This is a genomic window from Proteiniphilum sp. UBA5463 (assembly GCF_002427225.1).
Taxonomy (GTDB): Bacteria; Bacteroidota; Bacteroidia; order Bacteroidales; family Dysgonomonadaceae; genus Proteiniphilum; species Proteiniphilum propionicum.
This window is the reverse complement of sequence record NZ_DIQL01000056.1, coordinates 46,801-98,043: the sequence shown is the minus strand read 5'-3', so window position 1 is coordinate 98,043 and position 51,243 is coordinate 46,801. Positions and strand designations below refer to the sequence as shown.

38 protein-coding genes are annotated in these 51,243 nt (G+C 41.9%); 11 read left to right on the top strand and 27 right to left on the bottom strand.

Translation table 11 applies throughout. The annotated features are described in order from the left end of the window. Window positions 1–64 precede the first annotated feature (64 nt). The 8 genes from nfo to pstS all read right to left on the bottom strand — a co-directional run bounded on the left by nfo (window position 65) and on the right by pstS (window position 8,308). Window positions 65–928 (bottom strand): deoxyribonuclease IV, encoded by an 864-nt coding sequence (gene nfo / locus B3B27_RS10085; RefSeq protein ID WP_238866937.1) that lies wholly within the window; start codon window positions 926–928, stop codon window positions 65–67. A 223-nt stretch (window positions 929–1,151) separates the two neighbouring features. Beyond that, complete coding sequence (locus B3B27_RS10080) at window positions 1,152–2,933, bottom strand: sensor histidine kinase (RefSeq protein ID WP_286832536.1); 1,782 nt, start codon at window positions 2,931–2,933, stop codon at window positions 1,152–1,154. 26 nt (window positions 2,934–2,959) lie between these two features. Beyond that, window positions 2,960–3,655, bottom strand: a complete 696-nt coding sequence (locus B3B27_RS10075) for a response regulator transcription factor (protein ID WP_238869484.1) — start codon at window positions 3,653–3,655, stop codon at window positions 2,960–2,962. Between the two features lie 54 nt (window positions 3,656–3,709). After that, window positions 3,710–4,456 (bottom strand): phosphate signaling complex PhoU family protein, encoded by a 747-nt coding sequence (locus tag B3B27_RS10070; RefSeq protein WP_238866941.1) that lies wholly within the window; start codon window positions 4,454–4,456, stop codon window positions 3,710–3,712. Between the two features lie 103 nt (window positions 4,457–4,559). Beyond that, window positions 4,560–5,345 carry a phosphate ABC transporter ATP-binding protein PstB gene (pstB, locus tag B3B27_RS10065; protein WP_238866943.1) on the bottom strand — a complete coding sequence of 262 codons (786 nt, stop codon included), beginning with the start codon at window positions 5,343–5,345 and terminating at the stop codon, window positions 4,560–4,562. After that, window positions 5,333–6,208: a phosphate ABC transporter permease PstA gene (pstA, locus tag B3B27_RS10060; protein WP_238866945.1), complete on the bottom strand. Its 876-nt coding sequence runs from the start codon at window positions 6,206–6,208 to the stop codon at window positions 5,333–5,335. The genes pstB and pstA overlap by 13 nt, the downstream gene beginning before the upstream one ends. Beyond that, a complete protein-coding gene (pstC, locus tag B3B27_RS10055; protein WP_238866947.1) occupies window positions 6,205–7,062 on the bottom strand; it encodes a phosphate ABC transporter permease subunit PstC in 858 nt (285 codons plus the stop codon). Before pstC ends, pstA begins: the two co-directional genes overlap by 4 nt. A 16-nt stretch (window positions 7,063–7,078) precedes the next feature. Further along, window positions 7,079–8,308 carry a phosphate ABC transporter substrate-binding protein PstS gene (gene pstS / locus B3B27_RS10050; protein WP_238866950.1) on the bottom strand — a complete coding sequence of 410 codons (1,230 nt, stop codon included), beginning with the start codon at window positions 8,306–8,308 and terminating at the stop codon, window positions 7,079–7,081. A gap of 413 nt (window positions 8,309–8,721) precedes the next feature. Between pstS and queC the strand changes: the two genes are divergently transcribed. Both queC and queF read left to right on the top strand, forming a co-directional pair. Further along, window positions 8,722–9,390 (top strand): 7-cyano-7-deazaguanine synthase QueC, encoded by a 669-nt coding sequence (gene queC / locus B3B27_RS10045; RefSeq protein ID WP_238866952.1) that lies wholly within the window; start codon window positions 8,722–8,724, stop codon window positions 9,388–9,390. A gap of 140 nt (window positions 9,391–9,530) precedes the next feature. Next, window positions 9,531–9,992: a preQ(1) synthase gene (gene queF / locus B3B27_RS10040; protein ID WP_238866954.1), complete on the top strand. Its 462-nt coding sequence runs from the start codon at window positions 9,531–9,533 to the stop codon at window positions 9,990–9,992. Window positions 9,993–10,063: 71 nt separating this feature from the next. Here queF and B3B27_RS10035 read toward each other — a convergent pair whose 3' ends face one another. Both B3B27_RS10035 and B3B27_RS10030 read right to left on the bottom strand, forming a co-directional pair. Continuing rightward, the gene (locus B3B27_RS10035) at window positions 10,064–10,864 is read right to left on the bottom strand and encodes a glycoside hydrolase family 16 protein (RefSeq protein WP_238866956.1); all 801 of its coding nucleotides are present in this window, start codon (window positions 10,862–10,864) and stop codon (window positions 10,064–10,066) included. Between the two features lie 328 nt (window positions 10,865–11,192). Next, window positions 11,193–11,939, bottom strand: a complete 747-nt coding sequence (locus tag B3B27_RS10030; RefSeq protein ID WP_238869486.1) for a glycoside hydrolase family 16 protein — start codon at window positions 11,937–11,939, stop codon at window positions 11,193–11,195. Window positions 11,940–12,171: 232 nt separating this feature from the next. Between B3B27_RS10030 and B3B27_RS10025 the strand changes: the two genes are divergently transcribed. The 4 genes from B3B27_RS10025 (at window position 12,172) to B3B27_RS10010 (ending at window position 19,103) form a co-directional block, all read left to right on the top strand. Further along, on the top strand, window positions 12,172–13,368 hold the full coding sequence (locus tag B3B27_RS10025) for a pyridoxal phosphate-dependent aminotransferase (protein ID WP_238866958.1): 1,197 nt from the start codon (window positions 12,172–12,174) through the stop codon (window positions 13,366–13,368). A 5-nt stretch (window positions 13,369–13,373) separates the two neighbouring features. Beyond that, the gene (locus B3B27_RS10020) at window positions 13,374–14,621 is read left to right on the top strand and encodes an ABC transporter permease (RefSeq protein ID WP_238866960.1); all 1,248 of its coding nucleotides are present in this window, start codon (window positions 13,374–13,376) and stop codon (window positions 14,619–14,621) included. Window positions 14,622–14,799: 178 nt separating this feature from the next. Next, window positions 14,800–16,023 carry a metallophosphoesterase family protein gene (locus tag B3B27_RS10015; protein ID WP_238866961.1) on the top strand — a complete coding sequence of 408 codons (1,224 nt, stop codon included), beginning with the start codon at window positions 14,800–14,802 and terminating at the stop codon, window positions 16,021–16,023. Continuing rightward, entirely contained in the window at window positions 16,020–19,103 is a 3,084-nt protein-coding gene (locus B3B27_RS10010) for an AAA family ATPase (protein WP_286847370.1), read from the top strand. Before B3B27_RS10015 ends, B3B27_RS10010 begins: the two co-directional genes overlap by 4 nt. On the opposite strand, the gene B3B27_RS10005 is transcribed toward B3B27_RS10010, so the two are convergent. The 9 genes from B3B27_RS10005 to B3B27_RS09965 form a co-directional block, all read right to left on the bottom strand. Continuing rightward, window positions 19,075–20,016: a helix-turn-helix transcriptional regulator gene (locus tag B3B27_RS10005; protein WP_286847369.1), complete on the bottom strand. Its 942-nt coding sequence runs from the start codon at window positions 20,014–20,016 to the stop codon at window positions 19,075–19,077. The two genes, B3B27_RS10010 and B3B27_RS10005, sit on opposite strands and share 29 nt — an antisense overlap. 1,893 nt (window positions 20,017–21,909) lie before the next feature. Then, window positions 21,910–22,503: an RNA polymerase sigma factor gene (locus tag B3B27_RS10000; protein WP_238866983.1), complete on the bottom strand. Its 594-nt coding sequence runs from the start codon at window positions 22,501–22,503 to the stop codon at window positions 21,910–21,912. A gap of 438 nt (window positions 22,504–22,941) precedes the next feature. Next, window positions 22,942–24,501 carry a RagB/SusD family nutrient uptake outer membrane protein gene (locus B3B27_RS09995; protein WP_286832529.1) on the bottom strand — a complete coding sequence of 520 codons (1,560 nt, stop codon included), beginning with the start codon at window positions 24,499–24,501 and terminating at the stop codon, window positions 22,942–22,944. 22 nt (window positions 24,502–24,523) lie between these two features. Beyond that, window positions 24,524–27,781 (bottom strand): SusC/RagA family TonB-linked outer membrane protein, encoded by a 3,258-nt coding sequence (locus B3B27_RS09990; RefSeq protein WP_286832528.1) that lies wholly within the window; start codon window positions 27,779–27,781, stop codon window positions 24,524–24,526. A 533-nt stretch (window positions 27,782–28,314) separates the two neighbouring features. Continuing rightward, on the bottom strand, window positions 28,315–29,250 hold the full coding sequence (locus B3B27_RS09985; protein WP_286832526.1) for a tyrosine-type recombinase/integrase: 936 nt from the start codon (window positions 29,248–29,250) through the stop codon (window positions 28,315–28,317). A 528-nt stretch (window positions 29,251–29,778) separates the two neighbouring features. Beyond that, on the bottom strand, window positions 29,779–30,165 hold the full coding sequence (locus tag B3B27_RS09980) for a group II intron maturase-specific domain-containing protein (RefSeq protein WP_286845554.1): 387 nt from the start codon (window positions 30,163–30,165) through the stop codon (window positions 29,779–29,781). Between the two features lie 721 nt (window positions 30,166–30,886). Continuing rightward, window positions 30,887–32,608, bottom strand: a complete 1,722-nt coding sequence (locus tag B3B27_RS09975) for an acyl-CoA dehydrogenase family protein (RefSeq protein ID WP_286832524.1) — start codon at window positions 32,606–32,608, stop codon at window positions 30,887–30,889. Between the two features lie 70 nt (window positions 32,609–32,678). Beyond that, window positions 32,679–33,698 (bottom strand): electron transfer flavoprotein subunit alpha/FixB family protein, encoded by a 1,020-nt coding sequence (locus B3B27_RS09970; RefSeq protein WP_238866987.1) that lies wholly within the window; start codon window positions 33,696–33,698, stop codon window positions 32,679–32,681. A 99-nt stretch (window positions 33,699–33,797) separates the two neighbouring features. Then, window positions 33,798–34,670, bottom strand: a complete 873-nt coding sequence (locus B3B27_RS09965; protein ID WP_238866989.1) for an electron transfer flavoprotein subunit beta/FixA family protein — start codon at window positions 34,668–34,670, stop codon at window positions 33,798–33,800. Between the two features lie 377 nt (window positions 34,671–35,047). Between B3B27_RS09965 and B3B27_RS09960 the strand changes: the two genes are divergently transcribed. Continuing rightward, complete coding sequence (locus B3B27_RS09960) at window positions 35,048–36,100, top strand: DUF6340 family protein (protein WP_238866990.1); 1,053 nt, start codon at window positions 35,048–35,050, stop codon at window positions 36,098–36,100. Between the two features lie 317 nt (window positions 36,101–36,417). Continuing rightward, a complete protein-coding gene (gene rho, locus B3B27_RS09955) occupies window positions 36,418–38,409 on the top strand; it encodes a transcription termination factor Rho (RefSeq protein ID WP_286832521.1) in 1,992 nt (663 codons plus the stop codon). A 110-nt stretch (window positions 38,410–38,519) separates the two neighbouring features. On the opposite strand, the gene truA is transcribed toward rho, so the two are convergent. The 8 genes from truA to B3B27_RS09915 all read right to left on the bottom strand — a co-directional run bounded on the left by truA (window position 38,520) and on the right by B3B27_RS09915 (window position 46,796). Beyond that, the gene (gene truA, locus B3B27_RS09950; protein WP_238866994.1) at window positions 38,520–39,269 is read right to left on the bottom strand and encodes a tRNA pseudouridine(38-40) synthase TruA; all 750 of its coding nucleotides are present in this window, start codon (window positions 39,267–39,269) and stop codon (window positions 38,520–38,522) included. 6 nt (window positions 39,270–39,275) lie between these two features. Beyond that, on the bottom strand, window positions 39,276–40,046 hold the full coding sequence (locus tag B3B27_RS09945) for a 3'-5' exonuclease (RefSeq protein WP_238866996.1): 771 nt from the start codon (window positions 40,044–40,046) through the stop codon (window positions 39,276–39,278). A 10-nt stretch (window positions 40,047–40,056) separates the two neighbouring features. After that, window positions 40,057–41,181, bottom strand: a complete 1,125-nt coding sequence (dnaN, locus tag B3B27_RS09940; protein WP_238866998.1) for a DNA polymerase III subunit beta — start codon at window positions 41,179–41,181, stop codon at window positions 40,057–40,059. 175 nt (window positions 41,182–41,356) lie between these two features. Further along, the gene (gene xerD / locus B3B27_RS09935) at window positions 41,357–42,259 is read right to left on the bottom strand and encodes a site-specific tyrosine recombinase XerD (protein ID WP_238867000.1); all 903 of its coding nucleotides are present in this window, start codon (window positions 42,257–42,259) and stop codon (window positions 41,357–41,359) included. After that, on the bottom strand, window positions 42,252–44,771 hold the full coding sequence (locus B3B27_RS09930) for an ATP-binding response regulator (RefSeq protein ID WP_286847367.1): 2,520 nt from the start codon (window positions 44,769–44,771) through the stop codon (window positions 42,252–42,254). Before B3B27_RS09930 ends, xerD begins: the two co-directional genes overlap by 8 nt. Before the next feature lie 22 nt (window positions 44,772–44,793). After that, window positions 44,794–46,095, bottom strand: coding sequence for a sigma-54-dependent transcriptional regulator (locus B3B27_RS09925; RefSeq protein WP_238867005.1), 1,302 nt, complete (start codon window positions 46,093–46,095; stop codon window positions 44,794–44,796). Between the two features lie 40 nt (window positions 46,096–46,135). Further along, complete coding sequence (locus tag B3B27_RS09920) at window positions 46,136–46,474, bottom strand: hypothetical protein (RefSeq protein WP_238867007.1); 339 nt, start codon at window positions 46,472–46,474, stop codon at window positions 46,136–46,138. Window positions 46,475–46,490: 16 nt separating this feature from the next. After that, window positions 46,491–46,796 (bottom strand): FtsB family cell division protein, encoded by a 306-nt coding sequence (locus B3B27_RS09915; protein WP_238869487.1) that lies wholly within the window; start codon window positions 46,794–46,796, stop codon window positions 46,491–46,493. 172 nt (window positions 46,797–46,968) lie between these two features. On the opposite strand from B3B27_RS09915, the gene B3B27_RS09910 reads away from it, so the two are divergent. The 3 genes from B3B27_RS09910 to B3B27_RS09900 all read left to right on the top strand — a co-directional run bounded on the left by B3B27_RS09910 (window position 46,969) and on the right by B3B27_RS09900 (window position 51,147). Beyond that, on the top strand, window positions 46,969–48,612 hold the full coding sequence (locus B3B27_RS09910) for a dipeptidase (RefSeq protein ID WP_238867009.1): 1,644 nt from the start codon (window positions 46,969–46,971) through the stop codon (window positions 48,610–48,612). Window positions 48,613–48,631: 19 nt separating this feature from the next. After that, window positions 48,632–50,380 (top strand): phospho-sugar mutase, encoded by a 1,749-nt coding sequence (locus B3B27_RS09905; RefSeq protein WP_238867010.1) that lies wholly within the window; start codon window positions 48,632–48,634, stop codon window positions 50,378–50,380. A gap of 308 nt (window positions 50,381–50,688) precedes the next feature. Then, entirely contained in the window at window positions 50,689–51,147 is a 459-nt protein-coding gene (locus B3B27_RS09900) for a methylglyoxal synthase (RefSeq protein ID WP_238867013.1), read from the top strand. Window positions 51,148–51,243: the final 96 nt, after the last annotated feature.

Genomic DNA, 51,243 nt, shown 5'->3' with positions numbered 1-51,243 from the left:
ATCAATGTTCATCTTGTGAAATTTTCAAGAAAAAAGACTTATCGGACGAGACTCAAGGATTCTATTATTTTTGAGGGTCTTCCTGTTTTATCAAGCTATATAGCGTCTTAATCTCTTCCGCCCAAATGGTATCATCGGGAGTTTCAAGAATTAAAGGCATGTCGTCAAATCGCGGGTCATTTACAATAAATGAGAACAGATTCATGTTCATCACCCCCTTTCCGAGGCTGTCGTGACGATCAACCCTTGAAGCTAGCTCTTTCTTGGAATCGTTGATATGTAAGCCTTTTAAATAATTAAATCCGACAATTTCATCAAATTTTTTAAAAGTATCATCAAAACTCTCCTTGGTCCTTATTTCGTAGCCGGCAGCCAATGTGTGCGCCGTATCGAGGCAGACACCCACCCTGCTTTTATCTTCCACCCTGTCAATAATATGCGCAATCTGCTCAAAAGTGTGTCCCAGATTAGTCCCCTGACCAGCCGTATTTTCAATCACTGCGGTTACTCCATTGGTCTTCTCAAGTGAGATATTAATTGATTCGGCTATCCTGTTAAGACATTCATCAATAGGTATCTGATTCAGATGGCTCCCGGGATGGAAGTTGAACCGGTTCAATCCCAACTGTTCACAACGTTTCATCTCATCATTAAAAGCAGAGCGGGATTTTTTCACACCCTCCTCTTCGGGATGTCCCAAGTTAATAAGATAGCTGGCGTGCGGCAGAATATGATCAGGAGAGAATCCCAGTTCATAACAGCGCGATTTGAACAGTTCGATATTTTGCTCAGTGTACTCTGCCGCAAACCACTGGCGTTGATTTTTTGTAAAAAAAGCAAATGCTTTAGCTCCTATTGCCTGTGCGTTGAGTGGTGCATTTTCCACACCTCCAGAAGCACTAACATGGGCACCAATAAATTTTTTCATTCAATATTATTATATTAATAGTACGGTAAAAAAGTTTCTAGACACCTTTTAATGAATCAATTATCATTAAAATAGTTTTTTGCTGAAATTTAAAGGCCTTTCTTTAGGAATATCAGGTGTTTAAAAAAATATTTACCGAAGTGTTGTTATATTATTCTGATTCTTTTCCCTTTTTTATGAATCGGTTGTAAGGTAAAAGGTATGTTCCTCCTGCCCTTGAAAGTCATTTTCCACTTGCATCGGGAATGTTGTCCCTCTCCTGCTTAGGGAATGTTATAAGAAACATAAGCCCTCCTTCAGCCCTGTTTTTAGCCACTATACTCCCTTTATGAAATAGTACGGCATTCTTCACAATAGACAACCCCAATCCTGATCCTCCTGTTATACGTGTCCTTCCTTCATTCACACGATAAAACCGTTCAAAAATACGCACCAGATGCTTCTCTTCCACTCCGGTTCCGGTATCGTAAAATTCAAAATAATAAACATCGCTGCTTTCACTGTAACAGCTGATCACAATCTCAATATTTTCTCCGGCGTATGCGACAGAGTTCTCAGTCAGATTCCGGAAGATTGAGTACAAGAGAGTACGGTTTCCGTGAATTACCACATTATCCCCAACATCAACTATAAACCTGTCACTCTTTTCGCTCAGCTTATCAGCCATATCGGAGGCCAGCTCTTTCAACAAAAGGTTCATTTGAACCGGCTCCTGTTCAAAACATTCGGCAGCATCCTCTATTTTGGTCAGCATACTTATATCTCTCATCAGTTCTGAAAGACGGATAGTTTGTACATATGCCCTATCCAGGAAATTGAGAATCTTTTCGTCTTTCTCTCCCTCTTTTTCATAAAGGCTCAATATGGTTTCAAGATATCCCCGAATGCTTGTAACAGGGGTACGTAGCTCATGAGCAATATTGTTCGTCATCTCCTGCTTGAGCAGGCGGGTTTTTTCGGACTTGGTGATATCGCTGATATAAAGTTCAAAGCTGTTATCATCGAAGATAATTACCCGGGCATTAAACTGTTTGCCGCTTTTAAAAATCCGTATTGATAACACATTGCCATCTCTCGATCTATTATCGATGAAGGCCACAATATCTGTAAAATTGGGGTCTGAAAACAGCTGCTCTGTTTCCAGAGTTGGCTTATCAAGGATAAGGTTAAGAAATTGCAGGAAACGTGAGTTGGCATAGATTTTTCTTTTATCCTTCGAGAAAATTGCAATCCCCTCATCGGAATATTGAAAATGCTTCAACAGCTTTTCCCGTTCAGCCACAAGCTTGCGCTTATTCTGTTGCAGGAGGTTGTAACTCTCCACAATATCGGCGCTCAACTCCCCCACCTCGTCATCGGCAAACAATAAAGAGGATGGTATAGGCAGGCCTTTTTTTACTTTCAGCGAGAACTCTCTCAGTTCCTTTATAGATTTTGTAAATCGGCTCGTAAAATAGAGCATCATCAGCACGCAAACTATAAAAAACAGTAGTACAATAAATGTGAAAGAGTTGCCTGTATCTGTAAAAGTACTCATTTCAACATTATAGGGAAGGGCCATCCGTATAAAAAAGCCCTCATTGTATTTTTTTGAATAGTAGAGATATTTGATATTATTGCTGCCAGAGAGACGGATGTGCGTGCCTTCTCCAAATCCGAGGGATTTTTTTACTTCAGGCCTGTTCAGGTGATTCTCCATCAAGCTTGCGTCCATAAGGTTGTCATACATCACGTCACCCTGCCAGTCAATAATCGTGAACCGCAGACTGGTTGGCAAATACCTTATAAGTTCCTTCACCTTTCCGGCATCTGAAACAGTAATATTGTTTTCATTCATATATCTGTAAACAATATCAGCATTATTTTCGAGATTACGTTCCAGACATTTTGTACGTTCTTCTTTATACTGTTGTTGACCGAAAAAAATTATCCCCACAGTAAATACAGCGATAATAATTGAAAAGTAGAACAAGATCCTCTTTTTAAAAGATACTTTTCGCCTCATAAGATAAAAAATTATTATTCCACCTTTTAAACTTCGTTCTTAGTATCCGGATTGAGGCAGTAGCCGAATCCTGATCTGTTTACAATAATATTTCCGTATGTGCCCAGTTTTTTCCTCAATCGTGTAATATGTACATCTACAGTACGATCAAGTACAAATTCATTATCTCCCCAGACACTATCGAGAATTTCAGCACGCGTAAGTACATTGGGTAATGCCTGAGACATAAGCGAAAGTATCTCAAACTCTTTTTTGGTAAGCTGCACTTCATTATCATCAATTGTTACCCTGTTAGCCCGGATATCAATGGTGAGTCCACGGTATGTCCATTTGGCCACTGCGGGCATTTTGACAGGTGAAGTACGTTTGAGAAGAGCTTTTACACGGGCAAGTACCTCCTTTACCGAAAAAGGCTTTGCAATATAATCATCGCACCCCAGGGAGAAACCTGTAAGCATGTCATTTTCGGTATTTTTGGCTGTAAGGAATATAATAGGCACAAAATTTTCGGATTTCCTAAGCATATCTGCAATCTTAAATCCCGACACTCCTCCCATCATAACATCCAGGATAATAAGATTGTGAACATCGTTAATCTTATCCAGTGCCTCTTCGCCGGAATAAGCCACGTCCACCCTATATCCCTCATTCTCCAAATTAAATTTCAGAATATCGCAGATATCTTTTTCATCGTCGACTACAAGAATTCTCTCTTCCATAATCAATTAAAACAGCAGATCAGCTATAATTGTTTTCTTTTACCATTTATATATATACTACTTCACTTTCTCTCCCTCTTCAGCAGGTTTTTTGCTTACATTCACGTGGCGGATATCCCTTCCCTCTATGAGATATACTGCCGATTCGGCTATATCAACTGCTTTATCTCCAATTCTCTCCAGAAAATAGGAGATGCTGTTAAGGCTCATTATATTAACCAGCGACTGTGTACTATGCACTTCGTTGTGGAAGTCTTCCGCCAGCTTCCTGTCAATTTTACGTTCCATCCTGTCTACTTTGTCGTCCATCTGTATTGTATCGTAAGCCATCTCGTTGCTCACGCCTGAAAAGGCAAAGAGAGCACTTTTCAGCATCTTGTCTGTATGGAAAAACATCTTATAGATGGGTTTCTTGTATTTGTCGAAACCGGGAAGAGAGAAATCCATCTCTTGCAGAGAGTTGGTAATATTCTCTATGAGGTCGCCCACGCGCTCCATTGAGATTGTCATATCGTGATATGACATCAACCTTCGCAGATCGGATGCCCTGGGGGTAAAAAGCATGATAGCATTTATCACCTTCTCTTTAATGGTTACATCAAGCGAGTTGATTATCTTCTCATTTCGCTTCAACTCTATGAGGATCTCTTCGTTATATTTGTCGTTCACCAGATCTGAAGCTAATTTCAACTGTGTAAGTACAATTTCTGAGATCAACTGAAAATCGCTATGCAGTTGTTCAAGATAGCGATCTTTGATTCCCGTTACTTTTGAGTCATTGCTATTTTCGTTTCCGCTGTTCATAGTTTCTCAATATTAATTGGACCGCCAACGGGTGATGGACGGTAATCCGGTTTATGTTACGCAAAAATAATCATTTTTTCTTTCTGTATACCTATCATTTCCATTAACCAAAAACGCCTGTCAGATACTCTTCGGTGCGCCTATTTTTCGGCTTGGTAAACATCTGGGTGGTATTGCCATGTTCCACCATCTCACCAAGGTACATAAACATTGAGTTGTCTGAAATACGTGCAGCCTGCGACATATTGTGTGTAACAATGACAATGGTAAAATCATTTTTTAATTGCAACAACAGCTCCTCAATCCTGTTTGTCGAGATAGGATCGAGAGCCGATGTAGGCTCATCCATCAGCAACACCTCGGGGTTAAGAGCAAGCGTACGTGCAATACATAAGCGCTGCTGCTGCCCTCCCGAAAGGAACGACCCCCTCTTTGTCATTACATCTTTCACCTCGTTCCACAACCCCACGCTCATTAGGCTTTTTGCTACAATCTCATCTTTATCTCCCCGGTTTAAACGGATACCGTTTAGTCTGTATCCGGCAAGAACATTGTCATATATACTCATTGTGGGGAAAGGGTTGGGCTGCTGAAAAACCATTCCGGCCATACGGCGCACCTCCATAGGGTCTGTCTCAAGCACATTCTTTCCTTTAAGGATTATCTCTCCTGTGGTTTTGATATGTGCATAGAGGTCGTGCATCCGGTTAATGGCACGCAAGAGCGTACTTTTCCCACATCCCGAAGGTCCCATAATGGCAGTAATGGTATTGGGGTAAATATCGGTAGTAACCTTGTTCACAGCATACTTTCCCGGTGTGTAGGAGACCGATACCTCTTTCAATTGAAGGATCGGACCTTTTCCGTTCGTTATTTTTATACTTTCCATTTACTCGCTACAATTTTGGCTATCCAGTTTAACAGAAATATTACAATCAACAACAACAGCGATGTTGACCAGATGAGGCCGATAAGGTTCGGGTCGTTATAAAAATCCCATATCAGCAGCGGTATTGCACTGGTAGGTTCAAGCACATCCCAGTTAACCACGGAGGCACCCAGTGCCGTGAGCATAAGTGGCGCCGTTTCTCCCGTAACACGCGATATGGCGAGAAGTATTCCGGTGAAAATACCACCGAAGCCCGAGGGAAGCAATATCTTAAATACTACGTTCGTATATGATGATCCAAGGGCAAGCCCGGCTTCCTTATATGCCGCCGGAAGCATTTTTAGCGTCTCTTCGGTTGAACGGACTATCATTGGCAGCATCATGATTGTAAGGGCCACACTACCAGCCAGTGCAGAGTAGCTGCTCAGCGGTTTTACCACCCAAGAATATGCAATAATACCGATAACAATGGATGGCATGCCCTGCAACAGGTCAGTAAGATAGCTTATCACTTTAGCAAAATGCCTGTCACGATTATCAGCCAGATAAATACCAATAAACAACCCTATGGGAACAGAAATAAGAATGGCAAGTCCCACGATAAGCAACGTACCGGTTATACCATTCAATATACCACCCGGAATGGGATCATTATTCATTCTTGCCATAAGCGCGTCCATCGATGAAGGCGTTACCTCTGTAAAAAGACGCAGATTAAAATTTTCATATCCTTTTGAAACTACATCCCATATAATCAGGAAAAGCGGCACCATAGTGAGAAAAGCAAAGAAACAGACCATCCAAAAAACCAGTTTGTTTTTTCCTTTACGTGCCCGGGGCAACACTATCTGATTTTGATTCATAGTTGTGACAATTTTTTCATTACTATCTTGGCAATCAAATTAATGACTGCTGTAATGATAAACAATAACAGTCCGATGGCAATCAACGCACTTAATTTTAACCCATCGGCCTCTCCAAACTGATTGGCTATTACGCTGGCCATTGTATTGCCCGTATCACGCAAACCAAGCGGAATTCTGTTGGTGTTCCCTATAAGCATGGTAACAGCCATCGTTTCGCCTAGAGCCCGGCCCAGAGCAAGGATGTAGGCAGCTACAATGCCCGATGCAGCGGTTGGAAGGCTGATATGCCTTATCACTTCTATCTGTGTGGCACCCAGGCTATAAGCTCCCTCTTTAAGGTTGTCTGGCACCATCGATAAAAATTCGCTGCTCAATGATGACGCGTAGGGAATAATCATTATAGCCAGTACTATCGACGAGAGAAAAATACCAAATCCCTGCGCATTCACACCCATTTCAATAATTACCGGGCGTACGGTATAAAAGCCCCACAATCCGTAAAGGATGGAAGGAATACCCGCCAGCAGATCTACAATGGAACTAAGGGCAGAAGATATTTTCTTCCCTTTGAAATACTCCCCGTTGAATAATGCCACAGACAGTGAGAAAGGAATACAGATAAACAAGGCAAAAAACGCCGTATAAAGTGTGCCCATAATAAACGAAAGTGCTCCGTACTCTTCGGTGGCAGAACGGGGATCCCACTCACCATTGGCAATAAACCCCCATACGCCATACTCTCCGAATGCTTCCATTGATCTACCCACCAACGCATATATAATTCCTGCTGTAAGCAACAGGATAATCAATGATGCCAGGAAGAGAAAAAAACCGAATATTTTATCCTTCATAATGATGAATAGTGGTTTATTGTTCTGCAGGAATAATTTTTGAAGTCACGTTTAGCACGTTTTTGGAATTTTGTAAGCTTTGACCATTTTGTAAGTCTTTAACGCTTTGTGGGGCGCTTTGGGCGCTTTGACCGTTTTCTGGGCTTTGCGCAACACTATCAGACTTTGAATTTAATTGCTTGTAAGGCGAAATAATTTCACCCCCGTAATTTATCTCACCTATCAGCCTCCTTGTTTTCTCCACAGCCTGCTCAGGGAGCGGAGCATAATTGATCTGCGCGGCTACCTTCTGTCCTCCGGGGCTAATTATATAATTGAGTAGATCGACCAGCATCCGGGCTTCACTTTTTGTACGGTTATTATATTGCTGGTCCCTGAAGATAAGAATCCAAGTAAAAAGGCTGATAGGATATGCATTGGGATCGCCAGAATCGGTGACGGTGGCACGCATATCGACGGGAAGTTCCACATTGGCCGCAGCCGAGATGGTTTCGAGCGTTGCATCCACATAGTTTCCGGCTCTATTTTTCAGCTTGGCAACAGGCAACTCTAGCGTAAGAGCATATTCCGACCCTATATATCCAATTGCTCCTTCCGTTTTAAGAACAATACCGGCCACCCCGGGATTACCTTTGGCTGCGATACCTGCTTCCCATTTAAGCGCTTTCCCTTTTCCCATAACCGACTTCCATCCGGGACTCACAACCGACAAATATTCTGAGAAATTATAAGTTGTGCCACTGCCGTCAGACCGGTAAACAGGCGTAATATCCAAATCGGGCAACTGCACACCGGGATTTTCCCTCACCAGCTTTGGGTCGTTCCATTTTTTTATCTTTCCCATATAGATATCAGCAATAAGGGAACCTGTCAACCGGAGGCTGTCAATGCCTTTAAGCGTATATGCCATAACCACTCCCCCCATGCAGGTTGCCACGTGTATAACCTCACCATTCATAGAGGCTATCTCCTTGTTGTTAAGAAAGGCATCGCTCGCTCCAAAATCTACCGAACGGTCCCGCAGGCTGCGAATTCCTCCTCCGCTGCCTATTGCACCATAATTCACGGTTATTCCTTCGTGCAATCTCATATAGTCGCGAAAAACAATGTTATAGAAAGGATAGGGAAAGGTTGCTCCTGCACCCGAAATGGTACCACCGGAACTCGTCCCGCCAGAATTAGTGGAAGCGTTATTACATGAGAATAATAAAACGGACAGTGATAAAAACAGAAATAATCTTCGCATTTTATTGAACTGAGTTGTCCTGTTTATAAATTTCATTACAAAATTACAATATCATTGTTACAAAACAGTTACAAAAATGTTACAGATTTGTTAAGATTATAAAGGACGAGTCCACTTTAATAAGTCGTTTTGTTAAACAATGACATTTGATTCTTAAGTGATTACGATGATAAATCTTCTAATTTGAGACTTTTTCAAGCAGACTCAAGGACGGATTATCAAAGTTCGATAACAGGGTAAACAAATCTCATATGCCAAAAGCAGTGAGAGAGAGGTAAAAGATATACTTGCGCAACAGATTGGAAATAAAACCAATTAAACGGATTGAATCTCCTGGAAAATTCGTAATTTTGTAGGTGGAAAGCAACAGCTTTTCTGTGTAGCTTAGGGAACCACATAAAAAACAAAGAATAATGAAAGATTATAAAGATCAGGATGCGCTGGTACTTTTTTCTGGCGGTCAGGATTCCACCACCTGCCTCTATTGGGCAAAGCAGCATTTCAAAAATGTTTACACACTCTGCTTCAGCTACGGCCAGCGTCATTCGCGGGAAGTGGAGAACGCACGGCGCATTGCTGCCATGGCAAATACCCCTTTTCAGCTTCTGGATGCTTCGGTAATCTCATTTCTGGCACCTAACTCACTTACAGACCTCTCCATGCATATGGATGAGGAGAAACCTGCCGGATCATACCCCAACACCTTTGTACCCGGCAGGAACCTTCTTTTTCTCACCTTCGGGGCGACTATCGCCTATGCACACGGGATACGTCATCTTATAACCGGTGTGTCTGAAGCCGACTACAGCGGTTATCCGGACTGCAGAGATACGTTTATCCGCTCAGCAAACACCACTCTCAACCTGGCCATGGACAAGCAGTTCGTGGTTCATACTCCACTCATGTGGCGTAACAAAAAAGAGGTATGGCAGCTAGCCGATGAACTGGGGGTTTTCGATATAGTGAGGAATGAGACTCTTACCTGCTACAACGGCATTCTTGCCGAAGGGTGCGGACACTGCCCGGCTTGTCTGCTCCGCAACAAGGGGCTGGAGGAGTATCTGAAGGAAAAAGCTCTTTAACAATTAACTATTAACCGAACTTTCGCAAGTGTTATTATTACAGACATACCTTTAAGCTTAAGCTGGATGTTTGAATACTTTCACAATAGACAGACAGATGCGAAAGTTGAAAAATTAACAGCAAACAAACTTTTCAGAATATGCAAAACAAAGGACTCACCCACCTGGGCAGTAAAACAGAGTACAAACAGGATTATGCACCAAAGGTGCTGGAAGCATTCGAGAACAAACATCAGGGTAACGACTACTGGGTATCGTTCGACTGCCCTGAATTCACCAGCCTATGTCCCATAACGGGCCAGCCCGACTTTGCAACAATACGGATCGACTATATCCCCGGCGTGAAGATGGTAGAGAGCAAAAGTCTTAAACTCTATCTGTTTAGCTTCCGGAATCACGGCGCCTTCCATGAGGATTGTGTAAACATAATAATGAAAGATCTGATACAGCTTATGGATCCCAAATATATTGAGGTGACCGGTATCTTCACCCCACGCGGTGGTATCAGTATCTACCCCTACTCCAACTACGGACGGAAGGGGACCAAGTATGAGAAACTGGCCGAAGAGAGGCTTTTCAACCACTCATTCCCCATAAAATAAAAACGGGGACATCCTGCCGTTGGTAAAAACCGGTCTGTGGATGTCCCGTAATATACTTTTAATAGCTACTGCTATTTGGCGACAGCTGATTCTGGTTCGTAATAACGTACCCAGTCTATAAACATATCTGCGGGTAGGGCCGCGGGATCGGTCTCCTTGTTTAGCCTAATACCGATAAAGATATTAAACTCCATGTCATCAAACGGGAACTGCCCTGGAATATGGGTGAGGATACGAGGATACTTTTTTGTACGGATATTATCCACGAAAAAAACCAGGCTGTCGGGATATTTTTCCACTCCGTAAATATGATATTCATTGGGGTTTACACCTACCAATGCACTGGAGGGGGGATTATCAGGCATTCCTTCTGTGGTGGTGTATTCAGATGTTACCGACTGATAGACGAACTCATCAAGGCTATACCGCTCCATAACATCAATTGCAATATTCTTCGTTCCATCGGCAGGCAGTAAAGTGACAAAGGGTGTTGCTCCTTCAACGGGATTCATGCGGGCTTTTACCTCTATTCTGCTCACACTGCCCTTCTTAACACCTTCCCGGGTGATCCCCCCGGTGAGAAACGGAATTGCTTCTGTATCTGCGTTATTAGCCACTCCGCGCAGCACAAGGTTCCCTTCCTGCATGACATAGAGAGCATCGTTGCTACTCATATACAAGCTCATATGTGTCTTTCCCCTGGGCGATTTTGACCATTCGTCTTCATTCAGCTTACCGTTAAAATCATCTTCCCAGGCAAGTGCCCACCCCTTTCTGAACTTCTCATCTTCATTACCTTTCTGTTCAGAGCAGGATATCAGTCCCGTCACAAATACAAGAGCCGCTACCAGGATTGTGTTTGATTTGTTCATCTTTTTTCTTTTTTTTAATTATACTGCTTGCAATGCTTTTTAATTGTACAGCTTGTACTGTTTTAAAATGCAATGTTTTTTAATTTCACTGCAAAATTAGGTATAATCCTTATTTTACAATCCAACGCCTCCACAATAAGTGTTAATCATTCAAAAAGCCTGTAAATAGAAACTTTTACGTGCGTAATTTGCCCATAACGATATTTCTAGCTTACACCATTAATAAACATTCAGGCATTGCGAATGTTAGCACAATTATAACCCGTTATTACTCCTTCAACGTGTAGAACCTTGCCATTGCTATCTATTCTGCTTTTTCAACAACATATCATTCCTTTATCCCGTAGAACCGTACCCAGTCTATATACATCTCCACAGGCAAACCGTTGGGGTCAACCTCTCCTACCCAATTACCGCCAAGCTGCATATCCAGCAGCAGATAGAATTCCTGATCGTTGAACGGGAACTGCCCATCTTTATCGGTCTCGATACGTGGATATGAGAATGTGCGCCTGTCGTTCACGAAGAAGACAAGGCTGTCGGCATGTTTTTCAACGGCATATAAATTATACCCTTCTGGATCTATTGGTGCTGTACCGCTGTTAACGGGATCCTTAATCTTAAGGTTGAATGTATAATTTGTGTGAACTGTCTGATAAACAAAATCTTCGTGGCTCAGTCGTTCCATAATATCTATCTCACCGCCATTGGGCCATTTTGTATTTGCCGGCAGCATCCAGAATGCAGGCCATGCCCCTGTGGCACCATTAAGCCTGGCTTTTATCTCTAACCGTCCGGAGCCAAACGTTTTTTTGCCTTTCGTGAAAACGCCACCGGTTATAAAAGGGGCTGTATCGTTGGGAAGCACATTGTTAACTATACCTCTGAGAATAAGGTTGCCACCGGCCACACTATACAGGGAATCATAATCGCTCATATAGTTATTCCAGTCGCTTTTTCCACGGGGAATCTTGGACCATACTCCATAATCTATACTTTCACCGTCGAAATTTTCCTCCCATATAAGCTTCCATTCAGCTGCTTTATCCGAAGTCTGTTGTCCGGTACATGCCATTAATGCAAGACATGCGGCTGAGACCAAAAAAATAACAATAGTTCTGTTCATTTGCGTTTTATACTTGAAATTTAATACTTACTATTGAATTTAATTTTCTTTTCGATACTATTCATTCATAACGACATTCCACAAAGATATGTAAAAGCAGAAGAATAGTAAACTTTTTTATTACCTTTGCCTCCTACAATCAAAGAAAAAGATTTATAAGGTTTCAATCAACGCGATCGCTATGCCCGAGATTTCCCGGCGCGGCATTCAGATGCCCGCTTCACCCATACGCAAACTTGCTCCACTGTCAGATGCAGCTAAAGCCAGGGGAGTAAAAGTATATCACCTCAACATCGGCCAGCCCGATCTTCCCTCTCCCGTTTCGGCACTTGATGCAATCAGGGAGATAGATCGCACCACACTGGAATATAGTCCCAGCGACGGTTACAGGTTTTACAGAGAGAATCTGGTTACCTATTATAAAAAGTTCGATATCGATCTCTTGCCCGAAGAGATAATTGTCACGGCAGGAGGCTCTGAGGCGGTACTGTACGCATTTATGGCCTGTCTGAATCCTGGTGACGAGATCATCGTCCCCGAACCGGCCTATGCCAACTATATGGCTTTTGCCATCTCTGCCGGTGCAGTTATCCGCACAATTCCCTCTACTATGGAAACTGGGTTTGCCCTTCCTCCCATACCTGAGTTCGAGAAGCTGATAAACGAACGTACCAAGGGAATACTTATTTGCAATCCCAACAATCCAACCGGTTACGTATACACAACGCACGAGATGATGCAGATAAGGGACCTGGTGAAGAAATACAACCTCTATCTCTTTTCGGATGAGGTGTACAGGGAGTTCATATATAATGACACACCTTACATATCGGCATGCCATCTTGAGGGACTGGAAGAGAATGTGGTGCTGATAGATTCAGTATCGAAGAGATACAGCGAGTGTGGCATTCGTATAGGAGCACTTATAACAAAAAACCGCAAGGTGCACGACACCGTGATGAAGTTCTGCCAGGCACGGCTGAGCCCTCCGCTTATAGGGCAGATAGCAGCTAACGCGTCTCTCAAGGAGAATGGATTGTATATGCAAAAGAACTTCGATGAGTACAAGAGTCGCCGCGACTTCCTTATCGAACGGCTTAACAACATTCCCGGAGTCTACTCGCCCATGCCGCAGGGTGCTTTTTACACTTTGGCAAAGCTACCAATTGACGATGCCGACGCCTTCTGTGCATGGTGCCTGTCCGATTTCCAGTATGAAGGACAGACTGTATTCATGGCGCCCGCAACTGGATTTTATGTGACTCCCGGACTGGGTAAAAACGAAGTACGTATTGCCTATGTCCTGAACAAGGAATATTTAGAAAAAGCCCTTACTGTACTGGAAAAAGCACTGGAGGCATACCAAAATACCCGATAATATTTATGAATGCGGAGCTGTTCATAGCGAGACGGATATACAAAGGAGACAAGAAGAACGACAAGCGTGTCTCGTCACCTGCCATAAAGATAGCCATTGCGGGCATAGCGCTGGGACTGGCAGTGATGATTGTATCGGTCTGCATTATAGTAGGCTTCAAAAAAGAGGTTCGCGCCAAGGTGATAGGCTTCGGTTCTCACATTCAGATCACAGCTTTCGACAACAACTCCTCATATGAGCATGTGCCTATAGCTTTCTCCGATACGCTTGCGGCTACACTGGCTGCCAATCCCGATATCCGCCACATTCAAGAGTTTATCACCAAGCCGGCCATTATCAAAACCGATAAAGACTTCATGGGGGTGGTGCTGAAAGGGGTTTCCGAAAACTATGACTGGAGCTTTTTTCACAAAAACCTGCTGGAAGGCGACATCATTAATAAAAACGACACCGCCGCCGGCAACCAGGCTATCATATCAAAAGATATTGCAGACAAGCTGCAATTAAATATGGGGGACAACTTCACCTGTTATTTTGTCCAGGAACCTGTCCGGGCACGCAGGTTTAACATTATCGGCATCTATCAGACCAATTTCGAGGATTATGACAAGCTTTATGTCATCACAGAAAAGAATATACTCTCAACTATTAATGGATGGGACAATGATATGGTGAGCGGTATTGAACTGTTGGTGAAAGACTACAACAACCTGGACAAGACCTCCAGGGATCTTTTTTTCGACATGGCCTCATACAAAGACCGTCTAGGCAACAATCTCTACACACGATCAATTAAGGATATCAATCCCATGATTTTCAACTGGCTTAACCTACTGGATATGAATGTGTGGGTCATAGTAATACTCATGTTGGTGGTCTCCGGGTTTACAATGATCTCCGGCCTGCTTATTATCATTCTGGAACGGGCCAACATGATAGGCATGCTGAAATCGATGGGTGCAAGAGATTTCAGTATTCGCAAAGTATTTCTCTACCTCTCGGCCTTCTTGATAGGACAGGGCATGTTGTGGGGAAACCTGTTTGCTCTTCTCTTCTGCTTAGTTCAGGACCGGTTTCAGCTGCTGCGGCTCGACCCCTCTACCTACTATCTATCGGCGGTGCCGATAGATATAAACCCGTTATATATTATCCTTCTAAATATTGGTACCCTGATAGCTTCCCTGCTGATGATGACAGGCCCCTCCTATCTGGTGGCCAGGATTACTCCCGCAAAATCCATCCGGTTTGAGTAAATAAAATCTTTCCACCACGCGCGGATATCAGAGGGAAGAAGTAATCTGGCCGGATTTATCGGGGACGATTTAAATTTGTATCTTTACAACAATAAAAAATTACATATGCATGCGTTCTCTTATTTATATGAGACATAGGATGCATTATTAATCATGATGATAAAAATACAGATCAGGAATGAGAATACTTCATACATCGGACTGGCATCTGGGGAAGAGGCTTGAAGATTTTCCACGCCTCGAAGAGCAGCAGGCGGTGATGCATGAGATCTGCGAAATAGCGGAACGGGAAAAGGTTGATGTTGTGGTGGTGTCGGGCGACCTGTTCGACACCTTCAATCCTTCCACCGAGGCGATAGAGCTGTTCTACAAAACCCTGAAGCGGCTGACAGCAGGCGGGCACCGCCCAGTGATTGCCATCGCAGGTAACCACGACTCTCCCGACCGTATTGAAGCCCCCGACCCATTGGCCCGCGAGTGCGGCATTATCTTTGCTGGCTATCCCCATTCGGAGGCTACCCCGTTCGCACTCGACAGCGGCCTTACGTTGCTGCAAAGCGAGCAGGGTTTTCTAGAGTTGCAACTCCCCGAAACAAATATTCCCCTGAGAGTTTTGCATACCCCTTACGCTAACGAGTATAGGTTGAAAACCTTTCTCGGACACGAGGATAGCGACGAGGAGCTACGCACCCTCCTTCAGGAGAGATGGGAAAGCCTTGCCCAGCGCTACTGCGATACAAGAGGGGTAAACATACTTGTTTCGCATCTCTTTATGGTGAAGAGAGGCGATGAGCTGCCGGAAGAGCCGGAAGATGAAAAGCCAATACTGCATGTGGGTGGTGCCCAGGCAGTCTATACCGAAAATATTCCTCGGCAGATACAATACACAGCACTGGGGCACCTGCACCGCATGCATCAAGTGTCATCATCACCTTCGCCCGTATTTTACAGTGGTAGCCCCCTCTCCTACAGCTTTGCCGAGGCAAATCAAAAGAAATACGTACTACTGACCGATGTTATGCCGGGTAATCCCGCCGTCATCCGCGAGGTGGAGCTCACCCGCGTGAAACCATTGCTACGTAAACGAGCCATGGGAGTGGAGGCGGCACTACAGTGGCTGGCAGAGAATCCTAACGCACTAGTAGAGCTTACGCTGGCCACCGACACCTTTCTGACCGCTGTGGACAGAAAAAACCTGCATGCCGCTCATCCGGGTATCGTTGCTATTATCCCGGAGGTTGCAAACGCTGAAAACCTGTTCACCACCCATCATAAGCAGATCGACCTGAGCCGGAGTGTGGAAGCGCTGTTTCGCGACTACTTCTTCCATGAGAAAGGGCAGGAGCCCAATGAGGAGATCATGCAGTTATTCACCGAAATAATGGCAGAAGAAAAACAATGATACCCATACAACTAACCATAGAGGGCCTCTACTCCTACCGTGAGAAGCAGACCATCGATTTCGGAAAGCTGACTTCCTCGAGCCTTTTCGGCATCTTTGGGACAGTAGGTAGCGGCAAATCCTCCATCCTCGAAGCCATCACCTTTGCACTCTACGGACGTACCGACCGGCTCAACCTGTCGGGCGATAACCGCTACTACAACATGATGAACCTAAGGTCGGATACTCTGCTCATAGATTTCATTTTCGAGAACGGCAGCGATCAGTGCGCTTACCGGGCAACAGTTAGAAGCAAGCGCAACAGCAAGCGCTTCGAGGATGTGAAAACGCCCGAGCATACCGCCTATAAAAAGATCGGCGGCCGGTGGGTACCGATTGGAGTCAACACTCTCGAAGAGGTTATCGGGTTGAGTTACGATAACTTCAAGCGCACCATCATCATTCCGCAAGGACAGTTTCAAGAGTTCCTGCAACTGGGCAACAGAGACCGCACACAGATGATGAAAGAGCTTTTTAACCTTCATAAGTTCGAGTTCTACTACCAGGTAGTTTCATTAGAAAGTAAAAACAACGACAGGAAGAAGTATGTTGAAGGTCAGCTTCAGCAACTGGAGTATGCCTGTCCCGAACAAGCAGTTAGGTACGAGTCGGAATTAAACGACCTGTCGGAAGCGATAGAAGAGCTTGATCGTAAACTGGGCGAAAGCATAAAGAATGAAGAGTCACTCCGAAATTTGCAGGAGTTGACCCAGAAAAAGGGAGAAGCAGAGATGGAGCACAAGCGCCTGTCGGATCAGGAACCCCTGTTTGTGGAGCTCGAAAAAAGAATCAACAGTTATGAACAGTGTGTTATACAGTTCAAATATTTGCTAGATTCACTTCGTGATTACCGGAAGAAAAAAGAGGATAGGGAAAAACAGATTAATGCTGACACTCAAAAGTTTAACGGAATAACCTCCGGTATTGATCTGCTGGAAAAACAGATTGGAAAGCTCCAGCCTGCCTACGAAAAGAGGGAACAGCTGAAAAAAAAGACAGAAGATTTAGTGCGCCTTCTACAGATGAAAGAGCTTGAGAAGAGCGTTGCGAATGAGGAATCCCGTTTAGAAAAAGGAACAAATATATTCGATGAGACAACCCGTAATGTTGAAAATCTGAGAACAGCAAAACAGCAGTTGGAGGTGGTCATTAAGGAAGGGCGAAACGCCCTTCCCGACCTTGCCCTCCTATCGGAAATAAGAGCATGGTATAACGAAAGAAACAGCCTCGGCAAACAAATGTCCGTAATTGATAAAGAGATTGAAAAATACGAAGAACAGGAAAAAGAGATCCGGGAGTCCAGAGCAAAGCTGCTGGCAGACCCACTGTTTGAACTGCTCCCGTCTGATGCCGGTTATACCGAATGCAGCTACCACCTTAAGGAGGCGACAGAGAAAGTTAAAGGGAAGCAGTACCTCCTGGGAGAACAGGAATCACATCTGCGGGTAAAGGAGCAGCTGAAGAGTTATGCCGAAGCCCTGAAGGAGGGATCCCCCTGCCCTATTTGCGGATCGCTCCATCACCCCGGAAAGTACAAGAGCGGGGATATAGACGAACAGTTCAAACAGATCACGGTAGAAAAACAACTGCTGGAGCAACAACTCAACCGGATTGCCTCGTTTGGCAAGCAGTTTGATCTGCTGGAAAGCAGGTATAAGCAGTCCAAGAGAGATCAGGAGGAGTGGCAAGGTAAAAGAGAGATCCTGCAGCAAACCGTTACCAACCATAACAGGCAGTTTGTGTGGGAGAAATACAAAGAAGAAGAAACGCTGGATACCGCTTTCAAGCGGGCAAAGCAACTTCGGGAGGAGCTCTCAAAGCATGAAGCAGCTCTGGCAGAGAAGGCCGCACAACTGGAAAAAGAGGAGAGCAACAGGGATCGTTTCAGGGAAGAACTTGAAAAGATAAGAACCTCTCTCACCATTCACCGCACAGAGCTAACCACCATCGGGCAGCAGTTAACACAGATCCGCCCCGGCGATTGGCGTGAAAGCTCTTCGGGAAGCATAGAGCGGGAGAAAGATGAATTACTGAAGGAGTACGTTCGGATAGAAAAAGAGTACACCGAAAGTAGCCTCCTTCTACAGGAACAGAAGCAGCGGAAAGAGGCACTGAGAGGGAGTATGGAGATCAATCTCAAGGAGCTGGCACAGGAGCAGTCGGTACTCACCAAGCTGCAGCACCAGCTGGATGAACAGCTTGAAAAATCGACTTTCGGATCCCTCGATGAAGTAGTTCAGATTCTGTCGGAACAGATAGATACTGAAGCTGAGAAGTTAAGGCTCAGCAACTTCAAAGATCATCTCCTGCGAAGCAATTCAGCGTTAGTACAACTTTTGAAAGATATTGGCGACAGGGAGTATAATCCAGATAGCCACCAAGCCATTCTGGCAGAGATCGTTACTCAACGGGATCAGATCAGGGAAAAAACCCAACTGAAAGGAGAAACCGCCCAGCAGCTCAAAAAGCTTCTGCAAGATTTAGAAAGTCAGGTGTTGCTCCGTGAAGAGTTAAACAAGCTCGAAGCAAGGGCTGAGAACGTTAAAACCATGAAGTCGCTTTTCAAGGCAAGCGGATTTGTTAACTACATCTCGTCTGTCTATCTGCAGAATCTCTGTAACGCAGCCAACGACCGTTTCTTTCGGCTCACCCGCCAGAGGCTGAGTCTTGAGATCACCCCCGACAACAATTTCCAGGTGCGCGACTTCATGAACGGCGGTAAGGTAAGGAATGTAAAGACTCTTTCCGGCGGCCAAACATTCCAGGCCTCCTTGTCGCTTGCGCTGGCATTGGCCGACAATATCCAGGAGATTACCCGGTCAAGCCAGAATTTTTTCTTTTTGGATGAAGGCTTTGGCTCATTAGACAAAGAGTCACTCGACATTGTGTTCGACACACTTAAGTCGCTACGAAGTGAGAACCGCATCGTAGGTGTTATCTCACACGTGGAAGAGATGCAACAGGAGATAGATGTACACCTTTACATTGAGAATCACCCAGATAAGGGCAGCGTCATTCATTCCAGCTGGGATCATGCATAGACGTAATAGCAAGTTTTAGGTGACTCATTTTTTTTATTCGCGAGTCAATATATTTTTGAAATTCTGGTGAGTCCATGATCTCAATATCATCAATCAGTCCGATCACAAAACGTCCTACTCCTTCGAAGGAGCACACCTCCGTATCCAGCAGCCACTCATTGTCAGACACTTTTTGAAGCACTTTCGATGCAAGCGGAAACTCTTCCATGAGCAGGTTCGCCGACCGCAGTCCCAGTTTCAGTATCACCCGCATCTTTTCGCTGCTGTGCATCCTGAAAACGTCCATATAGCCGCTCTTATGCTGCAGCTCATGCCCCCACGGCTCTGGTGATATCTCAACGCTCCCTATCCTGGATAACCTGAACAGTTTGTTTTCATTGTCCTCCAGGCAGTAGCACCACACCTGCTCATAGTTGGTAGTAAACGAGAACGGTTCAACTACCCTGTCGCGAATATCACTCCCATGCGAAGAAGAGTATTTCTTCAGTACCACGCACTGATGGTTCTCTATAGCCTGTACCAATCGTTTTACATTGCGGCTGTTTTTACCATCCACAATGGTTTCTGCAAGGATCTTATAATCATACACGGTATAGAGTTTCTTCTTCAGGTTCTGCTTAAGCAGGTTATTATCATCGATGCTCTCGATGGCCGATTTCAGGATATAAGCCTCCTCTTCTGTGAAATGGATTAGTTCGCTGATATCCCTGAAGTATTGTGATGAGCTATCCAGTTTAATGTAGTTGTTCACTTTCTTCACTACAAATCCCGCCTGCCGGAATGTATCTATATAGCGATATACAGATCGAATAGAAACAGATAACCTATCGGCAATCTCTTCAACAGTTAATGAATTGTTGGCGGTAAGCATTTTCATCAGTCTTAGAATACGCTCGATTTTAGGCTGATCCATGGTTCAATTTTTTTAGGAAATTATTCAATATTATGTTTTCAAATTTCATGTGTTGTAATCAGAGCTGAATCTTTCGACATACGATGCTTTATTGTTTGTTATAATACACATCTATACCATTATGCCATGTGAAAGTTCATTATATTTATCATTGCTTTTGCAACTGGCCGGTTTTTGCAGTAAACAATTTAGTCTTCCCCCGAAACTCAGGATATCAAAAATGATTTTTTATAATATATTGAATATCAATATGTGTTTTAACTCAATATTAATTAGATAGACTTTCCATATAGGACTCTCAATTCCAAAGGTATAAAAAATACCTTACCAAAATAAAAATAAACGTACGAAATGATTTTATTTCAACGAGAGCCCTATCGTTTTCAGTAGTCTGATATCCTATTATGTAAGCCCATAAGGAAAATCAGTGGAGATCGAGAATGAATTCTATATATCTGAGATCTCTAACTACCCTGAAAAAGAGGCCACCTAATCTGGCTATACTTAGTTCTGCGGTAAAAAAAGCAAAGCAAAGTAAAAACAAAGCATTTCAATAATGCCTCACCTGACAAATTCTATATTTCATACGTTAAAGGAAACAATACAAGGAAACATTAACACATAAAATTATCTTCAAAGTCGGCCAAAATATATAAAATACTCCCTTTTGAGTATACTATTTACTTTTCCTGTCATGTAACTTCGCACTAGAAATGCCCTGAAAATATTGAGTTCACTATCGGCCTATCGATCATTAAAGAAAGGGATCTATAACTGACACAATTGCTTATAACAAAAATCGCCATGGAACAGGCGATTTGCAAAAGCTGTTCAAAACCTGTTGATAATGTATTCATAAGTTGTTTATAATAACAGCCTGAAATATTTGCTTTTTTCCTTGTAAGGTTATTATATTTGCAAACAGCGATAAAGTTTATCAGTACGATTATCGTACACAAGATACTAGGAGTTCATTGACATTTTGTACACAACCCGGAAGGATTTCATTCAAAAGAAGAACAGATTCGTTTGTAACTCTTGAAACTAAGGAAGACAATAGCTTAGCCGCTTTTATCAGAATCAGTTGAATGATTATCCTGTTGCACATTGAGATTTTGCAAAAGTTGTTGTTATCCATTTCGGTTGAATGGCACTCCTTAACCGGTTTGTTATCTCCGAAAGCCGATGCAATAATTTGCAACAATTGTAAGGATTTTCGGAATGCCGTAATTACCATATTAAAAGTATGGCAATATACTCCCCTTTCCGAATCTAATGGAAATTGCATTGAGAGAAAAAATTTCACGAGCCAACGCAAGAGAGAAGATTTCTTTTACAGTAATTATCCTGTTTCAGAAAAAGATTTTCTACTACATCGGTTTTCCGTTTGCGGAAACACACGGATGGTAAGAAATTCCGAGGTTGAATAAGTTACATAATCCTGCGTATTCCCGCAGCGACAGAAGCAGGTAAAGCTGCAATATGTCAATAACGGAATCGTTGAGGTTGTATATTCTGCTTCACAGTCCGGAAAAATTAGTATCAAACGATTTCCTGTTATCGAATAGGATGGTATATAAGACTTCTCATAATTGCTTAAACAGCTTCAAACACTGTATTGGAAATTATTTGAAGTATCCGTATTCTGAAGTACAAACCTGGCAAAGAAACAAAAAAGAACTTAATCGTTACTTTTCTGATTCTCACGTTTTTTTGAAATATTCCAAACAAAAATTGCATGCACTGTCAAAGTGGCACCGAGTGTGCAGAACGATTTGAACTCCTACCCTATACAAAAAGCCGACTATCCAGCCGGCTTTTTTGTTTTGTTGACAATGTAATAGACAGATGGTTACAAAAAGATGATTTATCTCTAACCTGAATATCTTATTTCTAACTTAGCGTCAAAATCATTCTGTTATCAATTGCCAGTTTGCGCATGTTGAGGATGGCATAACGCATGCGCCCGAGGGCAGTATTGATGCTCACACCGGTTGCATCGGCTATTTCCCGGAAACTTAAATCCTTATAATATCTCATCTCTAGCACTTCACGCTGTGTTTCAGGCAGGAACCCAATCAGCTTCCTTACATCACTTAGTACCTGTGTCTTCACCATCTCCCTTTCCACATTGTCATTGCAGAGGGAAGGGTTATTCAGCAGGTCCACCTCGTAATCGTCATTGGAAACAGTGTTTTCGTTTTTTTTCTGACGGAAATAGTCGATCATCAGATTATGAGCAATACGCATAATCCATGCTCTGAATTTGCCTGTCTCGGTGTATCGCCCCTGTTTTATGGTAACGATTGCTTTAATAAAGGTATCCTGAAAAATGTCTTCCGCTAGGCCACTGTCGCGTACGGTAAAGAAAATATATGCATAAAGAGGTTGCTTGTGCCTGTTGAGTAACTCATCAAACGCAGCATCATTGCCCCCGGCATACGAAACAACCAACTCCTCATCGGTCATCGTGCAGAAAGTATCCATTGCTTTACTTCTTAAACTATTATGTTAATCAAGTGGAGTAAAGAGGACTTATAGGCGAATGATTTTAGTGTTTGTTATTATTCAGTAACAAAGAAAAATAAAAAACACATAACTGCCAAACATAACAGGAAATAATTCATATTTACCTGATAAATATGAGTCTGCACCTAAAACCGAAATATCAAAATTATAATATGTTATGTATTAAATATAAGTATTTGTTTTGGTCCGATTACATTAATAGAAACTTTTCGGAGGTTACTCATTTATTAATTTGAACAATAACAACACCATTTTGATTTTCAGGTAATGTTGACATCTTTACTTAAAGCGTTTATGACAAAAACCCCTCGCATGGATTACGAGGGGTAGATATAAAGTATTTAAAATTACTGTTATGGATTATTTTTTAATTAATTCAACTTAATTGTATTCAGATTAATCTAATGCATGATTATAATTATACTCTCTGTATGGTGTAAAATATGTCCAGCCATTTGCAAAGTTAGGCTCTAAAGTAATTGCCATTGCTTCAGCAAAACTACCGCCATTGTTAAAATCGTGTCTTACTAGTTTTTCATTGTAACGTTTTTTATCAGGCCAGTCGAAACCTTCACCCCAAAGTTCAATTGCACGATACTTCTTTATTTCTGATTTAAGTTCATTGCCTGTTACAGTACATGTATAAGATGCATCTCTCCCACTATTTTTTATCAAAGTATTCATTGCTGCTTGAGCTCCTGTATCATCATCTTGATAGTGCTTAGCTTCAGCTTCAATTAGATACATTTCTGCAGATCTGAAATGATTAATATAACCTACTCCATTCGAACCTTTAATTGAAAACTTGAAACTCATATAAGCTGCTATTTTATGACTAGGTATCATTGTTTGATGGGCGGCACGAACTTGATTCGCATCAGCTGCTTTTAATAGTTCACCATTAACTTTGCTGTAACCATACAATTTCCCATCCAGGAAAATATTTTTTCGAATATCTGCATCAGGAATTTTATCGTACAGTTCTTTACTTATACATACCGGATAGGTACGGATTATTGAAGTATTGGCATCATAAGCCATGTATGAATGAAAACCATAGTAGTATAGAGTTTGATCGTCACCGCCATAGCTTCCCCAAATCCATTCCTTGTTTGGTTCGCTAAAACCTGAAGTATATTCGGCATTTGACATAAGTGGATATTCTGCACGTGCTTCAACAGCTTTGGAGGCGGCAGTTGCATAATCTTTTCGATTTAGGGCAGCCCGTGCGTAAACGGCGTTTGCTACATCAATATTTGGCTCCCAAATATTGTTCCTTTTTATTCCGCTTGATTTATAAAGACTAATAGCTTCGTCAAGGTCTTTGTAAATTTGTTCATAGATATTTCCGGAAGAAGACAAAGGGACATCGGTCTCTTCCATATTTTCTTCTGTTCGCAGTACCAGACCATTATTACGTTTTGAAACAGCTGTTCCGTTACTGCTATCATCCCATCTATAACAATAGAATTGAACTAACTGTGTATAGCAGTACGCGCGGTATGTAAGAGCTTGAGCCTTAATATATTGTCGCTGTTGTTCTGTTCCGGTTGCATCATCAATACTTGCAATAATGCTGTTTGCATTTCCAATCAGTTCATAATAGTAAAACCATGGGTAACCATTGTATGAGATGCTATTGCTATTTTCTAAATAATTGGAGTTCATAACTCTACTCCATCCGGTAAGGCGAGGGCGGCTGAAATTTTCACCGGTATATTCACCAAACAGAAATTTAATTGTTCCTTCTCCGCAAAAAACTTGTGAAAAATCACTGTATTGATTAACCATCAACCTTGCAATTCCATTTATTGCCTGTTTGGCATTGTCAGTCGTTTCAAATATTGTTTTTGTTGATGTTGAACTTGTTGGGACTGTGTCCAAATAAGTATCTGAACAACCAGTTGAGGCTGTTATTAATATAAACAATAATGCAATATTCTTAATATTTTTCATATTTTAAATCCTTTCTGTTAAATTAAAATTGAACATTTATGCCTAATATTGCTACACGCGCCGGAACATAGGCATTGTACGTAACACCACCAAACGATTGTTGAGGATTAAGCCCCTGCATTTTTGTAAATATGGCTAGATTATCGACTGAAGCTGTAAGACGGACTCCACTTAAACCTACCTTAGAAATTACATTTTGTGGGAGAGCATAACCCAGTGTTATATTTTTGATTGTTAAATAATCAGAACTCATTATGAAGCGTGATGAAGTTGAGTTATTGAATGAACTTTGGGTAGTATTTAAAGCCGGCATTCCATCTTTATCTATTCCGGTACCTGCTTGCTCGGGTGTCCAGGAGTTGAGGAGGTTTTTGTGTAATGCACCTGGTGTTGTGCCAATACTCATCAACGACATATAAGAATTATCAATCATTTTGCCGCCTAACTGATAAGTGAGCAGTGCTGAAAGCGAAAAATTTTTCCAGCGTAACGATGATGTAAACGAACCATAAGCCTTAGGTATAGCACTATCGAAATAGTCCTTCTTAGCGAAACTTGTATTATAAACATAAGCCTGCCCATCAATTATCGTATAGTTTTTACTCTCTAGCGCCAGTCTATCCTCATCATCCCCAATTGATGCTCCTGTTCCCTTGTAATCGGGTTCGTTTATAAAGTAAGTTATATCATCTAAACGATATAAAGAGCGACCATTACTTTTATCTATTCCTTCGAAAGCATAAAGATAAAAGTCGTAAATACTGTGTCCCTTCATATATTTTCTTACTCCGGTTTCGTATCCTTCTTCGCCAAACTCTGCCGGAAGTTCTTTAATCTGATTACTCAAAAAGTTGAGATTTAATCCAAAATTCCAAGTCCAATCTTTAGTTTTAACGATATCCACATCAGCCCCAATTTCGAATCCTCGATTAGACATTGAGCCAAAGTTCATAGTTTGGACAGGGTTAATACTGGAAGGGGTTCCTCCAATTGATATTGGCCTGTTAACGTCAAATAACAGATCTTTCGAAGTTTTATCAAAATATTCAACAGTTAGATTTAAACGATTGAAATATCTTCCCTCCAATGCAACGCTCATTGATTGTGATTTTTCCCAACTAATATCTGTAGCTTCATTTTGGGTTTTGTAATAAGCTCCTTTGCCTCCGTTTTGGCTCGAATTGTAAAGCCCCATATATGCGTAGTAACCTACTCCGGCATCTTGCCCCACTTCGCCAAATGCTGCACGAAGTTTCAAGTTGTTTATCCAGTTATACTGTCTGATAAAATCTTCTCGAGACAGTACCCAGCTACCACCTAATGACCAAAAATTACCCCAACGATAATCGGGATGGAATCGAGAAGATCCGTCACGTCTAACCGCTAATTCTCCAAAGTATTTTCCATCGTAATTATATGCAAATCGGCCAAGATAGCCTTCGGTTCTGTAATCAACCGAGTATCCGTTTATAGCAGTATTTGTACTAAAATTTGACAACTCCATTATGTTTGGTAATTTCTCGTCTTGTTTATAAACGTATGTGTACTGATAGTTATACCAATAGTTTTCATGACCTGCCAAAACTTCCACATTATGAATATCATTAAACGATTTTTTCCAAGTAAGCATTTCTTGTAGCGTATAGTTCTTATAGCGATAGTCCACTTGCTTCATGCGCCCTTTTCCTGCTCCATCACCTATCGTTGAATTGTCATATGTACTATTTGAAGATGTACGATTATTCATATTTCCATTAATTTTCAGTGAAAAATCTTTTAGAAAATAGATTTCTGCAAATGCTCCACCTTCACCGGTATTACGGATTGTCCTATCTTTGTTTAATTCATATTCCCAAATAACATGGCGATTTGGATATTGCGCCCGGCCATATTCAGTACCACCGTCGTACTGTTTATTTCCATTTACATCAAGTATATATTCTCCTGTTTCGGGGTTGTGTAAATGTACTGGATAAACAGGTGCCATATTACGAGCGTACATAAACGGATTTATGAATGAATTACTACTTCCAGTATCGGCTGACATACTCCTGTAACGTTGATGTGATGTTGAAAGATTCAAACCTACCTTAAGCCATTTTGCAGCCATTGAAGTGATGTTTGTACGTCCTGTAAAACGCTCGCCTGAAGAAAATTTCATAAAACCTTCTTCATCTAAATAACCAAGCGAGAAAAAATAAGTGGTCCTTTTTGTACCTCCGGATGCGTTAAGGTTATAGTCCTGTCTAAATCCTGTACGTTCCATATCTTTATACCAATCCAAATCATCAATATAGCCAGGTTTAACCTGTGCATCACTTGTCAGTTTTCCGTTGGCATCGAATAAATTATCCCATGATTTGCTGAAGATATTGTAGTTTTCTCCCACGTCGGATTTCACAAGATTCACTACTCCAGGATTAGCATCATTCCAGGTTTCATATTTTCCTGGATCAGCATCGGTAAACTTAGAATTGCGCCGGGCTTGCCATTGTGCTTCCATAAATTGTCTGGCATCAAGGCGGGCATAATCTTTGGTAGCTCGCTGAAAAACACCTTGTTTTATGTCTGCTGTGACTTGAAGTTTTTCTTCCCCAAGATTTCCTGATTTAGTTGTAATTAATATAACCCCGTTGGCTGCGCGGTTTCCATACAAAGCCGCAGAAGAAGCGTCTTTTAACACTGAAATAGATTCAATGTCGTTGGGATTTATATCAGAGACATTGCCTCCCATAGGTACTCCATCAACCACGTAAAGGGGTGTATTTGATCCAGTTATTGAGTTAAATCCTCTTATACGTATAGTAGCTTCAGCACCTGGCTCACCGTAAGAATTATTTACTTGAACACCAAGCGCCTGTCCTTCTAAAGCAGCAGTTGCAGAAGCAATAGGACGCTGGGTGATTTTTTCTGTCTTTACTTGAGCAACAGCGCCGGTAATCGCTTCTCTGCGCTGTTGACCGTAGGCTACTACAACTACTTCGTCTAATAATTCTGAATCCGTAACCAACACAACTCTCACGTTAGCACTTACCTCCACTTCCTGTGTGGTGTAGCCAACATAAGAGACAAGCAACGTACCGTTAGCTGGAGCCGATAGATTAAAGTTTCCATTACTATCAGTAATAGTGCCTTGTGTTGTTCCTTTTAACTGAATGGTTGCACCAATTACAGGTTCTCCATTCTCATCCAACACATTACCTCTCACCTGTGTCTGGGCAAGCACAATCCCTATTCCAACAAAAAACAGGGTAAAAAACAAAAATAGTTTTCTTTTCATAAACTCTACTTTTAAATTAAACAATTATCATATTTTAAATCGTCATTCAATTCGAAATAATCGCTATTGTTTTATAAAAAAACATGATTTATTGATTGTAAATAAATGGTATCAATTTAAAAATCTTGATGGATTTCTTTAGCATAAGCTATTAGCATAAAATAAGATTAAATGTTTTATTGCAAATATAAATTAAATTTTTGATATCTAGTAGTACTTATATGTTTATTTTAATTTTTTGAAACATTCCTTAGAGATTAAATGTGTTTATATTACACTTCTAAATGGGTTATTTAAAGCTAAATGCAATTGCATCAGAATATATCATTCGATGTACTTTATTTTCCTGATTAAAGTTAATTAATTTTAATTTTTGTCTCTAAAGAAAGCTTATTCGAATTGCATTTGCTTTCTAATAAACCGTTCAGTAAATAATCGAGTAGGAAGATAGGAATTAAATCCCTATCTGTCCTCTCACACCACCGTAATACCAAATTTTGGATTACAGTGGTTATAACAACTTAAAAGTAATTTCAACTTACAGATGTAATAAACACGTGCACAGGAATGTACTGGCTTCTCCTGACGCTTCCTTTCCCAAGTATCGACACAAAAGGCCTGTCCTTAACGTTTAGATGTAAATCCCGTAGTCGTATTGAAAGGACTTCGTCTATCCGGCATCCCGTGGTGTACATCAGCGACATGAGCACATAATCCCGCATGCCAGTAAATGTTCTTATGTCTGGGATCGAGAGTAATGTTTTCACTGCATTTTTCGACAAACTTTTTACTTGAGGTTTATCGGTTTTGAAAAAAGCGACATCCCTTGAAGATAGGTAAATGGAAGAATATCGCAAATTTCTCCTGGAAATAAATTTCAGGAAAGGCCTTAAACATGAGAGTCTTACATTGCAGCTTTGCGGCTTGATTTTTTCTATCGCATACTGATGCCTTAGTTCTCTTGCATACGCGATGGCTGTATTCTGTTTATACCAACAGGCACGGAACTGGTCTGAAAGCCATTTGTTTCTGTGGTAATTGTCATGCTCATCCGGGAAAAGCACCTTATGCCCGGGTAGCAACTTCTCGATGGAAAAGTCATAAGATTCAAGTAATTCTCTCATGCTATCATGAAGGACAACGAAGTGTTCCACGTGTCCTTTCGTTTGCCTGACTGTAATAACACCGGTCTTAAAGTCGACGTCGCATCGATTTAACATCCGAGCCTCTAATACGCGAAGGCCTGTTGAATAAAGTAAACGAAAGATAACCGGCACAACTTTCTTCCTTAGACGTTGGGATAGAGAGTTGTTAGCAGTAAGTCCATCGCAGTTTTCAAAGAAACATGAAAGTTCTTGTCTTGTAAAATAATGAGGTACAAAAATGTTTCCTACATATGGAGGCTTCGGAGGGATATCTAATGAAGCCGGATTAAGAATACTATTAACGTACCTGAGAAAGGGAAGCACTTTATAAATCCGTGACCGGTAAGTTATATGTTTTTCCTTTGATGAGATGACTTGTCAAATGATGACGGAATATATGTGTCCCTTTTCTACCCCCTTCGGTGCGGACCCCTGCCAGTTTGAATACCTTGTCCATCACGTCATAAATAGATCCGCCTTTAAGTCGTCTTGGAGCTCTGTCAGTGGTGAGAAAAAGGCAATATTATTCCACGATATGTAACTGTGACTATAGTCGTTTTCCGTCAGATATGCCAAGAGCGCATCACCTTTTTTGTGAATCGTGAAAATACTCATGATCTAAAAATTATATTGATTAGGATCTCAAATATAATCACAATTCTTTTTGAGCTAGCATTCTATTAATTTGTAATATAGTATCAGTTTTTGGAGTTATTTCCGAGTTGTTATAACCATCATGTACTTACGTGTATGGCGGTTACTTTAAAGTGGATTACGAGACAATAGTTTGTAGTTATCAGTAAGGCTAAAATAACCTTGTTCGAGAAACCAAACATTGTTCATTCCTATGTTCTATGCAGGGCCGTTGTATAAACGCCACCAACCCTTTCCGCTCAATACAATACGCCAACTAAATGTTTTCTCTAATCGGATTTTCATTCTGACAAGACGAAAATACGCCAACCACCCTCGCAATATCCGATCCAGCTCTTTCAGAATTTGTTCGAAAGATACGCCCCTGTTTTGAAGGGTTATATCTTTGAATTTGTCTTTCAAATTTTGTTCGCTTTTATCACTCAGGCGTAACGTGTCTTCGGATAGAAAACTATACCCTATATACGTTACTTCCGTGCATTTCTTTATCTCGTTCTTGCCCCGATTGACTTTCAAGAGCATTCTCTCCTCAATGAAGCGAATGATGCTTCCGTTTACCCGTTCGGCAGATTTTTTATTACCCACGAATATCCGAACTTCGTCTGCAAAACGGACAAAATTCAGTCAGCACCTCATCAATTCCTTGCCTAACTCGTCAAGTATGATATTCAACAGCAAATGACTTAAGGGACTGCCTTGCAGCTTTCCTTTTATCAATTGCGTTTAAAGTCCCTATTGCAACGTATGATGAGCACTGTGGGGGGTGACGTGAACCATAGTTGTGACAGGAAGACAACGGGTTGTCAATGAATTGCAAGACCTCATTGACGGTTTGCTGTACTAACCGGTTTTTGGCTGTCGAGATAACCAACTGTCTGAAACCGCCTTACGGTTTGGAAATGCGAACTACCTTGACGCTTTCAGGTGTGTATGTGTCGTTGAGAATTTCGGATTGGAATTCCTTATAGTTGTTGGAAAAACAAATGCCGAATTTTCCTACACTTTGTTTGTTAAAACCGCTGCTGCCGTCATTGCGACGAACTTGTTCATAGTATTTGACGTCCGACGGCTTTCTTCTTCACATAAAGATAGCCACACACAGTACTTACCTGCTCGATCGGTCACGAGTTCGTCGCCTACTTCCTTCAGATTCACACTCACGAACGACACCCTTGTCTTTAACTAACATTTCCTACACTGCGGGCACGTTCGGACTTGCACTCTATAAAATATGGTATGCGTAACTCACACAAAAAAAGGGATCCGTGATAGACCCCTTGTAAAGTGAATATGCTTTTTAATAGGATTACTCTTCGGCGAGAGCCGGTTTATAGTAAGCCATATCTTCGATACGCGACTTGGTAACAAAATTGTAGTTCTTCACCACCTCTATCTGTCCATAATGGATATATACCTCTGCACTTCGGCGGAACAGCTCCGGATCTTTATTGGCATCCTGCAGAAGCAGGTGTCCCATGATTATATGTCCGGCACTCTCCACAAGCCGGCGAGAGTGAAAATCGAGATAATCCTCATCTTTGGGTGCGGTAACCAAATCGACCAACTTTTCATACATCTGTGTCATCTTCGACAGTACCCGCTTCAGCGGCTCTAGCTCGGGCGCAACCGGCATATCGGCATACTCTTTGATCCTTTGAAGATAGGTTCCTGTAGTGACATGACGGATGGCAGCCACCACCTGCAACTGCGTGGTACCTTCATAGATATTGGTAATACGTGCATCGCGATAGAGCCGCTCACACTTGTAGTCTTTCATATAACCCGATCCGCCATGTATCTGGATGGCATCGTAGGCATTCTGGTTGGCATACTCGCTACTCATACCCTTACCGAGGGGTGTGAAGGCATCGGCCAGGCGAGAGTAGTACTTCATCTCATTCCGTTCTTCAGGTGTAAGCTTGCGTTCTCTTGCAATATCTTCCAGTGTTTTGTACATATCTACAAAACGGCAGGTCTCATAGAGCATGGTACGTGATGCATCGGTCCTGGCACGCATGTTGGCCAGCATCTCGTAAACCGGAGGAAACTCTATGATGGCTTTTCCAAACTGACGGCGCTCGATAGCATAGTTGTATGCTTCGCGGGTGGCGGCTTCGGAAAGGCCTACCGACTGGGCAATAATTCCCAGGCGTGCACCATTCATAAGCGACATAACATATTTAATCAATCCCATCCGGCGTGTACCTACTAACTCAGCTTTTGCATTTTTGAAAACCAGCTCGCAAGTAGGTGCTCCCTTGATCCCCATCTTGTTCTCAATGCGGCGCACGTTGACACCTCCGTTTTTCTTATCATAAACAAACATCGACAGGCCCCTGGCATCTTTAGTGCCTTCTTCAGAACGGGCAAGCACAAGGTGAATATCGGCATCGCCGTTAGTAATAAAGCGCTTCACTCCGTTCAGGTACCACTGATTTTCTTTTTCGTTGAAAGTGGCCTTCAGCATCACTGCCTGCAGGTCTGATCCAGCATCGGGCTCTGTGAGGTCCATCGACATGGTCTCGCCCTTCACGATACGGGGCAGATATTTTTCCTTCTGCGCTTCATCGGCAAATTCATAGATAGTTTCGCCACAATCCTGCAACATCCAGATATTCTGAAAGCTGGCATCGGCACGGCTCACAATATCGGCACTCATCATATAGGGTACCATGGGAAAGTTAAGACCGCCATACCTGCGGGCCAAACCCATTCCCATCAACTCTGCCTTATTAAGCGCATTGAGGTTCTCCTGCGTGGGGCTGGCATAAGTCACACGCCCGTCTTTAACGGTAGGGCCACACTGATCAACACTTTCGGAGTTGGGTTCAATGATGTCACCGCAGATCTCGCCCACCACTTCCAGCACTTTATTGTAACTGTCCATTGCATCTTCGAAGTCCATTGGGGCATAGTCGTAAGTATCCTTGTCAGAGTAGTTTCTCTCTTTCAATTCCACAATTCGTTTCATCAGTGGATGATGAATATAATGACGAAATTGTGGTGTATCTGTGTAAAAGTTTGCCATTTCTTTTTCGGTATATTTTTGTTATTGTCTTTTATATCAAAGAGCTTTGCTGTCACTCTTCAATTTTCATTTATTTCGTGTTTTTCTTATAATATTTAATCATCTTCGGTATCACCTGCTCAATTTCTCCGGTAATTACATAGTCGGCAATAGCATTGATGGGCGCATTGGGATCGTTGTTAATAGAAATGATGATAGAACTATCTTGCATACCGGCAATATGCTGTATCTGTCCCGAGATGCCACAGGCGATATACACTTTAGGGCGGACGGTTACACCCGTTTGTCCCACCTGACGTTCATGTTCTACAAATCCGGCATCTACAGCTGCACGTGATGCGCCCACTTCAGCACCCAGCACGTCGGCAAGCTGGTAGAGCATCTGGAAGTTTTCTTTCGACCCCACGCCATAACCTCCTGATACAATGATGGGTGAATTTTTAATATTTACCTTTGATTTCTCAACGTGACGATCGATAATGGAAACAATGAAGTCTTCTTCTTTCACAAAATCTTTCACATTGTATTCCACTTTTTCACCTTTATAGTTAAGATCGTAAATCTCCTTTTTCATAACCCCTTCGCGTACCGTAGCCATCTGCGGACGATGATCGGGGTTAATGATCCATGCCACAATATTTCCACCAAAAGCGGGACGTATTTGATAGAGAAGGTTCTCATAATTTTTTCCAGCTTTTTTATCCTCGTGGTCGCCTATCTCTAACGAGGTACAGTCGGCGGTTAACCCGCTTCCCAATGCCGATGATACGCGTGGGCCAAGGTCGCGCCCTATAATGGTAGCCCCCATAAGACAGATTTGCGGCTTTTCTTTTTTGAAGAGTTCCACCATGATGGATGTATGAGGCAGTGTGGTATAAGGCGACAATCTGTTATCTTTGAAGATATGCAACACATCTACTCCATAGGGAAAAACCTGTTGATCAACATTATCGAGTTTTGATGCAGCAGCCACAGCCTCAAGCTTGCATCCCAGCTGGCTGGCAAGCGATCGCCCTTTGGTCAGCAGTTCCAGACTCACATCAGCTACCGTTCCCTCTTCTATTTCCAAATATACAAATAAGTTGTTCATTTATTCTTAATAAATTAGACTATTTCCTACCATAACAGATTTCAAACATACTTCTATTCTGTTCATATAGCTTAGCAAAATAGTTCATTGTAATTTTTATTATCCAATCGTATGACTTTCTATTAGCTCCCTCATCAGCTCGTCAATCTCCATATCACTGCCGCTGAGTCTTTTGCTCTCTTTGGCCTGAAAGACAACGTTCTCAATCTTTTTCACTTTCGTAGGAGAACCGGAGAGGCCGCACTGAACTATGTCCGCATCTACATCGGCCACACTCCATTCGGTTAAGTTCAGATAGGGGCGACTGCTATATATATCTATGTAGTCGATATTTTCAGTCTGACGCTCGGTGATGGTTCTGGCGTGTTTATACTTTTGCAGCAGCTTCGCATTGCGGGGCCTGCATGTTCGAGCCGATCCGTTAACGGTAATCAACACCGGAAGGGGGCACTCCACCACTTCTACACCGTTATCAAGGCGCCGTTTAACAGTTACCTTATTTTTTTCTATTCTTTCGATGTCCTCGGCATAGGTAATTTGGGGTATTCCCAGTTTTTCGGCCACCTGGGGACCTACCTGGGCGGTATCACCATCGATAGCCTGTCGTCCGGAAATGATGATATCGAATTTTCCAAGTTTCCTGACAGCCATGGCCAACGCATACGATGTAGCCAGCGTATCGGCACCGGCAAAAGCCCTGTCGGTCAATAACACTCCGTCATCTGCACCACGGAAAAGCCCTTCGCGAAGGATTTCGGCAGCACGTCCCGGTCCCATAGTCAGCACCGTAATTGTAGATCCCGGATAGCTCTCTTTGATTCCAAGGGCCTGCTCCAAAGCATTCAGATCTTCGGGATTGAATATAGCGGGAAGTGCCGCTCTGTTTACAGTTCCATCGGCTTTCATCGCATCTTTCCCAACATTGCGTGTATCAGGTACCTGCTTCGCCAACACAATAATGTTAAATGTCATACTTCTGTTAGTTTCTTTTTTTATTTTTCTGTTGTGTATTTTTAAGAGTGCCACAAATATACATAAAAAATTGCCAAGCCAATCATAGGGAAACGAACTTTCTAAAAAAAGAAATAATCGTATAATAGCTTACACTCAAAAAAAACAAAACCCACATTAAACCAAATCCGTTGAAATGCATCTTTAATAAGGGTTCGATCTTTGGTGTTCTGAAAACTTTTTCGGACATAGAATTGAGCACCATGTCATCTTCAGTTTATATTTTTAGTGTTCTGAAAACTTTTGCGCTACCGTAAATGTTAATAATGTACGAGAATAAGTTCTATATGATATCCTCAATAATAAATAGGTTAAATAGGTTAAATAGTTTAAACCGTATGAATCAAGCATACAAGCCATTCCTGTCTGTTCTTTTTGCAGGAATGCTTCTGAGCAGTTGTGCAGGAATAAAATATCTGTCAGTGGAAACACGTGAGCCAGCCCAGGTAGCATTACCATCGAATGTGCTGAATATAGCAGTAGTAAATAATGTAGTACAGCAACCCGACGAGATTGGGCATTACATAAAACAACTGGGCCGCTCAGCCGCACAGAGGACGAAAGCCTCGTCCGACAGTATTGCCATATACTACACCGAAGCCCTTTCACAATTTTTGAATGAGGAGGATTATTTCCAGCGGGTTGTGTTCTATAACAAACCTTTGAGAAGCGACAAAGACTTCTTCAGGGAAGAGCTTATTGCCCCCGAAACAATGAACGAAATTAGAAGGATGACCGGCGCTGACGCTATTGTTTCGCTCGATAAACTGATAATAGAGACCAATAAAAGGGAGCATTTCAGGCAGCAAGGCTACACATACAGCGATTTGACAGGAAAGATAAACTCAGTTATACGTGTGTACCTTCCCACCATGGAGGGGAAAATTCCTGCAGTACAATATACCGACAGCATTCGTTGGGAAGGCTTTGATATTCAGGATGGGATGGCTTATGCGGAAGTAATGATTCCGTCAACCGAAGAGGCTATGAAGTTATTGGCTGTAAAGGCAGCCGAAAAGATGACATATGTGTTTGCACCTCACTGGGAGATGCAAGACAGATGGTATTACACACTCCCCAACTCTTTGATGCGAGAGGGAGAGACATTTGCAAAGGGAGCCAGATGGGAAGAAGCAATAGAGAAATGGCAAACTTTTTATAATTCCCTCTCAAACAAAACTGATAAAGCCAAGGCAGCAAATAATATTGCACTTGCCTATGAGATGATGGACGATATGGATAAAGCATCTGAGTGGGCGGAAGTGTCAAACAATCTGTTTGTTCAATCCACATCTCCAAACTCGCTGGAAAGAAGAAGGTCTTTGTTGTATAAGAATGAAATAGAGAGGCGCCGCAACAACTCAAACAGAGTGAATCAGGAGGATTTCTGATTAGTTTGAATTATTTTGGCTAAACTTTGCCAATAAAATGGCTAAATATTGCAACTTTATTGGTTAAATTCCGCATTTTACAAAAAAAAACGCGAAGTTATTCAGTGTTATCAAAAAAAACACTACCTTTGTGATTGAATCTTCAACAGTACACATTCTCAATTTTTACTGTTATTATTTGTTTATTCATTTCAAATTCAATTATATCCGCCTTTTTTAGAATATTTGTATGCTAAATCATACATCCGTTGCTGAAACCGGAAATAATTTATTAACAATATTTATTCAAAAACCATAACGAAATTCAATAGATCTACATGGCTTATAACATTATTGAGCTTAATGAAAAGCTTACAACCGAATTACGGGTACTTGCCAAAGAAATGGGAATAAGACGCCCGGACGCATATAAGAAAGAAGAACTCATCTATAAAATTCTTGACGAACAGGCAATTGCAGAGACAAAAAAAATGAGCGCCGAATCAGCAACCAGACAGGCTAGCTATGGGAAAAACCGATCCAATGCCAACGCTAAGAAGGGTGGTTCTGATAAAAAAAAGGTGGAGCCGGAAAAGAAAGCTGTTAAAAACGAACCGCAAAAGAAAGAACAGGATACATCAAAAAATCAATCGAAACCTGCCGTTGCTGAAACAGAAAAACCAAAAAAAGTAGTTAAAGAAGATGCAATGCCGGAAAAGAGTGCTGCGAAAACTTCTTCTCAATCTCAAACCCAGACAAAATCAGAGTCGGCAAGCCAAAAAAAATCAGAGGCAGCAAAAGACACGACTACAACCACAAAAGGGACAACTGCAGCTACAAAAGAGGCAACTACAGCTACAAAAGAGGCAACTGCAGCACCAGAAACTCCAAAATCTCCCGGAAGGCCTATTCAATTGGTATTCCGCTCATCAAAGCACCGAAACGATGAAAAGAAGAGTGCGCCTGCTCCAGTAACCTTACCACCGGTAGTTGCAGAAGAAACATCTGAAGTAAAAGATACAGCTATTGAGAAAGAAACTCCCGTTTTGGGCAGTAAAGTATCGATGATGGATCTTATTTCACCTTCACCGCTACAACCCAAGCAGCAGCCACAGGCTCAACAATCGAAAAGTCATGGGCAGTCACAGGCTCAACCCCAGGGGCAACAGCAACAGCAACAGAAAGAGAAAGAGAAAGATCCCGGTTACGATTTCGATGGTATACTCACGGCATCGGGCGTTCTGGAGATTATGTCTGACGGTTACGGATTTCTGCGCTCTTCGGACTACAACTACATGTCTTCGCCAGACGATATCTACGTTTCACAATCGCAGATCCGTCTTTTCGGACTTAAAACGGGTGATGTGGTGGAAGGGCCTATTCGTCCTCCCAAAGAAGGTGAGAAATTTTTTCCTCTGGTAAAGGTAGATCTAATCAACGGTCGCAAACCTGACGATGTGCGTGACCGTGTTCCATTCGATCACCTGAAACCACTATTCCCAAATGAAAAATTCAACCTTACCAAAGGTCATAACGATAACCTTTCATGCCGTGTGGTAGATATGTTCTCACCCATTGGTAAAGGACAACGCGGACTGATTGTAGCGCAGCCGAAGACTGGTAAAACCATGCTGCTAAAAGATATTGCAAATGCAATTGCAGATAATCATCCTGACGTATATATGATTATTCTGCTTATAGATGAGCGCCCTGAAGAGGTGACAGATATGGAGCGTAGCGTTAATGCCGAGGTGATATCTTCTACCTTTGATGAGCCTGCAGACCGTCACGTGAAAATTGCAGAAATTGTATTGAACAAAGCCCGCAGGCTGGTGGAATGTGGTCACGATGTGGTGATACTTCTAGACTCAATCACTCGTCTGGCACGTGCTTACAACACAGTACAGCCTGCATCGGGGAAGGTACTTTCTGGTGGTGTGGATGCCAACGCACTGCATAAGCCCAAACGTTTCTTCGGTGCTGCCCGTAATATAGAAAACGGGGGTTCTCTAACAATTATAGCGACTGCCCTCACAGATACCGGCTCCAAAATGGATGATGTGATCTTTGAAGAGTTCAAGGGAACAGGCAACATGGAACTTCAGCTCGACCGTAAGCTATCAAACAAACGTATTTTCCCGTCGGTGGATATTATTGCATCGAGCACACGTCGCGATGATCTTCTTCTTTCTCAGGAGACGCTCAACCGCATGTGGGTGCTCCGAAATTTCCTTTCGGATATGAATTCAGTAGAAGCCATGGAGTTTCTGCTTAACAGGATGAGACGCACATCGAGTAACGAAGAGTTTCTTATTTCAATGAATGACTAATTATTTCAATTAATCATTGATAACAGAAAATATAAATGTCTGAAAAGACGAAAAAATTCAACGCAGCGGCTTCACAGTCCCGCTGCGTTAATTTTTCACCCATATACCTGTCATAACCAAATATTATCGGGATAGGAAACATCTTCCAGGAAAAGGGCATTTCCCGGAACAGAGTCACCAGCCACACTTCGGTTTTTAGCTTCAATAACACGTCGCAGGCCACGCTCATCAAGCCTCCCCCTGCCTGCTTCGAGCAGTGTTCCCACTATAGCACGAACCATATTCCTGAGAAATCTGTCGGCCTTGATTGTAAAGACATACTCTTCTCCCACCCTCTCCCATCCGGCATATTCAATCTTGCAATTGTTGGTTTTCACATCTGTATGCAGTTTGCTGAAGCTTGTAAAATCTCTGTACTGCTGTATTACTGAGCATAAAGCGTTCATCATCTGGATATTGAGGTGATAACGAACCCTGTATGTAAATTCATGGCGAAAAGGATCCTTTACAGTTGTAACATAGTATCTGTAAGTACGTGAAATTGCACTGAACCGGGCATGCGCATCTGGGCGCACCTCACGTATTGAGGAGATAGATATATCTTTCGGAAGAAAATTATTAAGTTTCCGCAACAGATTGTCTGAAGAAAAATCGGCTTCTTCCCAATCGAAATGGGCAATCATTTTCCGGGCATGAACGCCCGAATCGGTTCTCCCAGCCCCCACAACTTCCACCTTATCTCGCAGAATAGTTGACAACGCACCCTGAAGAACTTCCTGCACACCAGTCCCGTTGGGTTGGACTTGCCATCCAACGTAGTTCTTACCATTGTATGCAAGGGTTATGAAGTAACGGGGCATGAAGAATTATCCGTTAAGTTCTTTTAATCGTATTTTGGTGAGTACCTGTTTGGTATTCATCGGGAAATCACCATCCATCATCCAGGAATAATAGCTTGGCTCGTTTTTAAGTACCTCACTGACCGGCTTCCCCTTATGTTTTCCGAAGTTGAACACCTCTACACCCTCTTCATTATAGATGAAACGTCCTGCAAAATCGACATTATTATTGAAGCTTGAGTACTCCTTAGATAATACATCTATATCATTTACCAAATCGGGATAGCGGTCGAGTTGCGACTTGAGCACTTCATAGGTCGCCATTGCATCTGCCTCAGCAGAGTGAGCATTATCCAGTTTTTTATCGCAGTAGAAAGCATATGCTGCCTCCAACGTACGCTGTTCTTTCTTGTGAAAGATGATTTGCACATCCACAAATTTACGTTTGCTCATATCGAAATCAACACCAGCACGAAGAAACTCCTCTGCCAGCATAGGCACATCGAACCTGCTGGAGTTGAACCCTGCCAGGTCGCACCCCTCCAACTGGTCGGCAAGTGATCTAGCTACCTGCCTAAAGGTGGGGCAATCTTTCACATCTTCGTCAGTGATACCATGTATTGCCGTTGACTGCGGCGGAATGGGCATCTCGGGGTTTATACGTCTCGATTTGATTTCTTCCTTACCGTTTGGATATACTTTAAGAAACGATATTTCAACAATTCGATCGTGTGTGATATTTATTCCGGTAGTTTCCAGATCGAAAAAAACCAGCGGATTTTTAAGATTCAATTCCATTTTATTCCCTTTAATCGTTCAGCATCATCGGCATAAGTAGCGTTAGCATATCCTCGTTATCCTCTTTCTCCACCGGCAGTATTAATCCGGCACGTGAAGGATCGGAAAGTTCTACTCGCACATCAGCAGAGGGAATATTATTAAGAATATCTATAAGGAACAACGCTTTAAACCCAATATTCATCACGTTGCCTTCATAAGTGCAGGGTATCGTCTCTTCTGCAGCAGTAAGAAAATCAATATCCTGCGCGGAAACAACAATTCTGTCTTCGGAGAGTTGCAACTTTACAAGGCTGCTTGAAGGATTTGAAAAGACAGCTACTCGCTTAAGTGCGTTCAAAAATGCCAGCCTGTCCAATGTAAACGTGTTGGGGTTATTTTGCGGAATTACAGAGTTATAATTTGGATATCTACCCTCAACAAAGCGGCATACCATTTTGTATGTAGGCAGGGTAAAATATGCGTTGTTCTCATCAAATTTGACATCAACTTTTCCCGTTTCCCTGGGAAGGAGAGATTTTAACAGGTTAGCCGGCTTTTTGGGAAGAATAAACGATGAGCGCCCCTCACCCTGGGCTTCAGAGGTAGTCACTCGTACTAATTTGTGACCGTCGGAAGCTACAAAAGTGAGATCATCGGCTGTAATATCAAAATATATTCCGTTCATCACCGGACGAAGTTCATCATCGGCAGTAGCAAAAAAAGTCCGGTTGATTCCTGTGAAAAGGGTTTCTGCATCAATCTCAAGTGACATAGCAGAGTCATTAAGTGGTTTCGGTTCCGGATATTCATCACCCTTCGATCCCACAAAATTGTATTTACCATTGTGGTAGTAGATAAACACCTCAAGGGTTTCATCATTGATATCGAAAGTGAGTGGCTGATCGGGAAGCTCACGCAGAGGATCGAGCAGATTTCTGGCATTAATAGCCAAAAATCCTTCACCTGTTGCACTGTTAACCTCAACCCATGTCTCCAATCGCGTTTCACTATCGGCAGCCGTTAGTGTGAGCATATTATCTTTTAAATCCAAAAGGAAGCAATCCAGAATTGGTAATGTATTTTTGGTATTTATGACCCTGCTTATGGCCTGTAAATGATTCAACAATGTGGCGCTTGATACTACAAACTTCATGATGATATATCTGTTTAATAAGTTTTAATGAGCAAATATATAAAATAATCCCGGAGGTTCTATCTATTTCAATATAATTTTATCAACACGCTCAACATGCTCCTCTCTTTGATGTCTTTTACTTTTAGGAGTATCCATTACACCATTTCTTGTTTCTGACTATTGAGCTCTAGCCTTACTTATTGCTTTTCCTGTTTCTGGGATGATGATTTATTATCTCCTGCCGCAAAAAGCTACGGTCTATATGGGTATATATCTCTGTTGTAGTTATTTTCTCATGTCCCAGCATCTCCTGGATTACACGGATATTAGCACCTCTTTCGAGCAGATGCGTAGCAAACGAATGACGAAAAACATGCGGGCTGATCTCTTTTTGTATACCTGCCGCTTCGGCATACTGCCTTATGTAGTGAAAAACTGTTACACGCGAAATCGCCTTACCGCGTGAACTGACAAAAAGTACATCTTCGCTTCCTTTCCGAATATTAATCTGATTACGGTATGGTATCCAGTTCCTGATTTTCTGCACAGCCGTTTCGGAAATGGGGACTAACCGCTGTTTACTCCCTTTACCTTCCACACGGATAAAACCTTCCTCAAAAAAAAGATCTGAAAAACGCAGGTTTGTCAACTCCGATATACGCAGGCCACAACTATAGAGCGTTTCGATAATTGCATAGTTACGTGTTCCCTCAGCTGTAGACAGATCTATTACGCTAAGAAGAGAATCAATCTCATTTAAGGATAATACCACGGGAAGTTTTAATCCGATCTTGGGCGATTCAAGCATTTCGCCGGGATTATCATCCCTGTAGTTATCAAGCAGAAGAAAGCGGAAAAAGGATTTTATCCCCGAGATAACGCGGGACATGGATCGGGGAGAAATTTTTTTATCGTGCAAATCGGCCACGAACTCCTCCAGATGATTCTGCCCTATGGAATTAAAAGTGAGTTGCCGCGACTCAGCGAAATTAATCAGTTTCTGCAGATCAGACATATAGGCTTCAATGGTGTTAGAAGAGAGCCCCTTTTCCAGCAGAAGATACCTTTTGTATTTTTCAATCACCGGATTACTCATCGTCTTTGTTTTCAGACAGTTCTCTTATAAAAACATGTGCCTCGTCCACACTTTTTCTAATAGCATTAAACAAATACTCCTCTTCCCCGGCAAATATAGGTTGCTCTCTCTCCAGTTGTTCCAGAAGAGTAATAACCTGCTTATCACCAATCATCCGGAAAAGCGGAAGCATTTTATGAGAGAGATTGTCTGCTGATTTGTAATCTTGCCTATCAAAAAACTCTTTCAATGAGCCCAAATCTCTAACCATCTCATCAGAAAATGATTGCAGTATTTCCAAAGATATTTTCCTGTCTGTCCTCACAAAATTGATAAGTGCTCCAACACCTTTTTTTATTTCAGGCTTAGACTCAACGCGAAAGACAGGTTTCTTGTTATTTTTTTGGGTCACATAGCGCAAAATAATACGATATAGCTGATCCTGAGTAAATGGTTTGATCAGAAAATCGGTAAACCCGTAACCTTTTACATCTGATGCTGAAAGATCTGAACGTGCCGACAAAGCTATGACTGGAATATCATCAATATTAATATTTTTGGTCTTTCTTAACTCCTGAATAACCTCAAAACCATTTGCTCCGGGCATCTGAAGATCAAGGAACATTAAATCGAACTTTGTTTTCTGAATGAGTGATGGCAAATTAAAAGTATTTACCTCTGAAATGCATTTCACCTTCATATTCTCAAGCATCCCTGATATCATTTTTAATTGAATTGGATCGTCGTCAACTGCCAGAACAGAAATATCATTCAGATCATGCCTTTCAGAAAATTCAACCGGTGCAGCTGCCTTTTCGGATAGTATCGGTTTCAGGGGAATTTTCACAATAAATTCAGAACCTGCTCCTTTTTTAGATTTAAGTATTATTTCACCCTTTAATATTTCAACAAATCTTTTTGTAATAGACAACCCAAGACCACTTCCATCTAAATTTCCGCTCTGGTCAGCACCTTCATCCAGCTGCTGAAACTCCCCGAAAATAAGCTGTTGTTCGTCAATATCAATTCCTATACCTGTATCGATAACTGAAAATATTAACCATTTGGCTGACTCCCACACCTCTTCTCCTGTGACAATTAATATTCTCCCATTTAAAGTATATTTTACTGCGTTAGAGATAATGTTTCCCATAATTTGTCTGATCACATAAGGATCGCCATGACATTCAGAATCTACCGACAGACAATTCTCTACTATATACTCCAGCCCTTTTTGTTCAGCAAGCGGCTTAAAGCTCGACACAGTTTCGTTCACCAGGCTGTAAAGATTAAAATCGGACTCCTTAGGCTGCCACGTACCCGATTCAAGCTTATGGTAATCGAGCAGCGTGGATACAAGTTGCAGCACGTGTTCTGCTGACTTTCTCATATTGCCGAGATAGGTGCTGCTTTTACGGTAGGCACCAGAATTCATCAAGTCAATAAATCCAATGATGGAACTCATAGGCGCCTTAATGTCGTGAGAGATGGTTAGCATCAGTTTCTCACGTGAGAACAGCAATTCCGATATGCGCTTGTTGGATTCTTCAAGCTGTTTTCTGTAACGCTGGCTTCTGTTGATATCAACCAGAAATAGAATACCGAATATGATAACAATCAGTATTGCCAGACATAGCGCAAAAAACATAGTGCGCTGCGATGATGAAAGTGCACGCTCCTTATCAATGATAAGCTGAAGAGATTTTTTTATCTCCTCCTGTTCTATTCCTTTCAACATTTCATCGATGCGATTTGTAAGCATTCGGTTGGTATGATTAAGCTCCTCCTGCCGTTCCAAAAAAGCCTTTTTAAACTGATTTTGCCGTTGCAGGTCGAGTGTTTCCGAATAGCGTACCTTGTTAATGAGGGTGTCGACAATCTTACTAAGGCTATTTTCTTCTACAACAGACCTGTTCTCAATTACGAGAGTTGAGTCGTTTGAGGGGACAAACACATCGCGGACCCGGTTCAAAAAGGTTCTACGTCCTTTCATTACTACAGTAGTATCGCTTTGAGACTTGTCGCGATCCTTTATTTTACTATCTTCCAGATAATCTGAAATTTCCCTGTTAAGCTTTTTAGGTACATAGCTGCTCTCGGTTATACGGATAATCTCCGGCGCTTTCCCGATAGAATCCAGCAGTACAGCAACAGTTTTCAAATTCTCCTTTTTTTTGACTATAAGAAGTTTGATGGTGTCGAGCTCTTCCTCTCGGTAGGAATCTCTGGCAAGAATTTTTAATGAATCAAGACTAGAGTGGATTTCTGGAACAATAGAGTCGTATTTGGAGAAATATTGTTGCGCACCCTCGGCTGTGAATAGATTCTGCTCGCTCTCAATTTCATAAAGTTTAGACAGTACATTACCCACAAGCAGCAGTTCCGACATATCTTCGTTTTTAATTTTCTTATTGGAAAAATCGACAAGATAATTATAAATGGCAAGCAGCCCAATGGCCATGATAAATACTACCAGCAGATATCCGGCAATAACGGTTAATTTTATCTTTGAAAATCCTTTTTTTTTCATCATTGGTAATATATATAGTTATTTATCAACCGCTTGTTGTAACATTATAGAGCTTGATCTTGTTGTACAATGTTTTCCTGTCAATATTCAGTATAGTTGCTGCCATAGTCTTATTTCCTTTGGCCAGTTCAAGAGCCTCAAGTATTTTCTCTTTTTCATAGTTTTCCTTGCGAAGGCCCTCTATTGTTTTCACAGATATGTTGCGATCTCTTTTTTTCGGCATATTCCCGAACAGGCCAGAAACAACAGAAATATTAATATTTGTCCCTTCGGTAAGCAAAGCTGCTTTAATAATACAATTTTTCAGTTCCTGAATATTTCCGGGCCATTCATATCCGATGAGTGTATCCTGGAAGGCTGGATCGATACTCTCAATTTTTTTGTCAAGGGTGATATTGGCGAACCTGAGAAAATAGGATGCGAGATACATTATTGCCTCTTTTTTCCCTTTCAGTGAGGGAAGGGTCAAACAATCCTTTTCGAGCAGGTAGTAAAGTTTTGGAATCAGATTTTTCTGTAAATTTCTTTTGCTCATCTCTGTGCTCATGACTACTTGTGTAAAATCATCGTCCCTTTTCTGTTTGGTTAAAATAGTCAGTAATTCGTCCTGCAGGTTGATGTTGAGCTTATCTACTTTCCGGATGTACAAAAGGCCACCCTTTGCCAACTTGAATTTTTCCATTAAAATAGACCCTTTCTCATCAGTCTCATTAAACCGGCTATTTAAGCTGGCGGCATCTGTATATTGGTCAAAATCAAGCACAACAAGCGGTTTGGATAAATGAAGGCCTCTCTCGTATATGTATTTTACGGTAGATGCTTTCCCCGTTCCCCTGCCACCGATAATAAGCAGATGTCTGTTATTTTCGGTAACCTTGCTGAGTTTATAGAAAACCTGTTCATACTCACTGCCGGGAAGTTTTATGAAATCATTGGAAAAACGTTTTCTTTTAAGCCTGTTTTCCTGAATATTAAACGCCTCGTCGATTTTCAGATAAAGCTGTTCAGGATCAATTGGTTTGGAAATATAATCCGCAGCACCTGATTTCATGGAAGCAACAGCAGTTTCAATATCGGCATATCCAGTCATCATGATTACAAGTATTTCAGAATCATATTTTGTAATCCATGATAAAAAGGCAAAACCATCGGTTTCAGGCATTCTTATATCACTTAGAATTAAATCAAACGGCTGTTCTTTCACCATCTGTTTTGCCTCTTTAACGCTTAAAGCCGTTTCGACATTGAAATTTTTCTTTACCAACCACGATTTCAACATCAGACAGACTGTTACATTGTCGTCGATTATTAGTATGCTCTTATTCATTCATTTTTTTTAAAGAATTACGTGCGTGTTGCTGTAGTTCTTATGATTCGCTGATATTTTCCTTTTCCAGTTCTCTGGGTATTGTAATTGCGGCATAAAGGAGAAAAACTGCGCCTGCTATCATTGACAATGCCCATTCGTTACGCTGCCTGAACATAAGGTATGTGGCAACTATCATCAGTGCACATGAAAAAATCTGGAAATTAAACAGCCTTTTACCCCGGATACTTTTCCCGGGATAGGGTTTTGTAACAGTCAGTGCAGAAAAGATTAACACTGACAGAGCCATTATCCATGGTGCTACAAACGGAGCAAACAGATAAAGGAGCGCTGAAAATAATATGCCTGAAGCGGCAATTCGAAATAATATATCTTTCATCTCACAGATATTATATTTACTCAATAATGAAAATTTCTTCGTTTTCCTTTTTCATGAGATAATTTTCTCGTGCGAATTTTTCCAGATCATCTCTATTTGATTTGAGTTCATTCAACTTTTCTTTATCAGCATCTGCCTGCTGCCGGTAAAAATCAATCTGGGATTCAAGATCTTTGATCTGCGTTTCATATTTTATCCTTTTGGTTATGCTGCTGTCACTAAAGAAAAAAAGCATCACAATCAGTATCAGAAGGAAAATTATCTGATAAGATGTAATGCCAAGTATTCTTTTTGATCCGAATTCTGTTATTTTAACTTTCATATAGTCCACACAGTGAGGTTTATTATCTTCACAAATATAACCTGTTTTTTTCAAATATGCGAACCATTTATGCGAAATAAAATAAATATCCAGGCTACTATTTGGACAGATTGAACAAAATAAATTATCTTTACACTGTTGTAGAAAATTTTGTGATAATCTTTAAATATATATGATACGATTCTTTCTGACTACGCTCGCGGTAATATTTACCACCTTTTTATCACTTCCGTGCACTAACCTACTCGTTGGGAAAAAAGCATCTGCCGACGGTTCGGTGCTTATCTCGTATGCTGCCGATTCATACTCCCTGTATGGAGAATTGTACCATTGGCCTGCAAGACAATACCGGCCCGGAGAAATGCTCAAGGTGCATGAATGGGATACCGGAAAATATCTGGGTGAAATACCACAAGTGCTTCAAACATATAATGTGACAGGGAATATGAACGAATATCAGCTTGCCATTGGAGAAACCACCTTTGGTGGGCGCGGAGAATTATCCGATTCCACCGGTATTATGGATTACGGAAGCCTTATTTATATTACACTCCAACGTGCCAAAAATGCGCGTGAAGCCATTAGAATAATAACCGGCCTGGTAAAAGAACACGGTTATTACAGTTCCGGCGAATCGTTCTCTATTGCCGATCCTGATGAAGCATGGATAATGGAGATGATTGGGAAGGGCACCGGAAATAAAGGTGCTGTATGGGTGGCCGTGCGTATTCCCGACGACTGCGTGTCAGCACACGCTAACCAGGCTCGCATACAGCAGTTTCCGTTGAATGATCCGGAGAACTGCCTTTACTCACCCGATGTCATCTCTTTTGCCCGGGAGAAAGGTTATTTCAACGGTGATGATGCCGATTTCAGCTTTGCCAAGGCCTATGCCCCATTGGACTTCGGTGCACTCCGTTTTTGTGAAGCCCGTGTATGGTCGTTCTTCAATCGGGTGAACAGGGAAATGGGCAGGTATCTGCCTTATGCGCAGGGAAAGACAACCGACCCAATGCCGCTTTATATCAAACCTGACAGGAAACTGAGCGTTCATGATATTCAGGAAATGATGCGCGACCATTATGAAGGCACCGAACTGGACTGGCGCTTTGATGCGGGTGCAGGGCCTTTCAACTCTCCTTACCGCTGGTCGCCTCTCACATTTGAGGTTGACTCCGTTCAATACTGCAATGAACGTCCCATATCTACACAGCAGACGGCATTCTCTTTTGTAGCGCAGATGCGTTCATGGTTGCCCAATGAAATTGGAGGTATTCTCTGGTTCGGTATTGACAACGCTGCCCAGACAGTATATTACCCGTTCTATTGTGGACATAACGAGATACCTCACGAAATGGCTGAGGGTAATGGTGATCTGCTGAGCTTCTCGTGGACATCAGCATTCTGGGTGCATAACTGGGTCTCCAACATGGTTTATACACGGTATAGAGATATGAGTGCCGACATGAAAAAGGTACAAACTAAGTTAGAAGATCAATATAGAGAATCTCAGCCCGGGGTAGAAAAACATGCTGCCGAACTCCACAAGCAGTCGCCCTCTGAAGCAGTTCACTACCTTACTCAGTATACAAACAATCTGGTTAAAGAGGGTGTAGCGGAATGGAAAAAACTGGGTGAATACCTTATGGTTAAATATGTTGACGGTGTTATTAAAAGAGAGGAGGACGGCCAGTTTAAACGCAATGCCTATGGACAACCTGCATCTCCAATACGGCCGGGTTATCCAGATGAATACTACAGAAAGATAGTAGAACAGACCGGCGATAAATATAAAGTAAACACAATTGAAAAATAGATAAATTCATTGCTTGAATATGGAAGAAGAAACATTATTAGCACAAGTCACAAACAAAGCCATATTATGGCTCAAAGGAAACTACGATTCTGAAACGAAGGAAGAGGTCCAGAAGATGCTCGACAGCGAAGATAAGTCGAAACTTATTGATGCATTCTACAAAGATCTTGAGTTCGGGACGGGCGGATTGCGAGGCATCATGGGTGCCGGAAGCAACCGGATGAATATTTACACGGTTGGCTCGGCAACACAGGGCCTCTCCAACTACCTGAAGAAAGAGTTTTCAGAGCTGGATGAGATAAAGGTGGTGATAGGACATGATTGTCGCAACAACAGCAGAAAATTTGCTGAAATCTCGGCCGACATCTTCAGTGCAAATGGTATTAAGGTGTTTCTTTTTGAAGATCTGCGTCCAACCCCCGAAGTATCTTACGCCATCAGAAAGCTTGGCTGCCAGAGCGGAATAATGATCACCGCCTCGCATAACCCGAAAGAGTATAACGGGTACAAGGCATACTGGAATGATGGGGCACAGGTGTTGGGGCCTCACGACAAAAATATCATTGCTGAGGTTAACCGCATTAAATGTGTTGACGATATCCTCTTCAAGGGAAACAAAAAACTGATAGAGATCATTGGAAAAGATATGGACAAAGCGTTCATTGAGGAGGTCAAAAGGCTTGTACTCTCACCTGAGTCAATTAAGCGGCACAATGACATTAAAATTGTTTATACACCAATCCACGGCACAGGCATCACCCTGGTACCCGATGCACTAAAAGCCATAGGCTTTACCAATATCATTCATGTACCCGAACAGGATGTGATCAGCGGTAATTTCCCCACAGTGATATCTCCCAATCCCGAAGAACCCGCTGCATTGGATATGGCTATTAAAAAGGCAGAGGAGACAGGTGCAGAACTGGTTATGGGGACCGATCCCGATGGTGACCGTTTTGGGACAGCTATTCGCGATGATGAGGGCAATTTCATACTGGTTAACGGTAACCAGACAATGCTACTATGCCTTTATTACCTTATGAATAAACGCGGAGAGCTGGGCTTGCTCACAGGAAAAGAGTATGTGGTAAAGACCATTGTTTCCTCAGAGTTGCTGAAGAATATCGCTGTTAAAAAAGGTGTTGATATGTATGATTGTTACACCGGTTTCAAATGGATAGCAGATGTTATCCGAAAAAATGAGGGAGTAAAAAACTATATCGGCGGCGGTGAGGAGAGCTATGGCTTTCTGGCAGGCGACTTCGTGCGCGACAAGGATTCTGTATCGGCATGTGCTCTTTTTGCAGAGATAGCAGCCTGGGCTAAAGATAATGGGAAAACCATGTACCAGCTGCTCCAGGATATCTATGTAGAGTATGGTTACTCAAAGGAGACAGGTATCTCTCTTGTGCGCAAAGGAAAAGCAGGTGCGGACGAGATTGAAAATATGATGAAAAACTTCCGTACCAATCCTCTGAAGTCATTGGGTGGTTCACCCGTTGTACTGATTAAAGATTTCGCGAAGCTGGAAGCAGTGGATTTTGTCAGAAACGAAAATGTTGCCCTTGAGATGCCTACCACCTCAAACGTTATACAATATTTCACCGAAGAGGGCACAAAACTCTCTATCCGCCCTTCAGGAACAGAACCCAAGATAAAGTTCTACATAGAAGTGAAGGGAAAAGTTAAGTCGCGTGAAGATATTAAACAGGCAGAGTACGCTGCCAGCGAAAAAATAAATGCAATCAGAGAGGAGCTGGGAATTTAATGAATGAGCCTGCCACGAAAACCCTGAACATCTAAAACAATCATTCGTAATACACTGAATATCTACGTGTATGGTAATTCGAATGCAATGGAATAGGCTTTTCGAAAGGGTTCCATGAATCAATATTTCGGTAATTTTTTTAAAATAATTCTTATAATTCACTAAATATCAATAGAGTATACCCCCTTTGAGGATTCGACATAACTTATTGACTGCCAGTGTTATAAATGAGGATTTATCGAAACATTAATAAATAAAAATAATATTAAAATGAGAAATCATAAAAACAAATTTTAAAAACAAACCAGATGAATAAAAAACTTACGATAGCTCTTGTTGCGCACGATCACCGCAAAGCAGACATGGTTGACTGGGTAATTTACAATTCCGACTTTCTGTCGGAGCATCATCTTGTTTGCACAGGCACGACAGGTAAGCTGGTGCGTGAAGCACTCCATAACAACGGCGTTTATCCCGATATAACTATCATGAACTCGGGGCCAATGGGAGGTGATGCCGAAATTGCGGCCATGGTTGTCCGCAAGGAGGTTAATCTAGCGGTCTTTCTTATCGATGATCTCAATCCACAGCCTCACGAGGCGGATATAATGATGTTGTTACGCCAGTGCAGGGTACACAACGTACCTATTGCCTGCAACCGTTACAGTGCAGACCTTATGATCACCAGTTCTCTATGGGACGACAAAGAATATGTGCCCCTGCCACCACGGTATGAGGAGTTTGACAGGAAAGAGTTTAACCTGTAACATTAATTTTTCTAATCCGGACATAGGCATACGGTCAGTTCGACATGAAAAAATTTCACCTGCAACCTCATATGAACGAAACAGCCTCTCATTAGC

What these genes read in the sequence shown, in the direction of transcription:
- nfo (WP_238866937.1), bottom strand. Translation starts at nt 928, where the DNA reads ATGAAAAAATTTATTGGTGCCCATGTTAGTGCTTCTGGAGGTGTGGAA.
- B3B27_RS10080 (WP_286832536.1), bottom strand. Translation starts at nt 2,933, where the DNA reads ATGAGGCGAAAAGTATCTTTTAAAAAGAGGATCTTGTTCTACTTTTCA.
- B3B27_RS10070 (WP_238866941.1), bottom strand. Translation starts at nt 4,456, where the DNA reads ATGAACAGCGGAAACGAAAATAGCAATGACTCAAAAGTAACGGGAATC.
- pstB (WP_238866943.1), bottom strand. Translation starts at nt 5,345, where the DNA reads ATGGAAAGTATAAAAATAACGAACGGAAAAGGTCCGATCCTTCAATTG.
- pstA (WP_238866945.1), bottom strand. Translation starts at nt 6,208, where the DNA reads ATGAATCAAAATCAGATAGTGTTGCCCCGGGCACGTAAAGGAAAAAAC.
- pstC (WP_238866947.1), bottom strand. Translation starts at nt 7,062, where the DNA reads ATGAAGGATAAAATATTCGGTTTTTTTCTCTTCCTGGCATCATTGATT.
- pstS (WP_238866950.1), bottom strand. Translation starts at nt 8,308, where the DNA reads ATGCGAAGATTATTTCTGTTTTTATCACTGTCCGTTTTATTATTCTCA.
- queC (WP_238866952.1), top strand. Translation starts at nt 8,722, where the DNA reads ATGAAAGATTATAAAGATCAGGATGCGCTGGTACTTTTTTCTGGCGGT.
- queF (WP_238866954.1), top strand. Translation starts at nt 9,531, where the DNA reads ATGCAAAACAAAGGACTCACCCACCTGGGCAGTAAAACAGAGTACAAA.
- B3B27_RS10035 (WP_238866956.1), bottom strand. Translation starts at nt 10,864, where the DNA reads ATGAACAAATCAAACACAATCCTGGTAGCGGCTCTTGTATTTGTGACG.
- B3B27_RS10030 (WP_238869486.1), bottom strand. Translation starts at nt 11,939, where the DNA reads ATGGCATGTACCGGACAACAGACTTCGGATAAAGCAGCTGAATGGAAG.
- B3B27_RS10025 (WP_238866958.1), top strand. Translation starts at nt 12,172, where the DNA reads ATGCCCGAGATTTCCCGGCGCGGCATTCAGATGCCCGCTTCACCCATA.
- B3B27_RS10020 (WP_238866960.1), top strand. Translation starts at nt 13,374, where the DNA reads ATGAATGCGGAGCTGTTCATAGCGAGACGGATATACAAAGGAGACAAG.
- B3B27_RS10015 (WP_238866961.1), top strand. Translation starts at nt 14,800, where the DNA reads ATGAGAATACTTCATACATCGGACTGGCATCTGGGGAAGAGGCTTGAA.
- B3B27_RS10010 (WP_286847370.1), top strand. Translation starts at nt 16,020, where the DNA reads ATGATACCCATACAACTAACCATAGAGGGCCTCTACTCCTACCGTGAG.
- B3B27_RS10005 (WP_286847369.1), bottom strand. Translation starts at nt 20,016, where the DNA reads ATGGATCAGCCTAAAATCGAGCGTATTCTAAGACTGATGAAAATGCTT.
- B3B27_RS10000 (WP_238866983.1), bottom strand. Translation starts at nt 22,503, where the DNA reads ATGGATACTTTCTGCACGATGACCGATGAGGAGTTGGTTGTTTCGTAT.
- B3B27_RS09995 (WP_286832529.1), bottom strand. Translation starts at nt 24,501, where the DNA reads ATGAAAAATATTAAGAATATTGCATTATTGTTTATATTAATAACAGCC.
- B3B27_RS09990 (WP_286832528.1), bottom strand. Translation starts at nt 27,781, where the DNA reads ATGAAAAGAAAACTATTTTTGTTTTTTACCCTGTTTTTTGTTGGAATA.
- B3B27_RS09975 (WP_286832524.1), bottom strand. Translation starts at nt 32,608, where the DNA reads ATGGCAAACTTTTACACAGATACACCACAATTTCGTCATTATATTCAT.
- B3B27_RS09970 (WP_238866987.1), bottom strand. Translation starts at nt 33,698, where the DNA reads ATGAACAACTTATTTGTATATTTGGAAATAGAAGAGGGAACGGTAGCT.
- B3B27_RS09965 (WP_238866989.1), bottom strand. Translation starts at nt 34,670, where the DNA reads ATGACATTTAACATTATTGTGTTGGCGAAGCAGGTACCTGATACACGC.
- B3B27_RS09960 (WP_238866990.1), top strand. Translation starts at nt 35,048, where the DNA reads ATGAATCAAGCATACAAGCCATTCCTGTCTGTTCTTTTTGCAGGAATG.
- rho (WP_286832521.1), top strand. Translation starts at nt 36,418, where the DNA reads ATGGCTTATAACATTATTGAGCTTAATGAAAAGCTTACAACCGAATTA.
- truA (WP_238866994.1), bottom strand. Translation starts at nt 39,269, where the DNA reads ATGCCCCGTTACTTCATAACCCTTGCATACAATGGTAAGAACTACGTT.
- B3B27_RS09945 (WP_238866996.1), bottom strand. Translation starts at nt 40,046, where the DNA reads ATGGAATTGAATCTTAAAAATCCGCTGGTTTTTTTCGATCTGGAAACT.
- dnaN (WP_238866998.1), bottom strand. Translation starts at nt 41,181, where the DNA reads ATGAAGTTTGTAGTATCAAGCGCCACATTGTTGAATCATTTACAGGCC.
- xerD (WP_238867000.1), bottom strand. Translation starts at nt 42,259, where the DNA reads ATGAGTAATCCGGTGATTGAAAAATACAAAAGGTATCTTCTGCTGGAA.
- B3B27_RS09930 (WP_286847367.1), bottom strand. Translation starts at nt 44,771, where the DNA reads ATGATGAAAAAAAAAGGATTTTCAAAGATAAAATTAACCGTTATTGCC.
- B3B27_RS09925 (WP_238867005.1), bottom strand. Translation starts at nt 46,095, where the DNA reads ATGAATAAGAGCATACTAATAATCGACGACAATGTAACAGTCTGTCTG.
- B3B27_RS09920 (WP_238867007.1), bottom strand. Translation starts at nt 46,474, where the DNA reads ATGAAAGATATATTATTTCGAATTGCCGCTTCAGGCATATTATTTTCA.
- B3B27_RS09915 (WP_238869487.1), bottom strand. Translation starts at nt 46,796, where the DNA reads ATGAAAGTTAAAATAACAGAATTCGGATCAAAAAGAATACTTGGCATT.
- B3B27_RS09910 (WP_238867009.1), top strand. Translation starts at nt 46,969, where the DNA reads ATGATACGATTCTTTCTGACTACGCTCGCGGTAATATTTACCACCTTT.
- B3B27_RS09905 (WP_238867010.1), top strand. Translation starts at nt 48,632, where the DNA reads ATGGAAGAAGAAACATTATTAGCACAAGTCACAAACAAAGCCATATTA.
- B3B27_RS09900 (WP_238867013.1), top strand. Translation starts at nt 50,689, where the DNA reads ATGAATAAAAAACTTACGATAGCTCTTGTTGCGCACGATCACCGCAAA.